This window comes from Veillonella ratti (genome assembly GCF_003992115.1).
GTDB lineage: Bacteria > Bacillota > Negativicutes > Veillonellales > Veillonellaceae > Veillonella_A > Veillonella_A ratti.
Genome location: NZ_RQUX01000007.1, coordinates 57,672 through 115,342, shown reverse-complemented (window position 1 = coordinate 115,342; position 57,671 = coordinate 57,672). Strand labels below are relative to the sequence as shown.

General features: G+C 40.1%; 48 protein-coding genes and 1 riboswitch (2 of these 49 cut by a window edge). Of the genes, 44 read left to right on the top strand and 4 right to left on the bottom strand.

Annotation, left to right across the window (positions count from 1 at the left end):
* The 5 genes from EO124_RS04765 to EO124_RS04745 form a co-directional block, all read left to right on the top strand.
* On the top strand, window positions 1-543 hold the end of the coding sequence (locus EO124_RS04765) for a cation:proton antiporter (RefSeq protein WP_127058565.1). 714 nt of this gene lie to the left of the window's left edge; 543 of the gene's 1,257 nt are visible here — the last part of the coding sequence; the start codon falls outside the window, past its left edge; it ends in the stop codon at window positions 541-543.
* Between the two features lie 3 nt (window positions 544-546).
* On the top strand, window positions 547-1,998 hold the full coding sequence (locus EO124_RS04760; RefSeq protein WP_127058564.1) for a HAMP domain-containing sensor histidine kinase: 1,452 nt from the start codon (window positions 547-549) through the stop codon (window positions 1,996-1,998).
* A 4-nt stretch (window positions 1,999-2,002) separates the two neighbouring features.
* The gene (locus tag EO124_RS04755; protein ID WP_127058563.1) at window positions 2,003-2,701 is read left to right on the top strand and encodes a response regulator transcription factor; all 699 of its coding nucleotides are present in this window, start codon (window positions 2,003-2,005) and stop codon (window positions 2,699-2,701) included.
* 355 nt (window positions 2,702-3,056) lie between these two features.
* Window positions 3,057-3,596, top strand: coding sequence for a phosphatase PAP2 family protein (locus tag EO124_RS04750; protein ID WP_127058562.1), 540 nt, complete (start codon window positions 3,057-3,059; stop codon window positions 3,594-3,596).
* Window positions 3,589-5,235 carry an ArnT family glycosyltransferase gene (locus tag EO124_RS04745; RefSeq protein ID WP_127058561.1) on the top strand — a complete coding sequence of 549 codons (1,647 nt, stop codon included), beginning with the start codon at window positions 3,589-3,591 and terminating at the stop codon, window positions 5,233-5,235. The genes EO124_RS04750 and EO124_RS04745 overlap by 8 nt, the downstream gene beginning before the upstream one ends.
* A 205-nt stretch (window positions 5,236-5,440) precedes the next feature.
* Here the strand turns inward: EO124_RS04745 and EO124_RS04740 are convergent, their stop codons facing one another.
* Genes EO124_RS04740 through EO124_RS10430 form a run of 3 tightly spaced genes read right to left on the bottom strand, consistent with a single transcriptional unit; the run spans window position 5,441 to window position 7,543 of the window.
* Entirely contained in the window at window positions 5,441-5,734 is a 294-nt protein-coding gene (locus EO124_RS04740; protein WP_127058560.1) for a DUF5960 family protein, read from the bottom strand.
* A complete protein-coding gene (locus EO124_RS04735) occupies window positions 5,724-6,107 on the bottom strand; it encodes a hypothetical protein (protein ID WP_127058559.1) in 384 nt (127 codons plus the stop codon). Before EO124_RS04735 ends, EO124_RS04740 begins: the two co-directional genes overlap by 11 nt.
* Window positions 6,104-7,543, bottom strand: coding sequence for a Y-family DNA polymerase (locus EO124_RS10430; protein WP_127058558.1), 1,440 nt, complete (start codon window positions 7,541-7,543; stop codon window positions 6,104-6,106). Before EO124_RS10430 ends, EO124_RS04735 begins: the two co-directional genes overlap by 4 nt.
* A gap of 232 nt (window positions 7,544-7,775) precedes the next feature.
* Between EO124_RS10430 and EO124_RS04725 the strand changes: the two genes are divergently transcribed.
* The 30 genes from EO124_RS04725 to EO124_RS04580 all read left to right on the top strand — a co-directional run bounded on the left by EO124_RS04725 (window position 7,776) and on the right by EO124_RS04580 (window position 47,674).
* A complete protein-coding gene (locus EO124_RS04725; protein WP_127058557.1) occupies window positions 7,776-10,346 on the top strand; it encodes a type I restriction-modification system subunit M in 2,571 nt (856 codons plus the stop codon).
* 4 nt (window positions 10,347-10,350) lie between these two features.
* Window positions 10,351-10,947 (top strand): restriction endonuclease subunit S, encoded by a 597-nt coding sequence (locus tag EO124_RS04720; protein WP_127058556.1) that lies wholly within the window; start codon window positions 10,351-10,353, stop codon window positions 10,945-10,947.
* A 6-nt stretch (window positions 10,948-10,953) separates the two neighbouring features.
* A complete protein-coding gene (locus EO124_RS04715; RefSeq protein ID WP_206512534.1) occupies window positions 10,954-11,565 on the top strand; it encodes a restriction endonuclease subunit S in 612 nt (203 codons plus the stop codon).
* Window positions 11,523-14,738, top strand: a complete 3,216-nt coding sequence (locus EO124_RS04710; RefSeq protein ID WP_127058554.1) for a type I restriction endonuclease subunit R — start codon at window positions 11,523-11,525, stop codon at window positions 14,736-14,738. Before EO124_RS04715 ends, EO124_RS04710 begins: the two co-directional genes overlap by 43 nt.
* A 113-nt stretch (window positions 14,739-14,851) precedes the next feature.
* On the top strand, window positions 14,852-15,781 hold the full coding sequence (locus EO124_RS04705) for a site-specific integrase (protein WP_127058553.1): 930 nt from the start codon (window positions 14,852-14,854) through the stop codon (window positions 15,779-15,781).
* Between the two features lie 223 nt (window positions 15,782-16,004).
* The gene (locus EO124_RS04700; protein ID WP_127058552.1) at window positions 16,005-17,090 is read left to right on the top strand and encodes an LLM class flavin-dependent oxidoreductase; all 1,086 of its coding nucleotides are present in this window, start codon (window positions 16,005-16,007) and stop codon (window positions 17,088-17,090) included.
* 624 nt (window positions 17,091-17,714) lie between these two features.
* A complete protein-coding gene (locus tag EO124_RS04695; RefSeq protein ID WP_127058551.1) occupies window positions 17,715-20,378 on the top strand; it encodes an autotransporter outer membrane beta-barrel domain-containing protein in 2,664 nt (887 codons plus the stop codon).
* A gap of 451 nt (window positions 20,379-20,829) precedes the next feature.
* A riboswitch (cobalamin riboswitch) is annotated at window positions 20,830-21,000 on the top strand.
* A 212-nt stretch (window positions 21,001-21,212) separates the two neighbouring features.
* Window positions 21,213-23,453, top strand: coding sequence for a TonB-dependent receptor (locus EO124_RS04690; protein WP_127058550.1), 2,241 nt, complete (start codon window positions 21,213-21,215; stop codon window positions 23,451-23,453).
* A 56-nt stretch (window positions 23,454-23,509) separates the two neighbouring features.
* Window positions 23,510-24,766: a PepSY-associated TM helix domain-containing protein gene (locus tag EO124_RS04685; protein WP_164726550.1), complete on the top strand. Its 1,257-nt coding sequence runs from the start codon at window positions 23,510-23,512 to the stop codon at window positions 24,764-24,766.
* Window positions 24,767-24,864: 98 nt separating this feature from the next.
* On the top strand, window positions 24,865-27,300 hold the full coding sequence (locus EO124_RS04680; protein WP_127058548.1) for a TonB-dependent receptor: 2,436 nt from the start codon (window positions 24,865-24,867) through the stop codon (window positions 27,298-27,300).
* A 262-nt stretch (window positions 27,301-27,562) separates the two neighbouring features.
* On the top strand, window positions 27,563-27,817 hold the full coding sequence (locus EO124_RS10160) for a TroA family protein (protein WP_164726549.1): 255 nt from the start codon (window positions 27,563-27,565) through the stop codon (window positions 27,815-27,817).
* A 57-nt stretch (window positions 27,818-27,874) separates the two neighbouring features.
* Window positions 27,875-28,468 carry an ABC transporter substrate-binding protein gene (locus EO124_RS04670; RefSeq protein WP_127058546.1) on the top strand — a complete coding sequence of 198 codons (594 nt, stop codon included), beginning with the start codon at window positions 27,875-27,877 and terminating at the stop codon, window positions 28,466-28,468.
* Window positions 28,443-29,495, top strand: a complete 1,053-nt coding sequence (locus EO124_RS04665; protein WP_127058545.1) for a FecCD family ABC transporter permease — start codon at window positions 28,443-28,445, stop codon at window positions 29,493-29,495. The genes EO124_RS04670 and EO124_RS04665 overlap by 26 nt, the downstream gene beginning before the upstream one ends.
* 9 nt (window positions 29,496-29,504) lie before the next feature.
* Window positions 29,505-30,272, top strand: a complete 768-nt coding sequence (locus EO124_RS04660; RefSeq protein WP_127058544.1) for an ABC transporter ATP-binding protein — start codon at window positions 29,505-29,507, stop codon at window positions 30,270-30,272.
* A gap of 73 nt (window positions 30,273-30,345) precedes the next feature.
* Window positions 30,346-30,963: a MotA/TolQ/ExbB proton channel family protein gene (locus EO124_RS04655; RefSeq protein WP_127058543.1), complete on the top strand. Its 618-nt coding sequence runs from the start codon at window positions 30,346-30,348 to the stop codon at window positions 30,961-30,963.
* A 4-nt stretch (window positions 30,964-30,967) separates the two neighbouring features.
* Window positions 30,968-31,357 (top strand): ExbD/TolR family protein, encoded by a 390-nt coding sequence (locus EO124_RS04650; protein WP_241230668.1) that lies wholly within the window; start codon window positions 30,968-30,970, stop codon window positions 31,355-31,357.
* An 11-nt stretch (window positions 31,358-31,368) separates the two neighbouring features.
* On the top strand, window positions 31,369-32,106 hold the full coding sequence (locus tag EO124_RS04645) for an energy transducer TonB (RefSeq protein ID WP_127058541.1): 738 nt from the start codon (window positions 31,369-31,371) through the stop codon (window positions 32,104-32,106).
* Between the two features lie 63 nt (window positions 32,107-32,169).
* A complete protein-coding gene (locus EO124_RS04640) occupies window positions 32,170-33,207 on the top strand; it encodes a FecCD family ABC transporter permease (protein WP_127058540.1) in 1,038 nt (345 codons plus the stop codon).
* A complete protein-coding gene (locus EO124_RS04635) occupies window positions 33,208-34,053 on the top strand; it encodes an ABC transporter ATP-binding protein (protein ID WP_127058539.1) in 846 nt (281 codons plus the stop codon). It begins immediately after the preceding gene.
* A 72-nt stretch (window positions 34,054-34,125) separates the two neighbouring features.
* Window positions 34,126-35,058, top strand: coding sequence for an ABC transporter substrate-binding protein (locus tag EO124_RS04630; protein ID WP_127058538.1), 933 nt, complete (start codon window positions 34,126-34,128; stop codon window positions 35,056-35,058).
* A gap of 74 nt (window positions 35,059-35,132) precedes the next feature.
* The gene (locus tag EO124_RS04625; protein WP_127058537.1) at window positions 35,133-37,031 is read left to right on the top strand and encodes a TonB-dependent receptor plug domain-containing protein; all 1,899 of its coding nucleotides are present in this window, start codon (window positions 35,133-35,135) and stop codon (window positions 37,029-37,031) included.
* A 119-nt stretch (window positions 37,032-37,150) separates the two neighbouring features.
* Window positions 37,151-38,353, top strand: coding sequence for an adenosylcobinamide amidohydrolase (locus EO124_RS04620; protein ID WP_127058536.1), 1,203 nt, complete (start codon window positions 37,151-37,153; stop codon window positions 38,351-38,353).
* A 31-nt stretch (window positions 38,354-38,384) separates the two neighbouring features.
* Window positions 38,385-39,197, top strand: coding sequence for a nitrogenase iron protein (nifH, locus tag EO124_RS04615; protein ID WP_127058535.1), 813 nt, complete (start codon window positions 38,385-38,387; stop codon window positions 39,195-39,197).
* 40 nt (window positions 39,198-39,237) lie between these two features.
* Window positions 39,238-40,548, top strand: coding sequence for a nitrogenase component 1 (locus EO124_RS04610; RefSeq protein ID WP_164726548.1), 1,311 nt, complete (start codon window positions 39,238-39,240; stop codon window positions 40,546-40,548).
* The gene (locus EO124_RS04605; RefSeq protein ID WP_127058533.1) at window positions 40,538-41,863 is read left to right on the top strand and encodes a nitrogenase component 1; all 1,326 of its coding nucleotides are present in this window, start codon (window positions 40,538-40,540) and stop codon (window positions 41,861-41,863) included. The genes EO124_RS04610 and EO124_RS04605 overlap by 11 nt, the downstream gene beginning before the upstream one ends.
* Window positions 41,864-41,961: 98 nt before the next feature.
* The gene (locus tag EO124_RS04600) at window positions 41,962-43,044 is read left to right on the top strand and encodes a MerR family transcriptional regulator (protein ID WP_127058532.1); all 1,083 of its coding nucleotides are present in this window, start codon (window positions 41,962-41,964) and stop codon (window positions 43,042-43,044) included.
* Window positions 43,045-43,597: 553 nt separating this feature from the next.
* Window positions 43,598-43,873, top strand: coding sequence for a metal-sensing transcriptional repressor (locus EO124_RS04595; protein WP_127058531.1), 276 nt, complete (start codon window positions 43,598-43,600; stop codon window positions 43,871-43,873).
* Window positions 43,874-44,206: 333 nt separating this feature from the next.
* Window positions 44,207-46,114 (top strand): heavy metal translocating P-type ATPase, encoded by a 1,908-nt coding sequence (locus tag EO124_RS04590; RefSeq protein WP_127058530.1) that lies wholly within the window; start codon window positions 44,207-44,209, stop codon window positions 46,112-46,114.
* Window positions 46,115-46,363: 249 nt separating this feature from the next.
* Window positions 46,364-46,972 (top strand): hypothetical protein, encoded by a 609-nt coding sequence (locus tag EO124_RS04585; RefSeq protein WP_127058529.1) that lies wholly within the window; start codon window positions 46,364-46,366, stop codon window positions 46,970-46,972.
* Between the two features lie 48 nt (window positions 46,973-47,020).
* Window positions 47,021-47,674 carry a DsbA family oxidoreductase gene (locus EO124_RS04580; RefSeq protein ID WP_127058528.1) on the top strand — a complete coding sequence of 218 codons (654 nt, stop codon included), beginning with the start codon at window positions 47,021-47,023 and terminating at the stop codon, window positions 47,672-47,674.
* A gap of 138 nt (window positions 47,675-47,812) precedes the next feature.
* Here the strand turns inward: EO124_RS04580 and EO124_RS04575 are convergent, their stop codons facing one another.
* Window positions 47,813-48,397 (bottom strand): hypothetical protein, encoded by a 585-nt coding sequence (locus EO124_RS04575; protein WP_127058527.1) that lies wholly within the window; start codon window positions 48,395-48,397, stop codon window positions 47,813-47,815.
* A 331-nt stretch (window positions 48,398-48,728) separates the two neighbouring features.
* Between EO124_RS04575 and EO124_RS04570 the strand changes: the two genes are divergently transcribed.
* From EO124_RS04570 to radA, 9 genes are all read left to right on the top strand, one after another.
* Entirely contained in the window at window positions 48,729-49,259 is a 531-nt protein-coding gene (locus tag EO124_RS04570) for a cysteine hydrolase family protein (protein WP_127058526.1), read from the top strand.
* 235 nt (window positions 49,260-49,494) lie between these two features.
* The gene (locus EO124_RS04565) at window positions 49,495-49,941 is read left to right on the top strand and encodes a MarR family winged helix-turn-helix transcriptional regulator (RefSeq protein ID WP_127058525.1); all 447 of its coding nucleotides are present in this window, start codon (window positions 49,495-49,497) and stop codon (window positions 49,939-49,941) included.
* A complete protein-coding gene (locus EO124_RS04560; protein WP_127058524.1) occupies window positions 49,938-50,261 on the top strand; it encodes a DMT family transporter in 324 nt (107 codons plus the stop codon). The genes EO124_RS04565 and EO124_RS04560 overlap by 4 nt, the downstream gene beginning before the upstream one ends.
* Window positions 50,262-50,741: 480 nt before the next feature.
* Complete coding sequence (locus EO124_RS04555; RefSeq protein ID WP_127058523.1) at window positions 50,742-51,227, top strand: ferritin; 486 nt, start codon at window positions 50,742-50,744, stop codon at window positions 51,225-51,227.
* 484 nt (window positions 51,228-51,711) lie between these two features.
* Window positions 51,712-52,191, top strand: a complete 480-nt coding sequence (locus EO124_RS04550; protein WP_127058522.1) for a CtsR family transcriptional regulator — start codon at window positions 51,712-51,714, stop codon at window positions 52,189-52,191.
* A 6-nt stretch (window positions 52,192-52,197) separates the two neighbouring features.
* Complete coding sequence (locus EO124_RS04545; protein ID WP_127058521.1) at window positions 52,198-52,737, top strand: UvrB/UvrC motif-containing protein; 540 nt, start codon at window positions 52,198-52,200, stop codon at window positions 52,735-52,737.
* Between the two features lie 11 nt (window positions 52,738-52,748).
* Window positions 52,749-53,819 carry a protein arginine kinase gene (locus EO124_RS04540; RefSeq protein ID WP_021842454.1) on the top strand — a complete coding sequence of 357 codons (1,071 nt, stop codon included), beginning with the start codon at window positions 52,749-52,751 and terminating at the stop codon, window positions 53,817-53,819.
* Window positions 53,820-53,835: 16 nt separating this feature from the next.
* The gene (locus EO124_RS04535; RefSeq protein WP_127058520.1) at window positions 53,836-56,292 is read left to right on the top strand and encodes an ATP-dependent Clp protease ATP-binding subunit; all 2,457 of its coding nucleotides are present in this window, start codon (window positions 53,836-53,838) and stop codon (window positions 56,290-56,292) included.
* Between the two features lie 212 nt (window positions 56,293-56,504).
* Window positions 56,505-57,671 carry the 5' portion of a DNA repair protein RadA gene (gene radA / locus EO124_RS04530; protein ID WP_127058519.1) on the top strand. The gene runs 207 nt beyond the window's last position, so only the first 1,167 of its 1,374 coding nucleotides appear in the window; the start codon lies at window positions 56,505-56,507; its stop codon lies beyond the right edge, outside the window.

The following is a 57,671-nucleotide window of genomic DNA, read 5'->3' as shown; positions in this document are numbered from 1 at the left end:
TCGTTTGTGATGGTGGCTATCGGCAATTGGTTTAAACCGTATGCGGCTGTTTCGGGACTTTTGGCAGTTATGATTATGTCCAGTGTGGTCAAAGGACAGGTTTCTTATGAGTTGGGGCAGGCCCTTAATCGACAAATTAATCAACTATGGATTCCTATTGAAATCATACTATTCGTGCTCGTAGGAGCGGCTATCGATACGACGTATATGCTCAGCATGAGCGGCATTTTGATTGGCGTTATAGCCTTAGGTTCTATGGGGCGTGCTTTGGGGGTAGGAGCGTCTTTGTTAAAAACGAAGCTCAATATGAAGGAACGTATTTACTGTGCCATTTCCTTTGCCCCTAAAGCCACCGTGCAGGCAGCCATCGGCGGCATTCCGTTGGCTTTGGGGCTTGATAGCGGTCCTTTAGTATTGGCTGCATCGGCCATGGCAATTTTAATAACATCGCCAATCGGCGCATTTGCCATGGATTATTTTTATAAACGATTATTGGAACCGGAAATAGATCCTATTATAGAAGGACAGGGGGAGGCAAAGTAAGGCATGTTGATAAAAAAGAGGCTGGTAATCTCGAATATTTTGATGATTGCCATTCCATCGATAGTGGCGTTACTTATTGTATTTGTTAGTTTGGCCGCCATTTGGATTCCAAGCGTACAGCGGAATAACATCGGCGTTCGTGATTTGGAAGATTTTGAGCGGACCGGAACCTTTATGTTAACACAGGTAGAAGGGAAACTTCAGGAAACGGCAGCGGCCGGTCGCGATCCGAAGATTTCGGATGTATCGGCGGCATTGCGACAAGTAACAGGCTATACGGTGCGTGTGGCAAGCCCCTCCGGTGAATTATGGACTTGGGGCGATGCACCGGATGCGGAAGCCCTTAAACTGGAAGACGCAGCGGATCAACTAAATGGTGACGGCATCATTTCGAACGGTAGTCACGCCATAGCCACACGAAATGTTGTGACTAAGGCGGGCGATTATCGTGTCTATATTTACGGTTCGGAAATCAAGACGCGTACTTGGCCGGCCAAGAACACGGTTAAATGGTCCCTCATATTTATCTTCATTATGTTTATCATAGGCATTATCGTAGCCAATAAATTCTTAACACGCTTTGTATTCCAGCGTATTCGCAGTGCTTTAGATTTATTGGTATCGGGGGTGCGTCAAATTCGTGACGGTAATTTAAAAATTAAACTCACCTATGATGGGAAAGACGAATTTGCACCGATTTGCGAAGATTTTAATGATATGGCTCGTCGTTTGGAAGAGTCTGTAACGTTGATTCAAAAGCAGGAACAAAATCGTAAGGAGTTGTTGGCCGGTATTTCTCATGATTTACGGTCCCCGTTAACGTCGATTAAGGCGTATGCGGAAGGCTTGGAGGACGGTATTGCAACGACGCCGGAATTACAGGCAAAATATGTGCGCATGATTCAGACAAAGGCGGATGAAATGGAGCACATGATTAGCAATCTCTTTACGTTTTCTAAAATGGATTTGGAAGAATATCCTAGCTATCCTGAAAAAATGGACCTGGGTACGCATTTGGAAATGTTCATCCGTGATGAAGGGGAAGCGTATAAGAATAAGGGCTTAATTCTTCATCGTGAAGCGATTGAGCAGGGCTCTTTGATTTGGGCCGACCCGTTTCAAATCCGTAATATTGTAGCCAATATTGCCGATAACAGTGTAAAATATAAAGTGAATGAAACCGGTAATTTGTATATGTCCTGTCAGAATCAGGAAGATATGGTTGCGCTTATTTTAGCGGATGACGGCCCCGGAGTGAATGAAAGCAGTTTGGAACGGCTTTTTGATGTATTTTATCGTAGTGATGCGGCGCGCAGTAATCCTCATAAGGGGAGTGGGCTCGGTCTTGCGATTGTTAAAAAGATGGTGCAGCAAATGGGCGGTACTATTGAAGCTGAAAACGCTGATAACGGTGGTTTGCGTATAATCATGAAGTTCCCGAAATACGGAGGTTAATGTAGTGGCGAAACGAATTTTAATTATTGAAGATGATCAGGCAATTGCTGAGATTGAGCGAGATTATTTAGAACTGAGCCAATTTGAAGTAACCATCGCCAATGACGGCGGCAAAGGGTTGGAACTCGCCTTAAATGAACCTTTTGATTTAATACTGCTTGATGTTATGTTGCCGACCGTTGACGGTTTCAGTATATTAAAGAAATTAAGAGAAACGCTGGATATTCCCATTCTTATGGTAACGGCTAAACAGGAAGATATAGATAAGATTCACGGGCTAGGCTTAGGTGCCGATGATTATATTGAAAAGCCATTTTCCCCAAGTATTTTGGTGGCTCGCGTGAAAGCTAATATTGCTCAATATGAACGGTTACGTAAAGGGCAAAGCACCAATAAGGGGGAAGCGGACATTCAGGTGGGCCATTTACTCATTCAGCCCGGTTCACATCGCGTCTTTGTGCATAATAAAGAAGTAAATTTGAAAAATAAAGAATATGAATTGCTTTTGTTCTTAGTCCGCAACGGTGATTTGGTATTCGATAAAGAAACCTTGTACGAGCGCATATGGGGCCTCGAAGCCATTGGTGATGTGGCGACTGTAGCTGTTCATATCAATCGTTTGCGTGAAAAAATCGAAGATGATCCGAGCAATCCACGCTATATTGAAACCGTGTGGGGCGCCGGGTATCGGTTTAAAATGTAGTAATTTAAAATGTAGTATTCGATAAAGTATTGCCGGAGACAATAGCATGTCAAAGAGTAATACAAAACAAATAGAATATAAGGTGAGTTTTATAGCTGTCAGATGGGAAAATTCCATCCGGCAGCTATTTTTTATTGGAAAAATTTTGGTTTATTAATTTGAAATAAATGTTTAACTTTTGTTTATATTTGGTGTAAATCTTGTTTAAAACCCTTTTGTATACTAAGAATGAAAGTTAATACAAAAGGGGGCTACTACATTGCTGGAACAATTTTTTAGTCTCATACAACAATATGATTTTTCGATTTTAAATTATATATGGTTATATGGGCATGCACATTGGCTGGATATCCTCATGGAAGAAGCCACGGATTTAGGTAATGGCGGGGCAATCTGGATTGCTCTTGGCATAGTCTTCATGTTCCAAAAAAAATACCGAAAGGTCGGCTACATGATGATGACGGCTATGCTCATTGGTTTTGTTCTCTTGAACTTGGGTGTTAAGCCGATGGTAGCACGGCTTAGACCGTTCGAACTGCAACCGGCGGTGCAACTGTTAATTCATGAACCATGGGATTATTCATTCCCGTCAGGTCATGCTTGGTCAGCTTTAGCTGCAGTTACAATTTTATTTATGAATAAGATTCCGGGCCGTTATGTGGCCTTAGGCGTAGCCTTACTTATCAGTTTTTCAAGAATATATTTATATGTGCACTATCCGTCAGATGTACTGATGGGTGGCATATTTGGAGTGATTATCGGTATGGCCAGTGTATACGGTTGGCGTTTTCTTGACAAAAAATACGCACAGCGCCGTCCCATAATAGTTAAAAATTCAGTTTCAGATTATGAATTATCTTATAAGCAGATTGAGGAGAGTGCCCATCATGAGTGAGTCAAAAAAATATCTCGGCTGGATTCTGTTGTTAGGTGTGTATCTGTTTTTCCTGGGCAATTGGGGCATTGCCATCACGGATCCGGTAGAGTCAAACTATGCCTTAACGGCGAAAGAAATGCTGCAGGCCGGCAATTATTTATCGCCTCAGATTTACGGTAATTATTGGTATGACAAACCTATTTTCTTTTATTGGGAAGTGATTGCCGCTTTTAAACTGTTTGGCGTCAATGAATGGGCGGCGCGCTTTTTCCCGGCTGTCTTCGGCATTAGCGGGCTACTCATGACCTATTGGTTCACACAAAAACTCTTTAACCGTCTGACAGCGCTTGTGGCTACGGTTATTTTGGGAACATCGTTAGAATATTGGCTCATTTCCAAAACTGTAATTACCGATATGACCTTATTTGTATTCTTTAATGCGGCTCTTATTTTCTTCTATTTGGGTTATTATTTTAAAAAGCGTAATTACTATTACGGAGCCTATTTCTTTGCCGGCTTGGCTGTTTTGACAAAAGGGCCTATCGGCTTATTGTTACCGGGCTTAATCGTTGTGTTATTCTTAGTTTCGCAGCGCGATTACAAAGAGCTGCTTCATATGAAATGGCTCGGTGGGATTGCTATATTTGTTCTAACCGCCGGCCCTTGGTATTACTACATGTACAGCGTGCACGGCATGGACTTCATTGATACGTTCTTGGGCGTTCACAATGTATTGCGTGCTACTGTTTCGGAACATCCGCGCGATAATGTGTGGTATTACTATTTGGGTATGTTTATTATTGGGTTCTTCCCATGGGTATTTACCTTGCCGTACCTCTTTAAACGTCGTTTTCAGGCACAGCGTCAAATGTTAAAAACTGCAGGTGCAGTAGACGCTGTTGTTAATGAAAAGAGTCATAAACATTTTGGCATAGTCGTTATGGCCGATGGTACTACTGCCAGAGTGCCGGTGCATATGACTGTTATGGATACGGCTGATTCGTCCGGTATGCCTATGAATGCACAGGGGGCCGATTCTAAAACAGCGGGAATGCCATCTTGGCAGGCAACGCTGCGCAGTATGGTGCAGTTTGATCAAACCACTATCTTCTTACTGATTTGGGCGTTTACGATTGCCGTGTTCTACCAACTGATGGCCACTAAATACACGACATATACATTCCCATATTTGTTGCCGATTGCGATTTTGGCGGCTCGTGTCATGGTAAATCATTTGAAATTGGTAAAATACACCGTGATTGCCAATATCGTATTGTATTCCGTGCTTACCTTCGCCGTAGCAATGCCGTATTGCAACGCTTACTCTTCTAAAGATGTAGGCAACGTGGTGGCACAAACGGTTAAACCGGGGGATATGGTTGTAAGCTATGGCCGTTATCAGACGTCGGCGGGGTTCTACAGCAATCAGTTGATTTATCGTGTTGAAAAAGCTGCGGATATTCCGGGTCTTGAACCGTCGGCTATGAATTGGAATACGAAAAACGTAATGCCGTTCATTGCGGAAGAAACCGTGGCAACTCGTGATAATGTTGTTGCCATCGTAGATAATCGCCGTTTAAAAGAATTTAAAGCTGATATGCCGGGACAATGGCAAGAAGTAAAAGCTTTAGATAAATTTACGGTGTTTAGAAAATAAGTTGCCTAAGTGGGCAATACAATTTTAATTAAGTAACAATATAGAATGTAGTTAAGTAACAGTTTACAGTTTCGGTTAAGTAACCATCTGATTTTAAGTTAAGTAACATAACAAAAAAAGTAAAAAAGCAACTAAAGGTAAAAATTCCTTTGGTTGCTTTTTTGCATTGATTTTCATATAGCTAACCTGTTTATAACAGTACAGCTTATCTTTTAGTAAACGAATGACCATCATAAATATATTGCCTAATAAGGCGCTTGCCTTCGACGGCATGGATCTTAAAGTAGAAATAATGGTTGCGATTATCTTTGGCGTTTTCTTTGTTGAGCTTAAAGTAATTTTGCTGTGAATGGGCCATACTTTGTAGAATATCATCGGTTAAAAAGGTTAGCGGTGTATCCAGGGCCGAATATTCATAAAAGTCTTCTTCAAACTTTAAATAATTCGGTGAAAAGTATGAAAATTGCAATTGGTTACGTTGAAATTCTCTAGATTCCATCGTTTGCCATCTCCTCGGTTGTAATGCGATTAATAGTATCTATAGTTAAGGTTGTAAAGGTATCGTCTTGATGTTTAATCGTTACTTCAGCCAAACTGAGATCATAGACTTTCCCTGTGATACGGCTTGTGGTGAGCGGTTGGCCTTTACTTTGCACGCGTACCTCAAAAGTGGCCGTGTATTGGCCGGCATAGAGTCGACCCAGCCAGGTTAAACGCTCTTCAAGACTCATGGATTCATCGATTTCAAGCTTCATGTGCGACTGCAGTAAGGCCGTTTGGTGGTCGGATAAAAAGAAGCCCATCCATTTAGCCATTTTGCGGTCTTTGTAGGTGCGAGCGGATTTAAATGGCAAATAGGTACGGTCAATCATACTAAACCATCCAAACCGCCGGCACCACCGGCTGCATGACCGCCAATGAGCTTGCTACGGGCAATGGCACGTGATGAATCCAAGAGAACCGAGGCCTTTTGAATGGCTAAGAAACCGTGCAGACGACGAATATCATCAATTGTGTGCTGCAGATTATGCGTTTTGCGCACCGTATCCGGATTGTCAAAGAGAGAAATAGATTGCAAGGCTTCCGGAATAAATTGGCTGTACTGAACGCCGATTTGGCGAACCGCTTCGCCCTTATAGTGTTTTCGAAATAATTTAATTACATGGCGCGTCAATTCATCAGTCAGTTGCGTCGGTTCAATCTTCATCTGTGCTTGAAATGAGCCTCGAGATTGTTGTTCAAAATAGCTTTCTTTGGCAAAACCGATATAAACGGACACACAGCGTGTTTGCTGATGGCTATGGCGCAGACGGATAGCCACCTGTTCGGCCATCTCGCTGAGCAAGAGCTCAATTTCATCCTGTTTTGTGTAGTTACGCGGTAATATTTGTGAATTGCCTAACCCCTTGGATTGTGGTGTATACGGTTCACGTACATTACTTTCGTCAACGCCGTTAGCGTGAAACCACAGCTGTACACCGATGATGCCTAAATCTTTCTGAAGCACATCCGGATTACAGTTTGCCAGCTCTTTGATGGAGTGAATACCAAGATTATTTAAACGGCGTGCCATGCGACTGCCGATGCCCCAAAAGTTAGTTAGTTTGGGAATTTGCCATACTTTAGTGGATACATCTTCGTACGACCAGTTGGCACGCATAGTAGAGGTGGTTTTAGCTTCATTATCGAGAGCCAGTTTGGCAAGTAACGGGTTCGCATTAGACATGCCGACGGTAGAAAAAATACCGGTTCGCTGGCGAATATCATGCTGGATTTTGGCAGACAGAATATCCAGTTTTTCACGGCGACTTAATTGGGGATTAGGTACAAAATACTTCAAAGATCGAGTCAGGTCTACAAAACCTTCGTCGATAGAATAGGGGCAAATATCTTCGGTGGCAGCGTATTCGCGCAGAATGCGTTGAATCTCGAGGTTTTTTATAATATAAAGGCCCATGCGCGGCGGCACAATCAGAGTGCGTTTGGCCCAGCTCTCGATGTAGTTAATATATTTGGGCGTAATGGGTAAGCCTTCTTTGAGGGCACGACGTAAATTAAACTTCCTGGTTTCGATATCGAAGGGCAAATCATAGGAGCGACTCACATTTTGTTTACCGAAGACATGTTTAAACGTTGGGGAGGACGCCAAAATCAGGCCTTTGGAATTGTCGGCCCGGCTCATGACACATAATGAAGTTGTGAGGGGATTTAAACCGCGTTCGATACATTCGACACTGGCGTAAAACGACTTCATGTCGATAAACGCAATATCTGAGCGGGGCTCTAAGTCGTAGTTAATATAGCCCATGAGTGCACCTCCTTTTTACGTAATACCTTCTTTACTAAAACAATACATCGAATAGATGTTTGAGTCAATGGCAGAAATAAAGAATAATTGTTTGGCTAAAAGGTAAATTTTCTATTGGCTTATTATCTGATATTTCATATAATATATTCATATAGACTTACGCTTGACAACAGCGTAAAATGAAATTTTTTTGCCTTTTTTGCTCAAAAGGTATTAGTTGGAGGATAGGTTTATGAATAAACAGCAGTTAGCTGCCAAGATTTGGGAATCTGCAAACCGCATGCGGTCTAAGATAGAAGCGAATGAGTATAAGGATTATATCCTTGGTTTCATTTTTTATAAATACTTGTCGGACAAAGAAGAACAATGGCTTTTGTCGCAAGAATACACACCGGAAGACATCAAAGAATACGTAAATGAGGATGACGATGAAACGGTGCGTACGGTTCAGAAGAATCTTGGTTATTTTATTGCCTATAAAGACCTTTTTTCCACATGGATTAAAATGGGCGCGGATTTCTCGGTCGATAATGTGCGCATTGCGTTATCATCCTTTACGCGCTTGATTTCGCCATCCCATAAAAAAGTATTTGACGGCATTTTTAATACCCTCGAAACAGGCCTTTCTAAATTAGGTGAAAACACGAAATCGCAGACGAAGGCCGTTAGTGATTTGGCGCAGCTTATTAACGAAATACCGATGGATAAGAAGCAAGACTATGATGTGCTTGGTTTTATTTATGAATATTTAATTTCCAACTTTGCGGCCAATGCGGGTAAAAAAGCAGGGGAATTCTATACACCGCATGAAGTGTCACTTCTTATGTCGGAAGTGGTGGCTAATCATTTAAGAGGTCGTGAAAACATCAAAATTTATGACCCAACCAGTGGTTCGGGGAGCTTGCTTATAAATATCGGCCAGACTACCGCTAAATACATGGAAAACGAAAATAGTATTCGTTACTATGCGCAGGAATTGAAGTCTAATACCTATAATTTGACTCGCATGAATTTGGTTATGCGAGGGATTTTGCCGGACAATATTCTGACGCGCAACGGGGATACCTTGGAAGAAGATTGGCCGTACTTTGACGAAGCAGATCCGGTTGGTACATATGAGCCGCTCTATGTGGATGCGGTGGTTTCTAATCCGCCATACTCACAGCGTTGGGAACCGGCCGGGAAAGAGAGCGATTCACGTTACTCTCGCTATGGCTTGGCACCTAAATCCAAAGCGGACTATGCGTTCCTCTTACATGATTTGTTCCACTTGAAACCGGACGGTATTATGACCATCGTTTTGCCCTATGGTGTATTGTTCCGTGGCGGTGAAGAAGGTCAGATTCGTAAAAACCTAATTGAGCAGAATAATATTGATGCGATTATTGGCTTGCCGGCTAATATTTTCTTCGGCACGGGCATTCCGACTATCATTATGGTATTGCGTCAAAAACGAGAAAATACAGATGTTCTTGTGATTGATGCGTCTAAGGGTTTTGCCAAAGAAGGTAAAAATAACAAACTTCGAGCCTCCGATATTCGTCGCATTGTAGACACGGTGAAGGGGCGATTGACGCAGGATAAATATTCCCGCGTAGTTACTCGTGAAGAAATTCGCAATAATGATTACAACTTGAATATTCCGCGTTATGTGGATTCTTCTGAAAACGCTGAAACCTACGATATTTATGCGACTATGTTCGGTGGCATCCCGGTAGCTGAGTTAGCTGACTTTGATTCTTACTGGAACGTTTTCCCTTCATTAAAAGAAGAGCTCTTTACTAAAGGCGAGGAATATGTGTCCGTAAGTACGGAGGATATTAAAAAGACGATTTTAGGCAATAAAGATGTGCAGAATTTCTTGGCACAATTCCGCGACCGTTTTGCTGATTTGGGCGAAAGTTTGGATAAGGAATTGATTGATGGTGCCTTAGAACTTTCTATTCCTAGAAAAGAAGAAGCCTTGGCGACCGATCTTTTCAAACGCTTTACCGGTATTCCGCTGTTAGATCCGTATCAGGCGTATGAAATTTTTGAAGAACAGTATGGTGCTATTTCCGGCGACTTGGAACTTATTCAGGCGGAAGGCATGGCGGCTGTACGAACTGTTGACCCAAATATGGTTATCAAGAAAAAGAACGGCAAAGATGCGGAAGTGCAGGATGGCTGGAAAGGTCATATCCTCGACTTTGATTTGGTGCAGCGCGTTTGTCTTGCTGAACAATTAGAATCTTTGACGCAGAAGAATAATGAACTTTCTGAGATTCCGGGTTCCTATGAGGAATTACTCGAGTCTTTGAGCGAAGATGATAAGGAAATGATTTCGGAGGCGCTTAACGATGCTAATGATGCCTTTGTGGTGAAAAATATTAAGGGCGTAATCGCTGAGCTTAAGAAGGATGAAGCTGAAAACAAAGAGCTGATTAAAACCCTTAAGAGTGCGCAAAGTCTTAACGATAAAGAGAAGAAATTGAAGAATCAGATTAAGACGGAAGAAACTGATTTGCATCTTTTGACAAAAACAACGATTGAGTCTCTTTCTGATGAAGCTGTACGTGAACTTCTCCATGAAAAATGGGCAAAACCAATCGTAGACGGCACGTTGGCGCTTGCTGATGCCATGCTCAATGACTTTACGAAACGTATTGAAACATTGTCTAAAAAATATGCTGAAACAATGAGCGATATTGAAGAAGAAATCAGAAAGACTGAAAAAGAATTGTCCGCTATGCTTTCTGAACTTACCGGTTCTGAAGCTGATATGGCCGGAATCCGTGAATTGCAGAAGTTGATAGGGGGTTAATGTGATGGAAAAAAGAAAAACCCCGAGGATTAGGTTCAAAGGCTTCAGTGATGATTGGGAACAGCGTAAGATTACGGATGTGGCTGAAATCTTTATTGGTTTAGTTACTACCATGACTAAAAATTATCGAAATAAAGGAACTTTATTAATAAGAAACTCTGATATTAAAGAGAATAGGTTTCTTTTCTCTGATGTTCCTATATTTTTAGAAGAAACTTTTTCTGCACAAAATTCGGATCGAAAATTGTGTGTAGGGGATGTTGTAACTGTACATACTGGAGATATTGGTACATCGGCAGTTGTTACAGAAAAAGAAACAGGAGCCATAGGTTTTGCAACAATTAATACGAGGCCTAATCAGGTGCTTTTAGACTCGAATTATTTATCTACTTATTTTAATACAGCGCAGCATAAGAATTTTGCAATATCAATGGCTACAGGAGATGGCCGTTCAAATTATAACTTAAAAGATTTTAAAAAAGTGCTTATACCTTTATCTTCAGTAGATGAGCAGCAAAGGATAGGGAATTTTTTTAAGAATGTTAATCGCCTCATCACCCTTCATCAACGTAAGGCAAAAAGTTTAAAAATGGTAAACTAAATTTTATTGTCGATAGTTTGGGAACAGCGTAAGTTAGGAAATATGGGATCAATATTTTCAGGATTAGCCGGTAAATCAAAAGAAGATTTTGGACATGGTAGTGCACAATTTGTAACTTACATGAATGTATTTTCTCAACCTGTTGCTGATTTTCAGATGACTGAACCTATAGAAATTGATAATAAACAAAATAAAGTTCAATATGGTGATATACTTTTTACGACTTCATCAGAAACTCCAGATGAGGTTGGAATGTCATCGGTATGGCTTGGAGATAGTGATAATGTCTATCTTAATAGTTTTTGCTTTGGTTACAGACCCGAGATAAAACTTGAACCATATTATATGGCATATATGTTGCGATCATATTCTGTGAGAAAAAGACTGATAATCCTTGCACAAGGAATTTCAAGATATAATATTTCAAAAAATAGAGTAATGGAAATTGAAGTTCCTATTGCTAGTTTAGAAGAGCAGAAAAAGATTGGAGCCTATTTTAAACAACTAGATCAACTCATCACCCTTCATCAACGACAGCAAAATTCATGGAAATTAATAGAAAAAGGAGTAAAGTTATGGATGATTTTAACAAAGAATCAGATTTTGAAGCGGCCTTAATAACTGCATTGCAGCGTTATGGCTGGGAAAAGGACGTTATCAAGAATCCGACGGAAAAAGACTTGCTTCAAAATTGGGCAAATATTCTTTTTGAAAATAACAGAGATATTGATCGTCTGGGAGATTATCCGCTGATTCCGGAAGAAATGGAAGACTTGTTAGAACAAATCCGTCGACTTCGCACTCCTTTGAAGTTAAATGGTTTTATTAATGGTAAAACTGTGTCCATAATTCGTAAGAATCCTGACGATACATTGCATTACGGCAAAGAAGTAAGTTTAAAGATTTATGACCGCATGGAAATTGCAGCGGGGCAAAGTCGCTATCAGATTGTGCAGCAACCTCGTTTTGCCCGTCGCGAAAAAGTGTTGCAGGATAGACGCGGTGATTTGATGCTCCTCATCAATGGTATGCCGGTATTTCATATTGAGTTAAAGAAGTCTGGTGTCCCTGTCATTGAAGCGGCAAATCAGATTCAGAAATACTCACATGAAGGGCTTTTTTCAGGAATTTTTTCACTGATTCAAATCTTTGTAGCCATGAATCCGACGGAAGCTTTGTATTTTGCCAATCCGGGGCCTGATGGAAAGTTCAATCCAGATTTTTACTTCCATTGGGCGGATTTGAACAATGATCCGATAAATGACTGGAAGATTGTGGCAGAACGTTTATTATCTATTCCAATGGCGCATCAGCTGGTTGGTTTTTACACGGTAGCAGATGATTCTGATGGTGTATTGAAAGTAATGCGCAGCTATCAGTATTATGCATCCAACAAGATTTCTGACCGTGTGTCCAAAAATGATTGGCACGAAGGAAATCAGCGTGGGGGCTATATTTGGCATACTACGGGTTCCGGTAAGACTATGACGTCTTTTAAATCGGCGCAGCTCATTGCCAATTCTAAAGATGCGGATAAGGTTATATTCCTTATGGATAGAATTGACCTTGGTACGCAGTCCCTTAAGGAATACAGGGCCTTTGCGGATAATGTAGATGATGTGCAGGAAACGGAAGATACGATTACCTTAATCAGTAAGTTAAAAAGCATAAATCCGAAAGATACCTTAATTGTGTCGTCGATTCAAAAAATGAGCAATATTAAGGAAGATGCAGCGAGTAAAATGCGGGCTAAGGATTTGGAGTTAATGCAGTCTAAGCGCCTTGTGTTTATTATTGACGAATGTCATCGTTCGACGTTTGGCGAGATGTTGGCTACGATTAAGGCCACCTTCCCGAATGCTTTATTTTTTGGCTTTACGGGAACGCCGGTTTTTAATGAAAACGAACAAGTCATGACTACAACAGCGGATATTTTCGGCGATGAACTTCATCGGTACAGCATTGCTGACGGTATTCGCGATAAGAACGTGCTTGGCTTTGACCCGACCATGGTAATGGTGTATAAGGATAAAGATTTACGTGAAAAAGTGGCACTTAAGGAATCGGGGGCGACATCGATTGAAGAGGCCTTAGAAGATCCGACGATGAGCAAAAAATATTATCGTTTTATGTCGTCCAACGAAGTGCCTATGGCAGGTAAACGCCAAGATGACGGCTCTTACGTACGAGGCATTGAAGATTATGTAGAGCAAGAAGCTTGGCAAACGGATGATTATCAATGGGCTGTAGTTGATGATATTGCTAAAAACTGGCGTGTTCTTTCGCGTAATCACCAATTCCATGGGATTTTTGCCACCGGCAGCATTCCGGAAGCGGTTCGTTATTACTTTAAATTTAGAGAACGCTACCCACAGTTGAAGGTAACCGGGCTTTTTGACCCGACTATTGATAATAAAGGTGGCGACCGCTCACTGTTCAAAGAAGATGGACTTAAGGTTATGCTTGAGGATTATAATGCTATTTTCGAGCAAAGCTTTGATATCGGCGGTTATGCCAAGTTTAAAAAAGATGTGTCGGCTCGATTGGCTCATAAAACTCCATATAAATGGGTAAAACCTGAAAAGCAGTTGGACCTCTTAATCGTTGTAAATCAGATGCTCACCGGCTTTGATTCTAAGTGGATTAACGTGCTCTATTTGGACAAAATGCTGGTGTATCAGAACTTAATTCAGGCTTTTTCGAGAACGAACCGTCTTTTTAACATTAATGAAAAACCATTCGGCTCGATTCGTTATTATCGCATGCCGCATACGATGAAGCGTAATATTGAGGAGGCTGTACAGCTTTACTCCGGTGACCGGCCGCAAGGCTTATTCGCCGACCATTTGCCGGATAACATACGCCATATGAATGCTACGTTTGCTGAAATGAAGAATATTTTTAAAAGCGCCGGCGTGCCGGATATGGATACATTGCCGGAAGATACACCGTCCAAGGCAAAGTTTGCTAAATTGTTCCGTGAGTTTTCAACGTATCTTCAAGCAGCCAGGATTCAAGGCTTTACGTGGGATAAAACGGAATATTCTTCGTTGATTGATGTGGAAGATACGAGCGAAGAAGAAATGATTCAGTTGTTGCCAACGGAAGATGATTATCTGATTCTTGATCAGCGGTATAAAGAATTGCGCCCGAAGAATGGCGGAATCAATGATAATCTTCCAAACGGCCCAGAGGATCCGACGTTCCCGATTGACCCATATCTTACAGAGCAGAATACCGGTGTTATCGATAATGACTACATGAATTCTCGTTTTGAAAAATGGCGCAAACAGCTGGAAGATCCGGACGCCGATCCGGCTACGGTTGAGGAAACATTGACCGACCTTCATAAATCCTTCGCATTTTTAACACAAGAAGAGCAAAAATATGCTAATATTTTTCTCCATGATGTACAGACCGGTGATGTGAAGATTGTCGAGGGAAAGACATTTAGAGATTATATTGTTGAATATATTGCCAACGCAAAGAGCCAGCAAAATAAAAAAGTGTCAACCTATCTTGGTGTTGATGAAGGGCTTTTGACTAATTTGATGGATGCCCATGTAACAAAGGATAATTTGAATGAATATGGCCGTTTTGACGCCCTGAAAGCAACGGTAGTCAGAGAAAAAGCGCAAGACTACTTTACAAAAGTAGATAAGAAAAAGTTACCACCATTCCGCGTGAATAATCGTGTAGATGAGCTCCTTACAAAATTTGTTCTGGAAGGCGGCTTTGATATTCAAGATCCGGATGACGAGGAGCAGAAGAACGAAGCAAGTAAGAATTAAAACGACACGAACAAGCAAAACCGCAGTAGCAACAGGTACTGAAAGTAAAAGACAATTAAAATCGTACAAAATGAGTGCCTCCAATCCTTCATCGGCGTAGGAAGGAGGCACTTATGTCGATTATAAATAAAGCAACGGATTATTTGACAGATTATTATCGTAACTGGGTTTCGGTGTATAAGGAAGGCGCTATTCGCAATGTGACACTTTCGAAGTATCATATGAGCCTTGCTTGGCTGGAACGACTGGCTCCGGGATTGAGACTTTGTGATGTAACGCGGGTTTCGTATCAGCAAATCATTAATGAGTATGCTAAGGAGCATGAGCGGCAGACGACGATGGACTTTCATCATCAGCTGAAAGGAGCCATTCTTGATGCGGTTGATGAAGGCCTGATTCCACGCGATCCGACCCGTAAGGTTATTATTAAAGGGAAGGCACAAGCCCCGAAGAAAACAAAATATTTGAATCAGTTTGAGCTTCACACATTGCTGAAAAGCCTGAATTTAGGAGATGAAGTGAATTGGGATTGGTTCATTCTGTTGGTAGCTAAGACGGGTATGCGTTTTTCAGAAGCATTGGCCATTACGCCGGCAGATTTTGATTTCGCTCATCAGACGCTTTCTGTGAGTAAAACATGGGATTACAAAAATGGCGGTGGGTTTTCACCGACAAAGAATAAGTCGTCAGTCCGCAAAATTCAAATAGACTGGCAGGTTATTATGCAATTTGCTTTTCTTGTTAAAGATTTGCCGCAGGATAAACCGATTTTCATTAAAAAGGAAAAGATATATAACTCGACTGTGAATGATATGCTGGAGCGGTGCTGCAGGAAACTTGATATCCCTGTAATTTCGGTTCATGGCCTGCGTCATACGCATGCATCGATTTTACTATTTGCCGGAGTTTCTATTGCCAGTGTGGCCAGGCGACTTGGTCATGCCAGTATGACTACGACACAGAAGACATATCTTCATATTATCCAAGAGCTGGAAAACCAGGATGTAGATCTTATTATGAGGTCGTTGTCTAATCTTATGTAACGGATAAATAAATCCGCGCCGATGGAGGATTATTGAGTTATAATAATTAAATTCATAGAAATATTTAAATATATCGTTGACATCGAATAGGATAAATCATATAATAACTCTAGGATATATACTCATATCACGAAATGTAGATTTAATAAATATTGCAGAGTAATTAGCTTCATACGATAAAGCAGTCACTCTTGAAAATAATCGAGTATAAGGAGAGATATATATGAAGGAAGATAATAAGCAAGATATAAAGAATGCACCGGCAAGTCTAAAGGTGTCCATGTTAAATTTGGTTCCATTGCGAGCCGGTCAGACATATTTTGATGCCTATAAAGATATGATTGCTTTGGCCCAAGCGGTGGAGAGTTATGGTTATGAGCGGTATTGGATCGCCGAGCATCACAATATGAAATCTTTGGGGAGTAGTGCTACGCAACTTTTGATTCAACATACTTTGGCGAATACTAAAACAATTCGTGTCGGTTCAGGCGGTGTCATGTTACCGAATCAGAGTCCGTACTTGGTGGCAGAACAATATGGTACTTTAGAGACTTTATATCCGAATCGTTTAGATTTGGGCTTAGGCCGAGCGCCCGGTACGGATCAGGTAACAGCACGTGCGCTTCGCCGTACAAACAATCTGTATACTGATTTTGCTGAAGAGTTGCGAGAGTTAAAAGGCTATTTTGATGATACGAATGGTGTTCATGCTTATCCGGCAGCGGGGCTTCAGGTGCCGTTCTATATATTAGGTTCCAGTACGGACAGTGCGTATTTGGCGTCTGAATTGGGCTTGCCGTATTCCTTTGCTGCTCATTTTGCACCGGCCATGATGGAAGAAGCGGTAGCGATTTATCGGGAACGTTTTAAACCGTCTAAAGTGTTGTCAAAACCATATGTTATCTTGGGCATGAATGTCGTATTGGCTGATACCGACGAAGAAGCTAAACACTTAGCGACGACGCAGACGCAGCGTTTTATTGATATTGTTACCGGCAATAATCAAGGTTTGCAGCCACCGGTGGAATCAGAAGCTGAACTTTGGGATAATTATGTGGCAGCCAAACGAGCACCGCATTTTGGCCCTATTCCTTTTAAAGCGGAGGACATCGCTTTCCGGGAACAAGCTGTAGTTAGACAGATGACGTCCGTTTCCTTGATAGGTAGTCCGGCTTCGGCAGCGAAACAGTTGCAGGACTTGCAAAAGCGGGTAACTTTTGAAGAGATTATGGCTCAGAGCTTAATTTACGATCAGAGCGCACAAGCCTATTCATATAAATTATTGGCTGATGTAGTCAAAACCGTATAGTAATATATTAGGTGATTATATAACGGATATATGTTGTTATTATATTAGAGGAAATTTTATATATCTCGCGTTTATAATTCGCTACTTATAAATTTAATTTGTTAATATTAATTTAATATTTTTCTTTATTAAAAGGATGATAGAATTTCTATCGTCTTTTTTTTTGCGTGAAAATAGGAATAATATTCAAAATAATCTATATAGCTGATTTTCTTATGGTTTTATAAGCAACTAATATGGTAGGAATAACAAATATTTAAAAAATTATTATAGAAATTAAAGATATGTATAATAGAAAATTTATTACAGGTAATTTATTAAATACTTTACATTGTAAAAATGCTGTAAAATAAGTATTTTTTAGTTTGTTATTTATTAATTAGAGAATGTATTGTTAACCATATATTACAAAAATAAATGAATATAAAATAGTTGGAAATTATTAACTAATAACGAATTAGAATATGCTAATTGATTGACATGAATAATAATTACAGAATAAAATAAATCTAAATGTTCGTTCTTAATGAATATTTTATTAAAATTAGAGAGAGCTATATTGTTTCTATTTATGGGGGGAATAGGGAGTTATTAAAAAAGTTGTGAAGGTATGAGGTGGATTTTATGTTGGGAAGTAAGAAGAAGAAGAAAATATTATGGCTCAGTAGTTGTATTTCTATGGCATTGTTATCGGCTAATATGGTAGCTTATGGGGCAGATACTACCGTGTATCAAAGTAAGATTACCGGTGATGTCACTAAAGATGCAGAATATAGCGATGCAAAGGCTTTAGATGGCATAGCGGAATATCGTCTTAATGGGACTGATATAACAATTCCGGGCGTTGAAGTAGGGGCAAATTCAGCAGAAACCGTTGTGATTGCTACCGATGGGAAATTAAATTCCGGTGTAATTAAAAATGCATCCGGCAAAACTGTTGTTATAAACGCTAAAACTTTGAATTTAGTTAATGAATCAAACAATAGCCTGGAAGGTTTTTTTGTGAAGAGTGAAGACAAAGATAAAAAATCTGAGATTGAAGTTAATGGTCATACCAATTTATATGCAAAGAGTGGGGGCCCAGCGTTTGGTGTTTTTAGTGCAGGAAATTCTAAAATCACATTTGATGGTGACTTCATTGCTAATGGTAAAAGCCGGAATGAAGAACTTGGGATAAATGGTTATGGCGGTGCTGCCTATCATGGAGCTACCGGATTATATGCTGTTGGCAGCAGCAATATTAAAAGGGGCGGCCAGATTGAGGTAAAAGGAATTACTGATATCACATCTAGCGGTAATGGTATATTGGCTAGTGGTAATGGTGCTACGGTTATTATTAATGGTGGCTCTATTGTGAGCAATGAAAGTTCACAATATTATTCTTTGATAGCGGAATCTGCTTCTATTTTTGCCAATATGAATGAAGATCATACGGCAGCCGGGAATAATACAATCGTTGTTAAGGGGAATATTGGTGCTTTAAACGGTGCTGTGACTTATGGGCCGGAAGAGTTTAAACAGAGTATTGTGCAATTAGGATTGAGTAATGCGCAATCTTCTTTTACCGGAGTGATTGATACTAATTTTACTGACAAGCAAATAGAGCAAGGGTTTACGCCTAATGTTAAGTTGTTTATCAATAATGATGCTACTTGGAATCATGAAGCTTATGGTAAAACTTCAGAAGGGTTCAAAGGTACTCAATTGGAAGTTCTGGCCGGTGGTAATACGAAAGCTCTGGCCGGTAATATTTTTCAAAAAGATTGGCATGATATTACCGTAGAATCCTACAAAGGTAATATGCGTGTATTCTATGAGCATGATAGCGATAATCCCACTAATATTAGAGGTGGAAATCTGATTGTTAAACATGCAGAAACCGGTTCTGTTATCTCGATGATTACGGATAATCAGGGATTGAATACGTCATCCAATAAAGCTGTTGATAAAAACTTAGTAAGTGAAACTTTAAATTCGTTGGCTAAAAAGTTAGTATATCGTGGCTATATAGTCGATGAACGAAATTTAACGGGTGAGGTAATTATTGCTGAAGGTTTAACATCATCTAGTGCAAGTTTAAAAACCGGCAACATTATGTTTGATAGTTTTAATGGACAAGGTAGTTATGAATATGAAAAGGCTATAGATGAACCGGAACAGCCAAATAAACCGACAGAACCGGCTAATCCGTCACAGCCGACAGAGCCGAAGCAGCCAAATAAACCGTTAAATCCGTCACAGCCGGCAGAGCCGAAGCAACCAAATAAACCGGCCGTGCCGTCTAATCCGACACAACCGGCACAACCTGAGAAACCAGTCAATCCGGCTCAGCCAAGTAATCCCGGGGGTAACGTGGAAAACGGTAGTTATGAAACTGCTATTATGAAAAATACTAGTAACGCAATTGCATCGTCCGCAGTTTTATGGCGCACGGACATTAATAATTTGTCCAAACGCTTGGGTGATTTGCAGACTGGCACAGAAAGCGGCATTTGGGCAAGAATTTATGGTGGCGAAGCTGAATATAATAAGAATTCGCTGAGTGTAACTAATAAATATAAAGCTGTTCAAGTGGGGGCTGATAAAAAGCTAGATAATGGTTGGCATGTAGGTGGGGCTGTAGGCTATAACCGCGGCGATGGTGACTATGCTAACGGCAGCTCCGGAGAGTCTAAATTATTGACGGTGGCTGCGTATGCAACAACGGTTAAACCGGATGGGCAATACTTTGATGTTATTGCTAAAGTCGGTAATTTGAGAAATTCATTTACGGCTTATAACGCTGAATCCGGGGCTTTGCGTAATTATGTAAGCGGAAAATATAGTACGAATGTATTAGGTCTTGGCGTTGAATACGGCAAAAAGATTCAGCTTGGCTCGGCTATTATTACGCCTCAGGCTGAGCTAACGTGGGCTCGTTTAGGATCTGATAGTTTTACAGCAGCAGCTCCTACCGGAGAATCCATGCAAGTTAATCAATCAGCTGTTACAAGCTTAATTGGTCGTATGGGAATTGCCGGTGAATGGCGTCAAGCTAAGAGCCGCTATTATGTGAAAGGCAGTCTTTTGCATGAATTTAAAGGCGATAGTACAACACATTTCCAGGAAAGTGGCAAAGATGGTAAGTCTACTGATTCTGACTTCAAAGACACTTGGTTCGAAGTTTCTGTGGGCGGTGCTTACGATTTTAATCCATCGAGCAGTTTATACTTTGATGTGGCAAAAAGTTTCGGCGGCGATTATGAACTCAACTGGGAAATTAACGCCGGTATGAGATTTAAATTCTAATTGAATAGATCATTTAATTATTATTGATATGAGGGGCGTTAGTGAAGAATTATTGGGGTTAATAGAGGAATAGGTGCAAGACCTTTGCTATTCGTAGTTGTAACACGTAGCAACTCTTTATAACCTCTGGAAAACAGAGTAGGAAAGATGCGTAGGGAGTTGTAACAGAAATGTGAGTTAAAAAACTCAATTTCGTTACAGCTCCTTTTTATTGATAGAAATTATTGATAAATATGTCATTAAATATAAAGTTAGTGGTCTGTGATCTTATGAATAATTATGCAAAGTTTATATTGAGGAATAATTACAAAAGTAAATGGAAAATCATAAATGTATATACTATAGGGGGTATAGCATGATTAATATTATTTTTAAATTAAGATTGACTAGTTGATGAAGTAAATATATACTGTATGTGAAGTAACTTTATACATTATGTGTAATTGGCAAATTTGATAACAATAAAATAGGTGTCATTTGACTTAATAGAGAAATCGGTATAAGCCGATGCGATCCCGTCACTGTAAGAGGAGCGACTCTCATATTGCCACTGATTAATTTTGGGAAGGCGAGAGGAGCTATGAATCTAAGCCAGGAGAACTGCCTATTTATAATCTCCGTTTTAAATCTACGAGCGATAGAGAGGCGATTTTGGCGTAAGCTATTTAGCATATCTATTTCAAAGTTGAAGTAGATATGCTTTTTTTGTTGCACATGAATGAGGGATAAAATTGACATGAACGAAATATTAAAATTTGTGTCAATAAAAAGAGCGAATGTTGGGGATTGTGTAAACAAAGGTGTGGGTATTTTATTTAAGAGGAGGTTGTTGGTATGAAAGGAAAACATGGTGTTCTTTTACGTGCAACAGTATTGGCGTGTTGTGGGAGTTTCTTTTGGTGTACAGGCGTTCAAGCTGAGGGGGCGATGTCTGATTATGACTTAGGGACAGTGGTGGTAACTGCGACTAAAACAGAACAGAGTATTGCTAATGTGCCGGCCAGTGTAAGCGTTATTACCTCACAAGATATAGCTGATAAGAATATTTCATCGGTTCAAGAAGCTTTACAATTTTTACCGGGGATTTTTATTAATCAAAATGCGCAAGGCAGTTTGACTATGCGTGGCATGAATTCCAAAGATATTTTGGTATTGGTTGATGGTGTTCAACAAAATAGTACATATAATGGTTCTGTTGATTTTAATATGATTCCAATCAGTAATATTGAGCGTATTGAAGTATTACGCGGTGGTGCATCTTCCTTGTATGGTGGCCATGCAGTAGCCGGTGTTATTAATATTACAACTAAAAGTGCTCCGGAATTCGGTACATCCGTTGTAGCTGATTTATCGTATGGAAGTAATAATACATGGAAACGTGCCGTAGTAGTTAATTCCAGAGTATCCGATAAATGGAGCGTAGGCGTTAACTATGAAAAACGCTCATCAGATGGATATAAAGGATTTTATCGCGCTATAAAACCGGTAGCTGAAACGAGTAAAAATAAAGCAGCTATCGCTGCAGATTTACCGCAATTAAAAAATGGTAGTTATGTCGTTGGTGGCCGAGGGGAAAAAGAATGGGAGCATGAAAACTATGGTTTTAATGTAGGTTATCATTTTAATGAAAACCAGACTTTATCTTATAGTTATTCACATATTAACAGCGAATCATTCTATAAAAATCCGTTTTCTTATGTTCGCGATGCTGATGGAAATCCGGTTTGGAAAGGATCTGTACGAGTAGCGGATAAAAAGGTGGTTGTATTATCCCCGGGGAGTTTTCTTGGTTATGATAACGAAAATAAGCGTGATACACACATTTTAACGTATCGTGACAGTGCTAATGATCTTGTGGCTCGAGCAAGTTATATTCATGATAAAGTTGACGGATATACACAACCGATTGTTGATAAGAACTACACCGGAATCGATTGGAACGGTTTGGGTGAATACTCTAAATATCCGGGTAAAAAGTTCACATATGAGGTAGAAAAAACATGGCGTGATATTGGCAAACATACGATTAATGCCGGGATTTCTTATCATACAGAGGAAATGACTCAGAATCGCTATAAATTATCAAATTGGCATAATAAAAACTCTGTTATAACACACTATGCTCAAGATAATGGTAAGGTTAAAAACTTAGCAATTTTCGCTCAAGACGAATATAAGGTTAACGATGATTGGTCAGTATTCTTGGGCGCTCGTTATGACCGCTTTGATAAGGGTGGCGGTAAATTCTGGTCAACAGAAGCTAATTATAATGATACCTCTGATGGAAAAATTTACAATCATATAAGCCCAAAAGTTGCCATAGAGTACAAAGCTAATGAAGATACCAATTATTACTTATCTTATGGTGCGTCATTTAATCCACCGGCCTTATATAACATCTATCGATACGTTGTCTATACCGGTGCTTCGGTCAACTCCGGTAATTATATTCCTAATCCGGATTTAGATCCTGAGGTATCTAAAACTTGGGAGTTAGGTATGAAGCGTCAGCTTACGGATAAAGACACACTTGATGTTTCTCTATATCATATTAAAACTGATGATAAGGTTGCGGCGGCTACATTTTATGAAACGAATAGTAAAAAAGTTAAGTATAAGCAGTATATAAATTACAGTGAAGAAACACGTCGCGGCATTGAGCTTAACTATGAGCATAAATTTACGGATAATTTATCTTCATATGTTAATTATTCGTGGCAAATGGGGAAAATCACCGGACCTAAAATAACAAATTCTAATCAATCAGGTTATAGTAATGCAGTTGATTACTCTGTGCCAAAACATATCTTCCATGCAGGTTTGGCTTATGATAAGGAAAAATGGACTGGTTTGTTAGATATGCAATATGTTAGCGCACGCCAAAGCTCCACGGCAGCAGCCGGCGAATATGGCGCTTATGATGGCTATTTCTTAGTGAATACCAGTGTTGGGTATCGTGTTACCCCTGATTTTACAGTTAAATTTAGTATTGATAATATATTTGACCGTGAATTCTATGATAATGAGGCAACTGCCGGTCGTACCTATACATTAGGTGTTCGTTACGAGTACTAGACGATTTAAAAAAGACCCTCAATCATCATGATCGAGGGTCTTTTATGGAGTTTTATATGAAACAATGGTATAAGATTCATAAATACACGGGTTATATAGGGGGCATTGTATTTTTCTTACTATGCTTTTCCGGGTTAGTTATTATGCTTAGAGGCTTTTCTTTCTCAAATATTGAAAAAGAAATGTACTCTGCCCATGAGATTTCCATGTGGAATAATAGCCAAAATCAGATTAATACAATATTGGCCGAACATCCTAATTACACGTTGCGATCTATGGCAATTCGACCGGAGACCTCTTTAATTTCTTTTCGCTTTACCGAAAAGAATAATAAGGAAATTATTCGTTATCATTACTATATTCGAGATGGTCGGTTCATTCCGGCAAATAATCAGATGGTACCACGCCATGTTGATATGGACTATACGGCTGTAATTGTAAGAACCTTAGCCAGATTCCACAGTAATTTTTTATTGGGCGATATGGGTCGTATTTTATTATTGCTGTTTAGTTTGGTTAGCTTAGTAACGTGTTTTGCAGGCTATAAAATTTATAAAAAAATTAATCTTTCGCCGAAACGAGGCACGTATTCGCTACATACATTCCTAGGAATTATAGTCTCGCCTTATTGCATTATTTTATTTATTTCAGGCATTTTGTTGATAGGTCATTCTTATTTTTCACGGGCTTATTATGCTGATAGTGCGGCAGGGGCAGAAGCGTATTTTGCGTCACAGCAAAATACGGAATCTGTTTATACGTATTTGGACATTTTTGACTTAGTAAGGAATAAGTACCCGGATAAAGAGATTTTATCGTTAGATATTCCATCCGGAAAGGATTTGTCCAAGCCGGCTACAAGTACTTATCACCTGCGTTTGATTGATAAGTCTGAATTACAAAATGCATATCAGGGATATTTTGTGGCTGACGATTTGTGGGTGTGGGCTTATAAGAGTTCGGAGTTTATTTCTTACATAACCTCGCCACCATGGTATATGAGTATTTTGGCAGTAGGGGTGGATTTACATTTTAAGAATCATGGGCATCCGGCGTTAGAAATCATATGGCTTATTTATTTAGGCTTGAGTTGTGCTTTATTGCTGTTATTATTCATAAAACCGCTTAGACGTGTACAGATCGTTATGAACAATCGTTATTCGTTTGGTTGGGGAACTTTTATTTTAAACTGTGGTTATTTATTTTTACCTCTATTTGGGCAAATCGGTGTGTATATAGGTATTGTGTGTGGCCTTTTGAGTTTTGTTTTGATAGGGGTAAATATTAAAAATATCATTTATAAGAAAGGATGAAGTTACAAAGTATTTTTGAATTAGGTGGATTAGTTGCTCTTTTGTATTGTGATTAGGTATTTTGGGATTTAGGTGTTTAGGAATTTAGGAGGTTTTTTATGCGTAGACATCAACGCTTGGTAATTATGGTAGCAATGTATCTTATTGGGATGGCAGGAAATTATCATCCGGTTGAGGCCGCTTTCGATGAAAATTTAACTGAGTATAGTTTAGGGACTGTGGTTGTTACAGCGGATCAAACAAAAAACAAATTTGGTGATACGGTAACGGAACAGTCATATTATCGTACCGGCGGTGATGTAAAAGTAATCACTAGTGAAGAAATTGAAAAGCGCCATTATGCTGATTTAACCGAGGCTATTAAACGTGTTCCGGGCGTTACATTTCAGAATCCGGGATACCGTGGCGGTGAATATGGCTATCAATTTTATAATAACGGGGTATCCATTAATGGTGATACGCGTGTAGTTATATTAGTTGACGGTCGACGTGTTGATAATGCTGCCAGTGCGAGAATATCCAGTTCAAGCGCTTCCGGAAGTAAATCTACCGGGGTAAATATAGACCAATTAATTAATATTAATAGTGTGGATAAAATAGAAGTCATCAAAGGTCCGGGAGCCTCTGTATATGGTTCGGACGCTTTAGGCGGTGTTATTAATATTATTACCAAAAAAGGTGGTAATGAAAATCTAGGCACAATTGATGTATCTACCGGGTCTTGGAATCGTCATAATTACTCGTTCTCTTATAGTGGCAGTACCGATGCCGAAAATCCGTTGCGTTACTATGTAGCGGGCATGCGCTCCATGTCACAGGATACAAAATATCGTGATTCCGGAACTGGGGAAACGGCAACGTTAGGTGGCTCTAAATGGCGTGAAGATGGTGTAAATCTCCGCTTAGATAAAGATTTAAACGAAAAACAAAGTATTAAATTCTCTTATACCTATAAAGCAGGTAAGGATGGCTATCCAATTTCAACGCCTAGTCGTAAATACTGGAATTTAAATGATTGGAATCGCATTATTTTTAATGCAGCAGTCGGTCAACTTGGTGAAGGCAATGTACTCGTTGGCAATTCAACATTAGCCGGTGATGTTAAGAATCCCGGATACCACAATTTATATGCATTAGATGGTGCCGGTTATAATTCTTACAGTAAATTTAAACGTAATGACTATGAATTTATGTTTATGTTTGACCGTGATGAAGAAAACGGTCTAGAAAGCTTTGTTCGCCTCTATAATCAAGAATATCGTTATGAAGGTCGAGACTTGTATTATTGGCGTAAACCCGGTGTTACGGCAGCTGATTTAAGAGATGCTTATCGTTTGGCATTTCCGGGCGGTGCATCAGATGAACAGTTGCGTGATTGGATTAGTCAAAACTTAGCGCCATTTCCAGGCAATAAGGAAGCGTTGGATAAATGGGTTGAAGAAACAGGCGGTAAAGCCGGCGAACCGCGTAGTTGGAATGAAGAAAAAAATCGTGGTATTCAATTGCAGTATGCTAAAGCATTCGGTAAGCATGAGATGATTGGCAGTGTTACTTATGATAATGCCAAGAATTATTCTAAACGCATCGAAAGAGATAATTCTCTAACAACCTCACGTGTAGAGCGTAAATCTATTTATGGTTATGTTCAGGATAAAATCCATGTGAATGATAACTTTGATATTACACCGGCATTACGATTTGCTCACTATAGTGATTATAAAAGAGAGTCGGCTAACGGCAGTACCAATATGAAAGGTAACACGAATGCTATTACGCCGGCGTTGAATTTAGAGTATCTTTTTAACGATAACAGTACTTTGTATTTTGGTTGGACTAATATACTCAGACCATTGCGTAGTGGTGACTATACTGCAACCAGTGGTATCTATAAAACTGCACTTGAAAATGAAAAAGGCAACGCTTGGACTGTTGGTTATAGTAAGACCTTTAATGAAAAAACAACCGTAGGGGTTAACTATGATTACACCGATATGTCCAATGCCATCGCCAAACTTCCGATTTATGATGAAGCGAATGATAAATTCACCAGTACGGCAGTAAATGCTAAAGAAGTAAAACAATCTTTTAATATCACCGTAGATCATCAGGTTAATGATAATTTACGAATCGGTTTGGCTTATTCCTATATGAAGGATCGTTGGGATGCTAAAAGCGGTTACACGTTAGATCCATCCTGGGGCTATAATAACTCTACCGATATCAATTTGGGAATTAATAATTTACGACCAAAGAATCATTATACGATGAATGTTTCTTATGAGCGTGGAAAATTATATACCGGGTTATTGGCTAACTGGTATACCGGTGCCAGTCGTACAGCATTTAGCTCTAATAGTTTCTTAATTCTTGATTGGAACTTAAATTATAGCTTTAACGAGGATATTACTGCTTATGTAACTGTCACTAACTTAACCAATAAAGCATACGAAACATCGTATAATGCATGGAATGGTATCGGTAGTTCAGCTATGCCGGCTCGTCAAATTATGGTTGGTACAAGATATACTTTCTAAAGTTTTACGGTAATAGCAGGAATAGTGAAAGTTACTACTCCTGCTATTAGCCGGTGCAATGTGAAATGGAGTTGGTTGTTTGCTACGGTTGCGTACGAAATATACATTGTGCTTACTATTAATTTTCATATGCATTATCAGCAGTGCCTGTAGAACAAACTCACAATCTGAAACTGCATTTGAAAGAGGTATTAATCGAGACAGCATTACGTATGACTCTAAAATAATAGAAGAAGGGTATCCAAGAGAGATTAAGCAATTGATGTCCGATGGAACCGAGCAAACTATTAGATATACTCGAGCTCCGCACAGGATTATAGCGGTTTGGCAAAACTCAATTGAAACATTATTGGCCTTAGGAGTAGGTAAAGATATTATAGCGGCTATAGGTGTTCCAGATGCGGAATATATATCACCTGAATATCGTGAGGCTTATAATCAAATACCTTATAAAAGTATGCAGATGCCGGATAAAGAAAGTGTGTTATATAATGAACCGGACTTTATTTTAGGTTAGTATAGCACCTTTAGCAGAAGCGTATTTGGAAGTACGAATTTTTATCAGGACAGACAGATTAATACTTATATTGCTCGAAGTTCATATGGCAGTAAACTCAATAAAAAACATACGCTAGCGGAAGAGTATGAATATATAAATCAGATTGGCAAAATTGTTGATCGAGAGCAGCGTGCTACTCAAGTGGTTCAGTATTTGGAACAACAGGTTAACCAAGCTCGTGAGCTCGGGATAGAGCAAGGGAAAAAACCTAAAGCACTTATTATAGAATTAATGGGAAAAGATTTGCGTTTATATAATGAAAATACGCTAGCCGGTAATATTGTAGAACAAGTGGGTGGTGAGCTGTTATTGCCAAATGAGAGTAGTACCGGCTATGAAGAGCTGATAACTTTAAATCCTGATGTTTTATTTATTGTAATCATTGAATCGGATTATAAAAATGCCGATAAAGTAGTGGCTCGTTTGTATAATAATCCGGCTTTGCAAAGTTTAAAAAGCGTTAAAAATCGTTCAATTAAAATTTTGCCGTTATATGCTGTTTATTCTCCCGGAATACGCGTTAAAGACGGCATTCAAATTATTGTAGACGGATTATATCCTGAATTGGCAAAGGAGGGGCCGTATGAAAAATTGGTTACAGGCAACTAAATATACAACGGTCGCTTTAATTCTGGGGATAATACTGGCTATAGCAATGTTTTTGGCTCTCTCTATCGGAAACGTAAGACTACCGAACTTTATTATTTGGGAGACCCTCGTCAATGGATGGAATAGTCCATTACCTATAGAGGCACCGGGGCAAGGTGGTATACATGATATTATTTGGCTGTTGCGTTTGCCGAGAATTTTAATGGCTGCTTTAGTTGGAGCCGGTTTGGCCGTCAGTGGTGTAGTCATGCAGGCTATTGTACGAAATCCTTTAGCGGATCCATATATTTTAGGAATTTCATCGGGAGCCTCATTAGGAGCGACGGTGGCTATTTTATTCGGACTTTCATTTGCTTTTGGTGATAATTCTGTTGGTATTATGGCATTTATAGGTGCTTTTGCTATTTCGTTAGGTGTAATATTCATTGCTAATATGGGTGGTCGTGCAAACTCCACTAAACTATTGTTGGCCGGCTTAGCCTTGAGTGCCGTATGTTCCTCTTTTACGAGTTTAGTGGTATATTTTGCGAATAACAAAGAAGCTATGCAGTCTATCGCATTTTGGATGATGGGGAGCATGGCCGGGGCAACATGGAGTTTATTAAAAGTAGTATCTCTGGTGATGGCTTGTTCAATATTGTTTTTATGGCTACAAAGTCGAATGCTCAATTTGATGTTGGTTGGTGATGAAGCGGCAATCACATTGGGATATGACCTTAATAAATATAGACAGATTCATTTGTTGGTCAGTTCATTAATTGTCGGATTTGCCGTATATTCTGCAGGCATTATAGGTTTTGTCGGTCTTTTAGTACCTCATGTAGTTCGCTTATTTGTAGGGACAGGTCATATTAAATTGATTCCTTTTTCCGCACTGGTAGGAGCTATTTTCTTAGTGGTAGCAGATGCTTTATGCAGGGTAATATTGCCACATGCAGAATTGCCGATTGGAATTCTAATTTCTGTGATTGGGGCGCCATTCTTTGTATTTTTAATGGTTAAAAGAACCTATTCATTCGGAAATTAAGGTGACGATATGGAAATTAGTACACAGAATATTCAGTTATCCGTTGGTAAGAAGAATATTTTACGAGGAATTGATATTGAATTATATAGTAATGAAATCCTTGGAATTATCGGTCCTAACGGCAGCGGTAAAAGTACCTTTCTCAAGTGCGTGTATCGAACATTGAAGCCTGATGCAGGTAAGATTACGCTTGACGGTAAATCGATAGACGAATTATCTTATCGCGATACAGCGCTAAAGATGGCCGTAGTGGCACAACATAATATTTATAATTTTGATTTTAAGGTGATTGATATTGTTTTGATGGGGCGAGCCCCTTATAAGAAACTCTTGTCACGTGATACTAAAGATGATTTTGAATTGGCAAGAGCCGCTTTGGCAAAAGTAGGTTTACTTGAAAAGGCAGAGCAAAGTTTTAATACCTTATCCGGCGGTGAACAACAGCGAACTATTTTGGCAAGAGCTTTGGCGCAAGATACAGAATGCTTAATTTTAGATGAGCCGACAAATCATCTGGATATACGATATCAATTGGAAATAATGGAGCTTATTCAGAAATTACAACGTACTACATTGATAGCGGTTCATGATTTAAATATAGCAGCTAAATTTTGTCATCGTCTGATAGCCTTGAGGGATGGGCAAGTCGTGGGGCAAGGAACACCTAAGGAGTTATTAACTGTTGATTTTATAAAAGAACTCTATGGTGTTGAATCATCGGTTCATTATTTTGGGGACAATATATATCCTCATGTGGTATTCGAAAGTACTTTATAAGCTTAAAATATTAAAAACTAAATAATAACACGTTTATTTATTCGAAGTATGTTTTCAAGGAGGCTTTTAAATCGTGGAAATTTTAGCATTATTTCATAAGGGTGGCTTAGTTATGTATCCTATTTTACTAGCTTCAATTATAGCAGTAACAATAGGTGTAAATCGGTATTTATGTTATAAAGCGGCATCATCTAATATTGAATTATTAAAAGAACAATTACCGAATTTATTGCGTAATCGTCAATTAAATGAAGCTAAAGCGCTTTGTAATGAAGCAGGGGGCGTAGCCGGTAATATTGTCAAAACGGCTATTATTGAGCGTACTGAAGATCTAAAAGCTGCTGATGTAGTGGAAAGTATTGCGACACATGAAGTATTTCAATTGAAGAAATATCTGAATTATTTAGAAACCATTGTTACCTTATCACCGTTATTGGGATTATTGGGTACTGTTGTTGGTATGATTGGCTCTTTTAGTGTGCTCTCTATCGAATCCGGTGAGCCGTTTGCCATTACCGGTGGTGTCGGTGAAGCGTTAATTGCGACTGCTACAGGTTTATTGGTAGCTATTTTGGCTTTGGTAATTCATACATATTTGGCTCAGCGTGTTAATGTATTGATTGCCGATATTGAGTACGTTGCTTCTTTATATGTAATTAATACGAATGCGGGTGTACATCATGAAGCTTAAGTCAATGAAAATAGAACATCAACCTAAATTGATGATTATACCTATGATTGATATTATCTTCTTCTTATTGGTATTTTTCATGATGAGTATGTTGACGATGGTTGTTCAAAAGAGTGTTCCCATTCAATTGCCACAAGCTGCCACATCTAAAGTAAACTTAGATAAAGTATTGCCAATAACGGTAACAGCGGACGGAGCTATTTATTTGGAACAGGAACGAATTCCGGAAGGTCAATTAAAAGCTCGCTTAGATGCCGAAAAGAGTAAAAATCCGGAGATGGCCATTATCGTTCGCGGTGATGCGGGTGTTAATTATGGACGTGTAGTAAGCGTTATTGATACAGCGAAAAAATCTGGGATTCAAAAAGTATCTATAGCTGCTGAAGAAAGATAGGAGAGAATTCAATGAATAGTCGAAATATGTGGACTAAGCCTTGGGTCGTCTCACTCATTTTTCATGCTGTTGTATTAACAGTTATTCCTTTTTTGCCATGGCCGGCCATTCCTAAAGCGGATGATATGTCATCGATTATTGAGGTTGATTATGTAGAGATTAAACATCCCAATCCTAAAGGCAATCCGAATAGTGGTGGCGACGGTGGTGATGGTAGTGGAAATTTTGGCGCAAATTTACCGGCAGTAACGCCGATGACGGCATTGCCTGAATATTCTGAGCCATTAACCAGTAATAATGAAAACAGTATTGTTACTAAACATCAGGAAACAACCCAGCAAGGCGTAGTAAATGCAGGCTTGGATTCAGCGCTTAATAGTGGCGGCAGTGGTTCAGGTAGCGGTGGTCTTGCCGGTTTCGGTACCGGAACAGAACCGGGTATTCAGGGAGACCCTAACGGTAGCGAGGTTGATACTACTTTTTACAGACCGGTACCAACCTATACGCCCAAACCCAAATATCCAAGAGCGGCACGTAACCAAAATGTACGTGGCAGTGTTGGCGTAGGTTTGACTATAGGCGCTGACGGAAGTGTTGAATCTGTGTGGGTAAATGATTCATCAGGTAGTGATATCTTGGATCAGGCTGCCTTGGATGCAGTAAGTAGTTGGCGATTTGAACCGGCAAGAAGAGGTAATGAACCAATAAGTACGACTACAAGTGTTAATGTAGAATTTCAGTTGCGATAGTATTTAGGAATTCTATTATTATGTAGTAAATAATTATATAGAGATATTAATTTTGGTGACTTCATGCATAGAAAAAGAAAACATACTATTAGTGTACTTACACTGATACTTTTGTTGTTTGGCATCATTATAATGGCCCTTCATATGGGAACTATTAAGGTGCCGGTACTTGGTGGCTTGCAAAGCATTCTGCAAGGTATGGGAATACCGGTGAACGTAACAAATCCTTTAGAACCTGAGCAAGAGGCAGTGTTGTGGTATATTCGTATGCCCCGTGTTTTAGTAGGTCTTATGGTTGGTGCTTCATTAGCGTTAGCAGGGGCGGTTATGCAAGGGATTTTTTCAAATCCATTAGCTGATCCCGGCATTATGGGCGTTTCAGCAGGTGCTTCATTAGGTGCTGTGTGTGCCATTTCGTTGGGGCTGACTTCGCTTAGTATGTTCTATATGCCTATTTTTGCATTTATAGGGGCCTTTTTGGCGGTCGGTATTACCATTGTTCTTACTATGCGTGGCGGACGGGTTGAGACGGCTACATTACTGTTAGCGGGGGTAGCTGTGAGTATGTTGCTTGGTGCCTTTACATCAGGCATTTTGACGATGATGAATGAATATCGTTTGCGCGAGTTTTTATTCTGGATGGTAGGCGGCCTTGATTTCAGACGCTGGGAACATGTGTTGCTCGCTATAGGGCCGTTTCTCATAGGAATCACTATTTTGATTGCTTTGGGACGGCAATTAAATGTGCTCGTGTTAGGTGATACAGAAGCGAAGGCTTTAGGCGTTCCGGTTATGCTGTATCGGTTGATTTTCTTATTCATGGCATCATTTATTACGGCTACAGCAGTGTGCGTAAGCGGTGCTATCGGCTTCGTGGGGCTCATCATTCCACATATTGTTCGAATTTTGGTAGGTCCGGATCATCGTATATTGTTGCCGGTTTCTGCTTTAGCGGGGGCTTTTTTCCTCGTCTTTTGTGATACGCTGGGGCGTATATTGGTGGCACCGAATGAAATTCGTGTAGGAATTATGACGGCCTTGTTAGGGGCACCGTATTTCTTGTATCTGTTGCGTCGCGTTCGTCAAAAAGGAGGCATTTAAATGGAGTTATGTATAGAGCATCTAAGTGTATCCTTGAACAAGCAACCGATTTTACATGATATTTCCTTGACGGCAAAACGTGGTGAATTTATCGGTATTATCGGCCCCAATGGATCGGGGAAAACCACTTTTTTAAAATCATTACGTGGTTTATACGATTTTAAAGAAGGTAATGTTAAGTTGAACGGTGAATCCATTGCGAATTCTAATGATAAAGAGATTGCTAAGCTTGTTGCTTATATGCAACAAAATATTAATTTAAATTTCGGTTATACGGCTAAAGAAATAGTCATGACGGCACGCTATCCATATTTAAAGTGGTGGCAAAATGAATCGGTTCATGATGAACAGATTGTTGAGGCTGTTATGAAAAATGTCGGTATTTGGCATTTACGCGAACGTGCCGTTAATGAATTGAGCGGTGGTGAGCGGCAACGTGTGTTTTTAGCCAAAGCTTTAGCGCAAGAAACAGAATTGTTACTACTCGATGAACCTACGGCAGCCCTTGATTTAGTGTATGCCGATGAGATTTTTAGACAGGCCCGGCAATACTGTAAAGAGGGGAAAACAATATTTATCGTTGTTCATGATTTAGAATTGGCTGCTAAGTTTTGTACACGCCTTCTGTTAATTTCCGAAGGGCGATTGGTGGCGGACGGACGGCCTAAAGATGTTTTGACGGCTCAAAATTTGAAAAAGGCGTTTCATTTGGCTTCAGCCGTCTATGAGGATCCGTATTTTAAACAGCAACGCATTTTTATATTTCCCAATGATGCGTCTAACATTGAACCGTATAGGCGCGGAAATGGATTACCGGCCGATATTACGGTAGAGTTAAATAGATAATAAGGTTTTTATGATTTTAATCAAAAACAATTATATTTGACCATGGAAGGTGAAATTGAAGGACGATAGTCTATGAGTGTTTATAGAAAGTTATGGGTTTTATTAATCTTTTGCCTGACATTATTTACTGTTGTCGGCTGTAAGACATTAGATGAAACAAAGCCACTGGAAGGGTCGCATCTAGTAAGGGATGCGACGGGTGCTATGGTGCAGGTACCGAATCATCCGACGCGGATAGTCCCCATCGGTGTAAGTACGGAAGATATGGTAATTTCTCTGGTGGGGCCACAGAAGATTGCTGCTTTAGGGAATTTGCCAAATAATTTTCCGGAAGAATCCAAGCAAATAAAAGCAAGGGTAAAACTGAATACGGAAGCCGTTTTGGCATTGCATCCGGATTTATTGATAGTTCCCGACTGGGTGGATCAGGAAATGGTAATCACTTTACGTGGTTTAAATGTTCCTGTCTATGTATATAGAGCTCCCAAAACTATAGAGGACAGTGAAAAGACTATTTTAGAATTAGCTGATTTGTTGAATCAGAAGAGTAAAGGTGAAATGATTGTAAACTCAATGCAGCAACGATTGGCAAAAGTTACAGAATTTACGGAGCAGATTAAAACCAGAAAAATTGTCGGGTTTTATGGCGTTTTAGGCTTGACCGGCGGTATAGGGAGTACTTTTGACAATATGACTCAACTGATAAATGCGGCCAACGCAGCTGCTTTATTAGGATTGGATATAAGTGATAGTGGAACTCGTGAGGATTTAATACGTATTAATCCTGACGTTATCATCGTACCATCTAATGTTTATAGTTTTGATCAGTACAAAGAAATAGAAGTAACAGCTTTATATAGTGATCCTGCCCTAAAGGATGTGAAGGCAGTAAAAAATCATCAAATATATGTAATTGATGCTCGCTGGATAATGAGTTATTCGCAGTTCATTGTTAATGGCATTGAAGAGTTGGCGCGTGTCACTTATGGATATTCTGCAAAATAAAATGTGTTTATTGTGTTTGTTTTATTACTTTTTTTAAGTAAGTGTTTTATAGGTGTTGAGTTGGAGGGTTTATTATGGGTCGAGTTATTGTTAAAAACAAAAAAATGTTAGCTGCTTATGTTACATTGGCGCTAATGGGCATGTCATTAAGCGGTCAAACCGTGGCGGCAGCTGACACTACTGATGAGGTATATGCGTTACCTGATGTTGTTGTAACCGCTACGCGAACGGAACAGCAGGTTACTAAAGTACCTGCCAGTGTAACGGTCTTAAAAGGTGAAGATTTGGAAGAACGCCATGAATCTAATTTAGGTGAAGCGTTGCGTAACGTGCCCGGTGTAGAGTTTAATACCTATGGTGGCGGTGCCGGTTACACTAACTCAAATTCTTTCAGAATTAATGGTAGCAATAATGTTCTATATATGGTAGACGGAATTAATATGAATGCAGCCGGTGTGAATGTACCATTTACTATTTTAAAAAATATGGATGGCATTGATCGTGTGGAAGTGGTTAAAGGGGCGGCTTCGACTTTATATGGTTCCGGTGCTATCGGCGGGGTTGTCAATGTTATTACTCGTGTGCCGGAAGAAGGCATGAAAACGACCACTCGTATTACCGGCGGTAGTTATGATAAAGAGCAATACAAATTTATCAACGAAGGTAAAGAGGGTAATGTATATTGGCGTGCAGCGTATCAGAAAGATATAGTGGGGAGTTATAAAGATGCCCATGGTGTGAAAGTTCCACAGCATTTAAACGGCCGTACCGCATCTTTTATGGTTGGCAGTGATATTGATGCTAATAATAATGTAATGATTTCCTATGATTCCTATCGTGCCGATGTAAAATATGCCGATTCTGCTAAAAAATTAAATCATATTCGCTATGGCAATGAAGGTAATGATTCGTTCCGTGGTATTTGGAAAAATACAATTAATGATCGCTTAAGTCATCAGTTATATGTATTAAACAATCATTATGATGGTACTTATGACGGCTATACGACGGATATTAAAACGATAGCCATCGGCGATCAGGTAACATATTTGGCCGGTGAACATACTTTGATTGGTGGTTTTGATTGGCGTCAGGATAAAGTAAATACTATCGGTGACAGTTGGGAAAAAATTCAAGGTAAAAAATTAACTAATACGTCATATTATGTTCAAGACGCTTGGACCTTTGCGCCTAAATGGACGTTAACGCCGGGGATTCGTATCGACCATCATTCAGAATTTGGGTCTCATACATCACCTCATATTTCCCTAGGTTATGATGTAAATGAAAAGACTAATGTATATGTGTCATATAATGAATATTTCTTGGCTCCGACCCCATATCAGTTATTCAGTGATAATTATGGGAACAGAAACTTAAAACCAGAAACAGGTCATGAAGTTGATTTTGGTGTTCATCATCAATTCAGTAATTCCTTATTGGGCAATTTAAACTTCTTTACCCGCCATTCCACTGATAAAATTGACTACAATTATACAACCTGGAAATATGCTAACTTTGAAAGCGAAAAGGCTCGAGGCTTTAATTTTGATTTGCGTAAACAAATTACTCGTAACTTGTCGGCTCGTGCAGGCTATACATACACTCATATTGATGCTACATCTAACCGCGCTGCCAATGCGAATGGTTTTGTGCCAAAACATGCTATCAATCTAGGCCTTGACTATAATGATGCAAAATGGGATGCTCATTTGGATGTGCGTGCCGTAATTGACCGTCCGGGCCGTGCTACGACAGCCGATAAAGGTGATTTCTTCCCTAAGAGCACCTATTGGATTACGAATGTAAGTGCCAATTACCGTATTACTGATGATATTACTGTTTTTGGCCGCGTTAATAATCTATTTGATGTATATTATGCGGAAATGTCGAATGTTTACTACGGTAGTGCCGGAGACTGGTGGGCAATGCCTGGCCGCAACTATCAATTAGGTATGGAATTCACTTTCTAATATAAATATCGAATGCAATATAGTATTAGTTCTTTTACTATAGTTTAAAGATTACCCCCATTATGCAAGTAATGGGGGCTATATCTATATGTTATTTTTCACCAAAAGGAATCTATTTTATGGAACTGTGGAAATTGCCAACCGGCGACTCGGTATCACGTTATGAACGATCAATCGTAGTTAATTTTACCGGACCGCGCAAGGTATTGAGTACCTCTCTATTTAATGGTGGTTATCATGAGGATTATACCTATGTGTTCAATCATGACTCCAAGCCCGGTCCGGGCGAGGCGATGTGCACGTCACTGGAAGATTATTTGCAGCATTTGCATGATGTCACGCTTCGTCTAGGTTTTGAACCGACCAAAGGCACCGGCATCGGTACGGCGGCCTACATGGAGAATGTAGCCATTATTGAAAAATCGTATGAGAATCTCACCGTAACGGCTATTGTTACGGGCGGCATTGATGTTAATGGCGGACGTGTAGGCGATGAAGCTTCGTATCATAATCCTTTGGTAAAAACGGAGGCCACAACTGAGGCGGATATTCGTTTTAAAACGGGGCGAAAAAAGGCATCTCCGGAAAATCCGGCAGAGCCACTCGGCACGATTAACATTATCCTCTATATCGACGGAGACTTGGCAGAACCTTTATTGGCAAGAGCCTTAGTGACTTGTACGGAGGCTAAAACGGCGGCGTTACAAGAACTTCAAGCGGGGAGTCACTATTCCATGGGAATCGCTATCGGTTCCGGTACGGATCAGACTATCGTAGTAGCGAACAGTGAATCGCCATACTATTATGACAGTGCCGGCAAACATTCTAAATTGGGTGAATTAATTGGTAAAGCAGTCAAAAAAGCGGTAAAATTAGCATTATACAAGCAGACTCATTTGGGGCCGAAACAGCAACATAATCTATTTAAGCGTTTGCAGCGCTTCGGGCTTTCCCTGAACTATCTGTTTGAAAGCTATATGAGCGAGTATGAAGCTGACGGCCATGAGAAGTTTGAAGTTCTTAATGCATTTGAGAAATATGCGCGCAGTAATGAAACTGTAGTTATGAGTGCTATGTGGTCGCATTTGGTGGATGAATGGTTGTGGGGGCTGTTGACGGATGAAGAATTAAATCTCGGCTTAGTACAGCTGGGTTTGGTACCTGTTGAATCTTCCGGTACCTATCAGGCTGACCGGCTCGAGTATTTTGAGCCGGCCGGTATTTCCGAGGTGCATCAATTTGAGGTTGATGCGGTCATTCGTAATTTGGAGAATCACATTATTAACGAAGTGCGCATTAGGCTGGGGGATGCTACGAAATAGCCTTATACAATAACGGAAAGGCAGTGATGCTATGAAAAAGATTGCTATATATGGTAAAGGCGGTATCGGTAAATCGACAACGACGGCCAATATATCGGCTGCCTTGGCTCAGCAGGGGCAAAAAGTTTGTCAAATCGGCTGCGACCCTAAAAATGATTCCACCCGCTTGTTACTTCATAAGATTTGTCACCAAACCGTGCTGGATGAGGTTTGTCTAAAAGATGATGACGTTACGGCTGAAGATGTGGTTCATACCGGTTTTGCCGAAGTTACTTGTATTGAAGCAGGCGGTCCGGAGCCGGGGGTGGGCTGTGCCGGACGCGGTATTATTGTTGCTTTAGAAAAGCTTAAAGAGCTAAATGTTATGGATGATACGGATATTGTGATTTATGATGTGCTGGGCGATGTGGTTTGCGGCGGTTTTGCCGTACCGATTCGTGAAGGCTATGCGGATGAAATTTATATAGTTACATCCGGTGAGACGATGGCGCTCTACGCAGCTAATAATATTTGTAAAGGGATTGCTCGTTTTGCCAGCCGCGGCTCGGTTCGTTTGGGCGGACTCATTCTGAATAGTCGCTTGGTCCCTAATGAAGAAGCTATTGTGCGAGCTTTTGCAGAGCGTTTAGGTACGAAAGTAGTTGCTTTGATTCCGCGAGATAATATTGTGCAGAATGCGGAAATTAATCGTCAGACTGTTATCGAGTATGCACCGGACAGCAATCAGGCCGGCGTGTATCGCGAGTTGGCGACCTATATCAAAAATAATAAAGCCACCGATTTGCCGAAGCCGTTAACGTTTGAAGAATTGGAAGAGTTGGTGTATAGCTATGGCCGTGAATAAGCGATGTTTTATAAAAGACAAAGTCAGTTACAGTTGCAGCATGCCCGGCGTGTGGAAAGCGGTAGCTCATTCAGAGGGCTGTGTGGTGGTTTATCACGCACCGAAAGCGTGTGCCCATATTACGGAAGAAATGGAGCGTAATCAGTATTTTCGTATGTTGGCGCGCCGTGAATTTACGAACCCGCCTTATACGGCACCGCTTATAACATCAAATATTGCCAAGAAGGAATCTATTTTTGGTGGGACTTCACTGTTAAAAAAATGCTTGGACTATGTGGTAGCCTCGTATTCGCCACGCTACATTATGGTTACCGATTCCTGTGTAGCCGGTGTTATCGGTGATGATTCGGCGGCCATTTGCCAAGAGGCGGAAAAGGAGCATGGAATTCCTGTACTTTATGTGGATTGTCATGGCTTTTTAGACGGCGAATATTATGGCGGTTTTATCAATGCAGCTAAGCTATTAATCGATCGTTTTATGGCAAAAAAAGAAGCCCCTAAGATTAATTCATCGGCTAATGCACCTTATAAAGTGACTCTTATCGGTGAAAAAGACGGTCCGGGATCATTGGCCATTCAACAGTTTTGTACTTTAATTGAAGACTTTGGGATGGAAATTTATAAAAGTTTTCCCGGCTATTGCTCCATTGAAGATATGCAAAAAATCGGCGATTCTGATTTAACCGTTATTTTAGGCGGCACTCAAAAGGCCTATGCTTATTTACGTGAAATTGCCGATTATATGACTGAAAAGCTGGGCGTGCCTCATTTTGCTTCCGATTATCCTATCGGCTGGGAGGGGACTAAACGTTGGCTCGATGATTTTAGTGTATTTTTGCAAAACTTTAAAGGTCAATCAGATTTTAACGGGGATAACCCTCATCCAAATATAGACATTGAAGCGGTAAAGGCCAATGTATGGCGTCGTTTTGAAGAAGGTTTGGCTCCTTTTAAAAAGACGTTGCAAGAGGTTTCTATCGTGCTTGCTTTAGGCTATATAAACCCCAACTATGATTTGAGTTGGGTGTTGGAATGGCTTCATTTAGGTCAACTTGCGTTAAATCAAGTTGTTATTTTGGATAATGTTCCGGAGGCACAGCAAGCTGCGTATCGCACGATGATACAGCGCTTTTATCCGGAAACGCCGGTTGTTTTGGAAACAGCAGAAACGGTATTGCCGAAGGAAGCGTTAATCATAACAACACAGGAGTTGGCCGAGCCTTTCTTGCGACAATTAATATTGCCTTGTTTGCCGCCTATCGGCATGGCCGGCTTGGTACAGATGTATCGGAAACTGTTTATGTTAGCCAGACGACGCGGCGAAAGGGGGATTGTTCTCTATGGCTGGTAATTCATGGTTCAATCATAATGAATGCTTACAAAGTTGTGCTCTTTCCGGTGCGGCTGCCATGGCGGCGGGGATTACCGATGCGTACATTGTGGCGAATGGTCCGACATGGTGCTATTATTACGCCATGAAGGTGACGGATCGTCCGGGACTTAATTTAGGACAACGATTTTTGTGCACGTATCCTTCCAATGGGGCCATTGTCTTTGGTACAGAAAAGGAAGTGCTTCATACGTTAGCTGATTTAGCTAAAATGCCAAAAGCGCCGGGACTCGTTCTCGTGGAAAACAGCTGTGCCTTTAGTTTAATCGGTGATGATTTGCCGAGTATTGTCAGCGAATCCGATTTGACCTGTCCTATTCTTACCATGGACTCCGGTGGCACTTTGGGGGACTTTTGGGCGGGTTATCGTAAATCATTACTGGATTTGTTGAAAATTGTGGATTTGCAAAATAATCAAACTATTGTCAAGGATAAAGAAAATAATCATGGAAACGACACCGGTGAGAATACAGCGAGCTTTTCAGTAAATTTTATAGGTTGCTCCGTTACGTATTACAATGAATTAGATGATTTGGCAGAACTGGAACGTCTGTTAAAATTAGTTGGTATAGAGGTTAATCTGGTATTGGCCGTTGACCATAGTATGGAAGATTTAAAACGTTTATCTAAGGCTGATTTAAATGTAGTTATTCATCCTGAATTGGGACATGAAGCGGCTGAGTGGTTGACTAAATCGCTTGGCATGTCTTACATTGAGCCGCTTTTACCCTATGGCTTAGAAGGGACGCTTGCTTGGATTCATGAGATTTTAGCTGCTTTAATGCCTGATGAGGTGCCGGCTGATAAGTTAGCACTTATAGAATCACTTATTCAGAGTGAAAAAGCGCGTCAATTTGAACGAACTAAAGATATTCAACGTTTATGCGGTGAACCTTGGTTTGACACTGTTGTCATATCGGCTCCAAGTTCTGTGGTGCAAGGTATGGAGCGGGCATTTAATAATGAATGGCTTGATGCAGGTCAGTTTACCTATGTCATTCATGATGACAGTAAAAATAAACCGGATTATTACGCCTATGTGCAAGGCCACGATTGGCAGGATGCTTTGCAAATAGGCGAGAATCGTTTATTATTAGGAAGTGACCAGGAACGGCGCCTGTGTATACCTGATAAAAATGTAGTTTTTCAGACAATCAGTAATCCGGTGCCACCGGAGGTTGTGCTTAGCGAACGGCCGTTTATGGGGATTAATGGACATCGTAATATGCAGGCAATTATCTGGAATTTATATATTCAAAGTCTGGAAAATAGTTAAGGGTATATGTTCATAGTTTAGAGCATAGCTAAGACTATATAACCAGAGTTTAGAACATAGTTAAGGGATTAAAAAAACGGGAAAGGAGCAAGGCTATCATGGCTACAGAGATTGAGGCAAAAACAAACGAATCAAACACAAATGCTTCAAGCACAAAGACGTCAAACACAAATGCTTCAAGCAAAAAAGTGTCAAGCCCAAATGCCTTCGATACGGATATAAAGCATACTGATATAAATATTGTCGGTGAGCATGGGATGGATACGCCGTTTATTGTGAATAGTGACGCTGATTCTGAAAAAAATATAAACGAAGCAATTGTCATGGATGAATCGATACATGAAAATCTCCTCAGTATCAGTGACATGGCCAAGCTCCACGGCTTAACTAGGCCGACACTTTTGTATTATGATTCTATCGGGCTTTTTTCACCGGTTTTTACAGCATCCAATGGTTATCGCTATTATAGCCGTGTGCAGATTCCGCTCCTTCGTGAAATTTGCTTTTTAAAAGCCTTAGGTATTAGTTTGAAAGAGATTCAGGGGCATTTAAATAATCGAACGCCGGAAGCAGAATTGGAGTTATTGGCCGAACAGGAATTAAAGATTCAGAAAGAGATGCAAGAGTTAGGGCGTAAGCGTTTAGCTTTGCAGCAGCGACTCTATATGTATAAGGAAGCGGTCAATGCCGTGGCAAGACCTCAGGAAGAACCATTTTTGCGACATTATAAAGAGCGAACCATTATATTTAAAACGTTTTTAGAAAACAATTCGGGCGAGGTGGATCGTCAAAATATCCATTTAACATCCATGGAGCTTTGGCGTGATTTATATAATCATGAGTTTTTGCCGGCCTATAGCTATGGTTTTTTGATTAAAGAAGAATCTCTTAAAACCGATAATATGCTTAAAGAAGGGGGCTGTTATATTCGTGTTCCCGTGGGGAATTTCGAATTTGAGTCAACGGTCTTGAATTTGCCGGAAGGCGACTACATTTGCTGTTATAAACGAGGGCGACCTACTGATTTAACTATTTTAAAAAAGCTCTTGGCTTGGATTGAGGAAAAGGGGTATACCGTTTGCGGTGATGTGGTGGATTCCTGTTTCTTGGACACGACCTTTGACGAAGTTCTTCATGATGAAATTTTTACAATCCTTCAGATTCCCGTAGTTAAAAAGTAACGATTTTACATTGCTTGCGTAGTGTATGAGTGCTAATTTTGTCTTGTTTGCATATTGCTATTGTGTTGCTGTCAGTGCACATTTATAGTAAATATTTAAAATGATGATAAGATACTATAGAAAATATCATATAAACTTCATCTAATATTTAGGGAAAACCTATTGACTGTAAAGTTACTTTATAGTTTAGAATAGCGTCTATAGAAAAAGTAGTCCCTATGGTAGGACAGTAGTTGAGATGGAGGGATGCAGTATGATGGCAATTTTAATTTTGATTAACAAAGCAATCGAAGATTGGCTCAAAACTTTCTAATGGGAACAAACAGAATGATGACAAAGCAACTAAACAATTGTTACTTTGTAAAAGTGACAGAGAAAGCATCGTAGTTATTTTAAAAATAACTGTGGTGCTTTTTTGTTTACATATAACTGACAGTAAGTTGACTATGATTATATTTTATTTTATTTGAAATATGAATCAGAGTTATTTTATTGACAATACATGTGTTCGCGGTTATTATTAAATAAAGATAAAAAAGATGGAGGATACCTAATGAAACAGTGTATGGATGCGGACAATTTACATCGCCGCCTCAAGAAAATTATCGGGCAAGTGCAGGCGATAGACAGAATGGTAGACGAAGACGTACCATGTGAGGATCTTTTATCCCAAATTAATGCTGCAAAATCTGCTTTAAATCGTTGTGGGCAGGTTATACTGGAAGGCCATATTCGTCACTGTGTACGCGATGGGTTAGAGCACGGCGATGTGGATAAAACCCTTGATAAATTCACTAAAGCAGTAGAACGTTTTGCCAACATGCAGTAGTAGTAAAATGTAGATATAAGGCGATTGATTCGCCGGTGTATGTTTACGAATAAAATTGAATAGTAAGTCCTTAAGGCGAAGAAAAATCTTCGCCTTTTTTATTTTTTTCTTGACAACCAATACCCCTATAGGTATAATGCAAGTGTAATAACTTATACCCCTATAGGTATAAAAGTTCAGAAATACACCCATATAGGTAGACCATTAAGAAAGAGTCTGCCTATGTGGGTATTATAAGCAACAACATATGAATAATTGCTTATATATTATGATATATTCGTTTATATTTCATTATTATCATATTGGTATCATCAGTCAAACAGGAGGTTTATCATGGAAACGGCTATACGAAAGTTGGAAACCAATGTATTTAGCAAATTAGAGTATTTATTGGAATTAGGCGGTATTAAAAAAGATATTGCGTTTTTGGTATTATCCGGATTAGCTGTATTAGCCAGCTTGTTTGATTATCAGCCGCTACCGTTTGATATTGCTTGGGTGGCGATTATACTTTGTGGTTTGCCGATTATTATAGAAGCAATTATCGGACTTGTAACCGAGTTTGATATTAAAGCTGATGTGTTGGTATCTTTGGCATTAATTGCGGCTGTGGCTACGGGTGAAATTTTTGCGGCTGCCGAAGTGGCGTTTATTATGCAAATTGGTGCATTGCTTGAAGATATTACGGTAGCTAAAGCAAGAGCCGGTATTGAAAAGCTCGTTAATTTAACACCTCAAGAAGCACGTGTTTTAACAGCTAGTGGGGCTCAATTTGTTAAAGCTGATGAAGTTCAGGTGGGCGATATTTTGCGCGTGTTACCGGGTGAAACAATTCCGGTGGATGGTGAAATTATCGCCGGTGAAACTTCGATTAACCAGGCAGTTCTTACCGGTGAATCCTTACCGGTGGATAAAACTGTCGGTGACATGGTGTCCAGCGGTACGGTGAATCAGTTTGGCAGTTTTGATATGCGCGCCGTAAAGGTTGGCGAAGACAGCTCCATTCAACGTATGATTCGCTTGGTTCAGTCCGCTGATGCAGGCAAAGCGAAGATTGTAGGCCTTGCGGATCGTTGGGCTACTTGGGTTGTAGTGATTGCTTTGTTATCCGCTATCGGCACTTGGGCCGTGACCGGTGAAATCCTTCGCGCCGTTACTATTCTCGTTGTTTTTTGCCCTTGTGCTTTGGTATTGGCTACGCCAACGGCCATCATGGCAGCTATCGGAAATGCCACTAAACATGGCTTCTTGGTGCGTGAAGGGGATGCGTTGGAACGGTTAGCTAACGTGAAGACTGTTACGTTTGATAAAACCGGTACGTTAACATTCGGTATGCCTAAGGTCGTTGCGGTTGAATCGGTTGATTCCCCCGTGGGCTGTACAAGTGATGCCGTATATCGTTTGGCAGCCAGCTTGGAAGCGCTATCGGAGCATCCGTTGGGTAAGGCCATTGTTAAGTCTTTTAAAGAAAGTTCTAAAACGGATATATTGCCTGTTACTGAATTTAAAATGCTGCCGGGCCGTGGCGTTTCCGGTAAAATTGCAAGCCAGTTAATCGTTGCCGGTAATGAGCGCATGATGGCAGAAGCGGGTATTGAAATTACATCTTCTGTGAAAACAAGCGGTGCTAAATACCTTGATCAAGGCGGTACTATTGTTTATGTGGCGGTTGGTCAATACTTGGTAGGTTACTTGGTATTGGCTGATACGGTGCGCAGCGAAAGCCAGGCCGTTATTGATAAACTAAATCGTATCGGTGTTGAGACGGTTCTTTTGACCGGCGATAATGAAAGTGCGGCCTACACAATCGGCTCTCAGTTGGTCATCCGCAGTATTCGTGCGAACTGCTTGCCGGAAGATAAGTTAAATTACATTGAATCTCATGAAAATCAATCTATTTGTATGATTGGTGATGGTATTAATGATGCGCCGGCTCTTAAAAAAGCACAGGTAGGTATTGCTATGGGTGGCGTAGGCAGTGATATTGCCGTTGATGCGGCTGACATTGCCCTCGTTGATGATGAAATTAAAGAATTGCCTCATCTTATGGCCTTGTCTAAACGCATGATGAGCACCATTAAGTGGAATTTAGCGTTTGCCATGATTTTGAACTTTACGGCCATCGGTTTGTCCTTCCCGGGCATTTTGACACCGGTAACGGGTGCGTTGGTACATAACGCGGGATCCGTATTAGTTATTATTAATTCGGCGTTGTTACTTACTTGGCGTAGCAGAGCGTAAGATAATATAAAATATATTATTTATATATACTTATAATTAGTTATCATATAGTCACCTCGAGATAATTTTCGAGGTGATTTTTTATAGGGTGGCTATTTATATCTTTCTTTGTTTAAAATGAGTGGCTTTATGAAAAGGAGTTTTCACGAGGAGCATAGAAGTAAGAAAAAGGGAAATTATATTAACTAAGATAATGGGAACAAGTGTAAGCTATATTATTTTCAAAGGGGTAACAGAAAGGGGACTAGTATGAAAAAGTTGGCGACAGTTCTTCTAGGTGTAAGTGTATTCATGGGCCTTAGTGGATTGAGTTTATTTACTGATGTAGGGAATTCTAAGGTAGAGGCTGCCTTAGTAGCGCAACAAACGGCTTCAACACCTGCTAAAAGTAAAGTAAAAAGTTCTTTAATTAATATGACGGGGAAATATGATAATGTAAGACCGGGGCGTCGTTATGGGACGCCTATGCCTAAAGAAGATCAAGTTATTGCTGGTGTACCACTTGGATCTGCCCCGGACGCTATTGTACGAAGTTTAGGAACACCGGATAAAACAGAATATAGTATACGTGGTGGTGTATTACAGATATATGGCGGTATTGAATTCTTTAAATTTCCACCAAGTACCGATAAAATTTTTGTGAAAAATCGTGATGCGGTAACAAAACGTGGTGTGGCGGTAGGTGACACCTTAGAAAAGGTATATTCATTATATGGTCAACCTGATAGAGTAAATAAAGGAAATGATGGAGGTAATTGGTTTTATGGAATGTTTGCGCCACGAAGTGATGATATGGACGGCATAAATTTTATACATGATGGTAATCGTGTGACGGAAATTATTATAATAGGATATTAGATATTATATTTTATATTTTATATTTTATATATTTAGAAAGGATATATTATGGAAATTATATATTGGTCAGATTACGCCTGTCCGTTTTGCTATATCGGACGTAAGCATTTAGAAGCAGCCATTCAGAAATTAAATGAGGAAAATAAGGAAGCCATTATGGTAACAATGAAAGCATTTGAGCTTGATCCGAGTGCACCGGCAATAGTGGAGGGGACTGCCACAGAACGCCTTGCCTCTAAATATGGTTTAACTATGGAAGATGCAGCAGACAGGATTAATGGTGTTAACATGATGGGACAGGCTGTAGGGATAGATTTTAGATATGATTTGGCAAAACCGTCTAATACCTTCGACGCACATCGTATTACAAAATTAGCGCAGGCAAAAGGTAATGATGTAGCGGAAATGTTGACAGAGTTATTGTATGAAGCTTATTTTGTAAAACATGAAGTATTGGCAGACCATGGAGTTCTATTGGCTAAAGCTAAAGAAGCCGGTTTGGATGAGGCAGAAGTAAAAGCCGTTTTGGATTCAGAACAGTTTGCCCATGAGGTGCGTGAAGAAGAAGCGTTGGCTGCTCGTTATGGCATTAATTCGGTGCCATTCTTTGTAGTAAACGATAAAGTAGCCTTGCCGGGCGCGCTGCTAATTGAAGAATTTGAAAAAGTGCTTCGTGAAATGCTAGAGAAAGAGGCAGAGTAATGAACATTCATTTGCTTATTGTATCGCAATAGGTGATTTATATAATGAATGGTAAATTTTAATATTCAGATAAAATGAAGACCTGGGCTCTAAATAGAACTCAGGTCTTCAGAATTATCTTGTATTATTTATATTATATTAATAGTCCCAACCGAACATAGCAAAGAGTTTATCTTTGATTTGCTCTTCTTCTGACATAGGAACGTATTTTCCTGAATAGGTGTATGCATTATTAAAATCAGCTAAATAACCTTCAAATATTAAGTTGCCATGAGTATCATAATATTGAGCATCATGAGACGTGCTATAAAAATGATTTACTCCAAAAACTACAACATCTTTTGTAATAGATATTGTAATTACATCCGGTTTTACATCGCCTCTACTTTGATTGCCCAGCCATTGTGATCCTAATGGCGTGAATACATGCATGATATTGGCTCTAACTTCTCTATGTTGAGCTTGGCCTTTTGCCGTAAGGCTACGTCTATCCACAAATGTATTAAAATATTTATTGGATGATACTTCAATCCATCGTTCACCTTTTTGGGAAACTCGCATAGTGCCATCGGATGAACTAGTCGTAGCACTGGAAGACGAACCTAAGGAACGGTCTAAACGCTCAAGGGTTTTACTGAGCCAACTGGCATCCACCGAGGTATATGTAGTGGCGAAAAAGAAGGGAATTAATAATACGGCTAATACACGAAACAGCTTTTTCATAACTTTACTCTCCTTAATAACATAACACTCCATTACATGCCTTAATTTCTTCATATAGATTCATAGCATGTTCATTTTTAGTATACCTAAAATTGATAAGAGAAGATAATACTATTTATTAATAGTGGATTTGAAAAACTATATATAAATGCTTTTAAGGCATATTAAAAGGGTCGATTTTATAATACAAACAGGATTTTGAAATATAATGATTTGTCAGTCCCTTTTTACAGTAAATTTTGTTAAAATAGAATTGAAGTATAGATTGATAATAGAGTCACAATGACGTGATAATTTATTAGTAGTTGAGTCAAGCGAGGAGAGGATTATCATGGGAAAGAAAATTTTAATCGTTGTGGATATGCAGAATGATTTTATTACTGGTTCGTTGGGGACGGCTGAAGCGCAAGCGATTGTACCTAAAGTGGCAGCTAAAATTGCCAAGTTTGATGGAGATGTTTTCTATACCATGGATACGCATGATGAAGCGTATTTGAATGAACAGGAAGGCCAGAACTTACCGGTATTGCATTGCCAGGAAGGAACGGAAGGGTGGCAATTGGCACCTGAAATTATAAACGCCGCTCCTGTGGATCCGGAAAAGGTGTATTGCAAAAATCAGTTCGGCTCCGTTGAATTGGCGGAAGATTTACAGTATTTAAATGAGGAAGAACCAATCGACTCTATTGAACTCGTTGGCCTTTGTACGGATATTTGCGTTGTATCCAATGCCATCTTGTTGAAAGCTTTTTTGCCGAACGTACCAATTACGGTATGGGCTGATTGCTGTGCCGGGGTAACGCCTGCTAAACATGATGCGGCGCTGGAAACTATGCGCAGCTGCCAGATTGCTGTTAAGTAGAGGCTTCAGTTCTTAACATAATTTGGAACTTTGTTTTTTGAGTACTTTGGAACTTTAGTTAGTATAAAATCAGTTAAATTTCAAGAAAATAAAAAAAGTCCTAAATCGGACCTTTACAAAAGTCCTAATTCGTACTATAATACAAAACGTGAAAAGTACGAATTAGGACTTTTGTGTATGGAAAATATAAACAGCAAGCATATATAGTAAATCATAAGTGTAAGGAGGAACTAAATTGGATATATTACACAGAGAACAAATGACAGCACTAAGTCGCTTTTTCGGTCAAATTGTAGAACTATATACCCGTTGGGCAAAGAAAGAAGGTATTAGCTATAATAAGTTGGCGGTCATTATGACGATTTTTGAAAATGAACAGGCCACGCAGCGCAAGATTTGTTTGGAATGGGGATTACCGAAGCAAACGGTATCCACTATTTGTAAAAATTTTGAGCAAGACGGGTTGATTGCGTATTCCATAGGAGCGGATGACAGTCGAGAGAAGTATATGACGCTGACTGCTAAGGGAAAGGAATACTTTGAGCCCATGGTTAAAAAGTTATACGCCGTTGAGTCTTATGCCTTACAAAAAATAGGGCAGGAGCGAATGGCCATTATGTTACAAAGTATGGAGTTATTTACAAAGGCCTTTGAAGAAGGCGTAATGGAGGTAAAGAAATGATTGGTTATATATTTTTAGGCACCGCTATCGTGTTGGAGATTATTTCCACATCTATGTTGAAGTTGTCCATGGGGTTTACTAAATTAGTACCGTCGATTGTGTTTGTTGTGGGTATGAGTTCGGCCTTTTATTCATTGTCTAAGGCGTTGAATGTTATTCCACTCAGTATTGCCTATGCCATCTGGTCTGGGATTGGCACGGCGTTAACGGCGGTAATCGGCGTCTATATTTGGAAAGAAGAGTTATCCATGACAGCCGTGGTTGGCATCGGACTCATTGTAGTGGGGGTTATATTACTAAATTTGAAGGGGGCTCATTAATTGAGAGATTAAAAAATTATAACAGAATTCTTTGTATTTGGGAGCCCGGAAATGGGCTCCTTTTATTTTACTAAAAAAGAATCTCATTTAAATTTAAAAATTCATTATATTTTCATCTTGTTTTAATGTAGCAGGCATAGAGTAATTATTACAGAGTTCTAAAGAGCAACAAAGTAAATAGAACAAATAGCAAGGAAGAAGATGATACAGTAAGGAAACCTTTGTTGATAATGGTTGTAACTGTTTTAGTAATCTCACGTATGAAGATTTAGAATTACTGGAGAAGTGCTATTTGAAAAACAAGGGTAGATTTATGAAAATCGATGTGCTATAATGAAGTTGTAAGCGATAATAAATACTTATAAAGAATTAATCAAGCTTAGTGATGTGAATCACGGCTCCATTACAGCATGTAAATTTCTGCGTGGTGTAACATTAATTAAAAGTTAATTGAGAAGAAAGGCTTCAGGTGAGTTTACCATGAACAAAAAAATCGCAAAAGCATTAAATGAACAAGTAATTTTTGAATTTAATTCCGCATACTTATATTTAGCATTGTCCTTAGCAATGGCTGATGCACGTTTTAAAGGTTTCTCCGCTTGGTTGCGTTTGCAGTACCAAGAAGAAATGGATCATGCCTTTAAATTTATTGACTATTTAGAAACTCGCAACGAAAACACTACTTTGGGCGACATCAAAGCTCAGGCTGTTGAAGTTAGCGATCCGTTGAAAGTAGCTGAAATGGTTTACAACCATGAACAAGTAATTACCGGTAAAATCAACGAAATCTATGCATTAGCTATTAAAGAAGAAGATTATGCTACTGTTAACTTCTTGAACTGGTTCATTAATGAACAGGTTGAAGAAGAAGCCAGCGCTCGCGACTTGGTTGATGAATTTAAATTCGCCGGTGACAGCCGTGCCAGCCAGTTGTTTGTTGATGCTCGTTTGGGTAACCGCCAATAATTCTAAGTTAGTTGTGAGTACAATCTGACTTAGTCTAATATCAATAGTTTTAACTGATAAAAAATTACACAAGCTTAAGTAAGCTAAAAAAGACGCTCTTCGGAGCGTCTTTTTTTGTATTCGGATTTTCTTTGTCTTTTTAACAAGTAGAGTTGTTTGACCTTTGTAATTTTTGTCCTATAACCCTAATTTTTAGCTAAATGGTAAAAATACAGTTTAGTCTGATGGCTTAAAAAGCCTTATAAATACTGATTAAAATAAAAAGTCAAATTTTTTATATTTTTTTGACTTTTTAGCTTGACAAAAGTCAAAAAGTCAACTATTATATAGACAAGGTCAAAAGAACAAAAGGTAAAAAGGTTAAAAGGTGAGACGAAATAAGTTGAACTAAAAGTTAGCCGAAAGTCGACCGAATCATAAATAGAATGAAGGTATTATATGATGCAGAGTGTATTAATAGATATAAAGTTTGGAGAGATGATGTATGGGAATTTTAGCGGATCGAATTGAAAAGTTTATTTTAGCTAAATTATTGGAAGAGCAGGCAAATAGAGAAGACGGTATTGTGTTACGCCGTAACGAATTGGCCGATGAGCTCAATTGTGCGCCATCGCAAATCAGTTATGTCTTAAGCACCCGTTTTTCCAATGACCGCGGGTTTATCGTAGAATCGAGACGTGGTCTGGGCGGTTTTATCAGCATCACTCGTATTCCTGTGAAAGCACTGTTAGAAGCGCCTAAACAAGATGCCAATGAAGAAACAGCCACTGACAAACCATTGACCATGGGTATGATAGATAATTCTTTATTTGAACTGATGCAGCAGAAGTTCTTACGTAAACGAGAGGCGGCCCTTTTACATGAAGCGTTCGCCATCTTGATGGAAGAACCGGATCGCAAAACGCGAGAAGCAAAAGTTCGTCGCTTATTTGAACAAGTAGTCTCCATGGTGAAGGAGGTATGATGCGTTATGTTATGTGATAATTGTAAAAAAAATGAAGCCACTGTCCATATGACTCGGGTGGTTAACGGTAAGAAAAGTGAACGTCATTTATGTAATGCCTGTGCTAAACAGCAGGGCGAAGATTTCGGCGGTCAAGGTTTTATGAACTTCGGCCCATCCTTATGGGACAATGATTTCTTTACTAATGACTTCTTTACTAATTCATTATATCCTGACAGCTTATTGAATCCTCGCCAGGAAACGCGTTGCAGTCAATGCGGTATGACATTCAGTGATTTTAATCAAACCGGTAAATTCGGATGCGATCATTGTTATGAAGCCTTTGAAGCACAGATTGCACCTTTGGTAAGACGTCTACAAGGTTCGTTAAATTATGAAGGTCGTGTACCGAGTCGCGGTACGGGCGTTTTCAAAACAAAACACCAAATCAAACGGTTACGTCAGGAACTTGATAAAGCGGTTAAAGCGGAACAGTTTGAAGAAGCCGTTCGCTTGCGTGATGAAATTAAATCGTTGGAACAATCCTTGGGTAACACCGACAAATAGGAGGGACAGTTATGTTAGATAAAATTTTAGATGAACCGCTTAGCGGTTGGCTGAAAAGCAGTGATCCTTTAGGCAAGATGGATTCGCATATCGTATTGTCCAGCCGCATTCGTTTGGCTCGTAACTTCAAAGGATTGCAATTTACTAATCGGAATAACGAAGAGTCGCTGAAAAAGGTCGACACCATGATGCGCGGTGTGCTTGGCACTTTAAAAGCCGCCGATGGTCGCGATTATTCCAATATTAGTTTAGATAAATTATCTGATACGGAACGTGAAATTCTCGTTGAAAAGCATTTGATGAGTCCACAAATGGGACAAAAAGCAATGTATCGCAGCTTAATTGTTGCCAATGACGCGTCTGTGGCCATCATGGTCAACGAAGAAGATCATATTCGTATCCAGGCTATGGAACCGGGCCTTAAGCTTAAAGAAGCGTTGGAACATGCATTCCTTATCGATGATGCCATCGAAAGTAAATGTGACTATGCGTTTAGCGAACGGTACGGCTATTTAACCGCTTGTCCGACTAATGTGGGGACGGGGCTTCGCGCTTCCGTAATGTTACATTTGCCTGCATTAGCCATGACGGGTCGGATTAATCGTTTGGTTCGTAATATTACGCAGCTTGGTTATTCGGTTCGTGGTCTTTATGGTGAAGGTTCCCAGGCATTAGGTAATATTTATCAGATTTCTAACCAAGTGACGATGGGGATCAGTGAAGAAGACACAATTCAACAAATTCAGAAAGTAATTGAAAAATTAGTTCAAGAAGAAGTGAAGGCTCGTGAGGCTATTAAAAGTAACGATTTTGAAGCGTTTGAAGACCGTGTATGGCGTGCGTTTGGCACTTTGCAATACGCACGGCGTTTATCCGGTGAAGAAGCGCTGAGTCTTTTGAGTGATGTTCAATTAGGTATGGATATGGGCGTGTTGCCACAACATTCGGCTGATGTATTCAGTGAGCTCGTGGTAACTACAAGACCTAACTTTTTAAGTAAATATGCCGGGAAAGAATCGATGACAGCTCCGGAACGCGACAGCTATCGCGCTAAAGTTGTTCGTGACAGATTAGCCCGCTAAGATATGAGGTGATTATATGTTTGAACGTTTTACAGACGGTGCGCAACGTGCTTTAGGCATTGCACAAGAGAAAGCTAAGGAGTTCGGCCACGACTATGTGGGCACAGAACATTTACTCCTTGGCTTATTGGAAGAAGATGACAGCGTAGCATCCAAAGCGCTCCATTCTTTGGGGTTGGAAGCTAAAGCTACGGAAAAAGCTGTGTTGGATGCGGTAGGCCGCGGTAACAGCCATGGTAATGAATTGTATATTACGCCGCGTACCAAACGGGTATTGCAATTAGCCGTGGAAATTGCCAACCAAATGCAGCATAACTATGTTGGTGCCGAACACTTATTGCTCGGTATTTTGCAAGATGGCGGCGGGGTAGCTGTCAATGTCCTCTATGGTATGGGCATTCGTGCTAATGACGTTGTCAAAGCTATTAACAGTATTTATGGCTCCGAACAAAATGGTTCTGAAGGCGGATCCGGCAACGGTGCGAATGGTGCCGGCGGCAACAGTAATTTGGGTGATTTAAAAGATTTTGCCACCGATTTGAATGAATTGGCAAAACAAGGCAAGATTGACCCGGTTATCGGCCGTGATAATGAAATTAACCGTGTAATTCAGATTTTAAGCCGTCGTACAAAGAATAACCCTGTACTTATCGGTGAACCTGGTGTCGGTAAAACGGCCATTGCCGAAGGCTTGGCGCAGCGTATTGTAACGCAGAACGTACCTGAAATTTTACGTAATAAACGTATTATTTCCTTAAGCTTAACAGCTATGGTTGCCGGTGCTAAATACCGTGGTGAATTCGAAGAACGTTTGAAAAAAGCCATCGACGAAGTACAGAAACACGATGATATGATTATTTTCATCGATGAACTTCATACTTTGATTGGGGCCGGTGCTTCTGAAGGCTCCATGGATGCAGCTAATATTTTGAAACCGGCCTTGGCTCGTGGTACGTTCCAAGTAATCGGTGCTACGACCCTCGATGAATATAAGAAACACATCGAAAAAGATGCTGCTTTGGAACGTCGTTTCCAACCGGTATTGGTCGGTGAACCAAGTGAAGAAGAAGCTCTTGAAATTTTGAAAGGTTTGCGTGACCGCTATGAAGCGTTCCACAAAGCTAAGATTACCGACGAAGCTTTAAAAGCTGCTGTTGAACTGTCCAGTCGTTACATTTCCGACCGTTTCTTGCCGGATAAAGCTATCGACGTAATGGATGAAGCAGCCTCTAAAGTACGTATGAAAGTATTTACAGCGCCACCTGATGTGAAAGATTTGGAAACTCGTCTGGCCGATGTTCGTAAAGAAAAAGAAGCAGCCGTAACCGGACAAAACTACGAAGAAGCAGCCAAACTTCGTGATGAAGAAAAGAAATTGGTTGATGAAATCGAAGCTAAACAACAAGCTCGCAGCAAAGAAGACGAAGAAAAACTTGTTGTTACCGAAGATGATATCGCTGCCGTTGTTTCTCAATGGAGTGGTGTACCGGTTGCGAAAATTGCTGAAGAAGAGTCGCAGCGTCTGCTTCGTTTGGAAGACGAACTTCATGAACGAGTTGTCGGTCAGGATGAAGCTGTCGTAGCTGTTTCTAAAGCCGTACGTCGTGCTCGTGCGGGCCTTAAAGATCCGAAACGTCCTATCGGTTCGTTCTTATTCTTAGGCCCTACCGGTGTCGGCAAAACGGAATTGGCTCGTGCCTTGGCAGCTAACCTCTTTGGTGATGAAAATGCCATGATTCGACTGGATATGTCCGAATATATGGAAAAACACACCGTATCTCGTTTAGTCGGGGCGCCTCCGGGCTATGTGGGCTATGATGAAGGCGGTCAGTTGACCGATGCCGTACGTCGTAAACCTTACAGTGTCATCTTGTTTGACGAAGTTGAAAAAGCTCATCCGGACTTCTTCAACATCTTATTGCAGGTATTAGACGACGGTCGTTTGACTGATAACCAAGGTCGTACGGTCGATTTCCGTAATACGGTTATTATCATGACAAGTAACTTAGGCTCCAACTTCTTAAAAGAAGACAGCGCCGCTATGGGATTCTTAGCTGCCAAGAATAAAGAAGATGCTAAGAAGAACGCCGAAAGCTCCTTTGCGGAAGCCAAGAAAAATACGTTGGATGCCGTAAAACGTCATTTCCGCCCTGAATTCTTGAACCGTATCGATGAAATGGTTGTATTCCATCCATTGACCGGTGAAGATTTAGGCAAAATTGTTAACATCTTGCTTAAAGATGTAACGAAACGTTTGGCTGAACGTGACCTTACTTTGGAAGTATCTCCTGAAGCGCTTGACGTATTGGTTAAAGAAGGTTCCGACTTTGCGTATGGTGCGCGTCCGTTAAAACGTGCTATTCAGCGTTTGGTTGAAGACCCTATTTCTGACTTGATCTTGAAGGGCGATGCTCCTGCCGGTTCGGTTATTAAAGCAAATGTGGTGGACGGCGACATCACAATGGTAGTATAATTAACAGGATTTGATTAACAGTTACAGATTTGGTTGATTATAACGCCGATTTACCAATTTATTCATGAAAAATTACTCCTCTGTTTGAAGGATATTGCACTAAAAATCACGAATACTATTTAAATGGTGTTCGTGATTTTTTTTATAAATAATTATGAAAAAAAGGTTCTCAATTTGAAGTTGATTTACGAGTATATAAAGAAAGGGAATCTATGGCAAAGGTTAAGACAGCATATTTCTGCAATAACTGCGGTGCGGAATCAGCCCGTTGGCTCGGCAAATGTCCGCAGTGCGGTCAATGGAATACATTGGTAGAAGAAGTAGTACGTGAAACGAAGCAAAAGGGAACCGCCTCTTATGCCCCTGTAGATAAGGCGGCTACTAAGCCGGTGGCGCTTGCGGATATAAAAACGGAAGATTCACCGCGTATATCCACCGGTTACGGTGAGATTGATCGCGTCTTGGGCGGCGGTATCGTGCCGGGAGCGCTCATTTTATTAGGCGGTGACCCGGGCATCGGTAAATCGACTATTCTTTTACAAGTATCGGGTAAAATCGCCGATACTCATGGTAAGGTGCTTTATGCGTCGGGCGAAGAATCGCAGATGCAGTTAAAGCTTAGAGCTGAACGCTTAGGCATTCAAGGGCAGAACTTAGCGGTTATGGCAGATACTAATTTGGACTCTATCTTGCAAGAAGCAAGTCAGCATAAGCCGGCTCTTCTTGTTATTGACTCGATTCAGACTATGTTTACAGACGCTCTTGATTCTACGCCGGGTAGTGTGGGCCAGGTGCGTGAATGTACAGCCCGTTTACTTCGCTTTGCCAAAGAGCAGGGCGTGCCGGTTATTATCATCGGTCATGTGACTAAAGAAGGTAATATTGCGGGACCGCGTATGCTGGAGCACATGGTGGACGTGGTTCTTTATTTTGAAGGGGAACGGTCCTATCAGTTCCGTATTTTGCGCGGCATTAAAAACCGTTTTGGCTCCACTTCGGAATCGGGTCTTTTTGTCATGGAAGAGGAGGGCCTGGCGGAGCTTATTAATCCATCGGCTACCTTATTGGCGGAACGGACGGAAGAAGAAACCGGTTCCGCTGTTATGGCCTATTTGGAAGGGATTCGACCGATTCTCGTTGAAGTGCAAAGCCTTGTGGCGACGACAGCATTCGGTATGCCGCGCCGTACGTCGATTGGTTATGATTTAAATCGTCTTATTATTCTTTTGGCTGTGCTAGAAAAACGTTGTAATCTGACACTGGGAAATAAAGACGTGTACGTGAATGTTATCGGTGGCTTAAAGGTGAATGAACCGGCTTGTGATTTATCGGTGGCTGTGGCTATCGTGTCGAATTTAAAAAATCGCCCGGTACTGGCC

Coding starts and splice junctions, on each gene's coding strand:
- EO124_RS04560 (WP_127058524.1), top strand. CDS start 49,938: ATGATTGGTTATATATTTTTAGGCACCGCTATCGTGTTGGAGATTATT.
- EO124_RS04575 (WP_127058527.1), bottom strand. CDS start 48,397: ATGAAAAAGCTGTTTCGTGTATTAGCCGTATTATTAATTCCCTTCTTT.
- EO124_RS04540 (WP_021842454.1), top strand. CDS start 52,749: ATGTTAGATAAAATTTTAGATGAACCGCTTAGCGGTTGGCTGAAAAGC.
- EO124_RS04645 (WP_127058541.1), top strand. CDS start 31,369: ATGAATAGTCGAAATATGTGGACTAAGCCTTGGGTCGTCTCACTCATT.
- EO124_RS04555 (WP_127058523.1), top strand. CDS start 50,742: ATGAACAAAAAAATCGCAAAAGCATTAAATGAACAAGTAATTTTTGAA.
- EO124_RS04595 (WP_127058531.1), top strand. CDS start 43,598: ATGAAACAGTGTATGGATGCGGACAATTTACATCGCCGCCTCAAGAAA.
- EO124_RS04725 (WP_127058557.1), top strand. CDS start 7,776: ATGAATAAACAGCAGTTAGCTGCCAAGATTTGGGAATCTGCAAACCGC.
- EO124_RS04625 (WP_127058537.1), top strand. CDS start 35,133: ATGGGTCGAGTTATTGTTAAAAACAAAAAAATGTTAGCTGCTTATGTT.
- EO124_RS04710 (WP_127058554.1), top strand. CDS start 11,523: ATGGATGATTTTAACAAAGAATCAGATTTTGAAGCGGCCTTAATAACT.
- EO124_RS10430 (WP_127058558.1), bottom strand. CDS start 7,543: ATGGGCTATATTAACTACGACTTAGAGCCCCGCTCAGATATTGCGTTT.
- EO124_RS04735 (WP_127058559.1), bottom strand. CDS start 6,107: ATGATTGACCGTACCTATTTGCCATTTAAATCCGCTCGCACCTACAAA.
- EO124_RS04650 (WP_241230668.1), top strand. CDS start 30,968: ATGAAAATAGAACATCAACCTAAATTGATGATTATACCTATGATTGAT.
- EO124_RS04590 (WP_127058530.1), top strand. CDS start 44,207: ATGGAAACGGCTATACGAAAGTTGGAAACCAATGTATTTAGCAAATTA.
- EO124_RS04705 (WP_127058553.1), top strand. CDS start 14,852: ATGTCGATTATAAATAAAGCAACGGATTATTTGACAGATTATTATCGT.
- EO124_RS04760 (WP_127058564.1), top strand. CDS start 547: ATGTTGATAAAAAAGAGGCTGGTAATCTCGAATATTTTGATGATTGCC.
- EO124_RS04720 (WP_127058556.1), top strand. CDS start 10,351: ATGGAAAAAAGAAAAACCCCGAGGATTAGGTTCAAAGGCTTCAGTGAT.
- EO124_RS04630 (WP_127058538.1), top strand. CDS start 34,126: ATGAGTGTTTATAGAAAGTTATGGGTTTTATTAATCTTTTGCCTGACA.
- EO124_RS04600 (WP_127058532.1), top strand. CDS start 41,962: ATGGCTACAGAGATTGAGGCAAAAACAAACGAATCAAACACAAATGCT.
- EO124_RS04535 (WP_127058520.1), top strand. CDS start 53,836: ATGTTTGAACGTTTTACAGACGGTGCGCAACGTGCTTTAGGCATTGCA.
- EO124_RS04640 (WP_127058540.1), top strand. CDS start 32,170: ATGCATAGAAAAAGAAAACATACTATTAGTGTACTTACACTGATACTT.
- EO124_RS04680 (WP_127058548.1), top strand. CDS start 24,865: ATGCGTAGACATCAACGCTTGGTAATTATGGTAGCAATGTATCTTATT.
- EO124_RS04665 (WP_127058545.1), top strand. CDS start 28,443: ATGAAAAATTGGTTACAGGCAACTAAATATACAACGGTCGCTTTAATT.
- EO124_RS04570 (WP_127058526.1), top strand. CDS start 48,729: ATGGGAAAGAAAATTTTAATCGTTGTGGATATGCAGAATGATTTTATT.
- EO124_RS04550 (WP_127058522.1), top strand. CDS start 51,712: ATGGGAATTTTAGCGGATCGAATTGAAAAGTTTATTTTAGCTAAATTA.
- EO124_RS04585 (WP_127058529.1), top strand. CDS start 46,364: ATGAAAAAGTTGGCGACAGTTCTTCTAGGTGTAAGTGTATTCATGGGC.
- EO124_RS04750 (WP_127058562.1), top strand. CDS start 3,057: ATGGAAGAAGCCACGGATTTAGGTAATGGCGGGGCAATCTGGATTGCT.
- EO124_RS04745 (WP_127058561.1), top strand. CDS start 3,589: ATGAGTGAGTCAAAAAAATATCTCGGCTGGATTCTGTTGTTAGGTGTG.
- EO124_RS04610 (WP_164726548.1), top strand. CDS start 39,238: ATGCCCGGCGTGTGGAAAGCGGTAGCTCATTCAGAGGGCTGTGTGGTG.
- EO124_RS04700 (WP_127058552.1), top strand. CDS start 16,005: ATGAAGGAAGATAATAAGCAAGATATAAAGAATGCACCGGCAAGTCTA.
- EO124_RS04685 (WP_164726550.1), top strand. CDS start 23,510: ATGAAACAATGGTATAAGATTCATAAATACACGGGTTATATAGGGGGC.
- EO124_RS04580 (WP_127058528.1), top strand. CDS start 47,021: ATGGAAATTATATATTGGTCAGATTACGCCTGTCCGTTTTGCTATATC.
- EO124_RS04740 (WP_127058560.1), bottom strand. CDS start 5,734: ATGGAATCTAGAGAATTTCAACGTAACCAATTGCAATTTTCATACTTT.
- EO124_RS04635 (WP_127058539.1), top strand. CDS start 33,208: ATGGAGTTATGTATAGAGCATCTAAGTGTATCCTTGAACAAGCAACCG.
- EO124_RS04695 (WP_127058551.1), top strand. CDS start 17,715: ATGTTGGGAAGTAAGAAGAAGAAGAAAATATTATGGCTCAGTAGTTGT.
- EO124_RS04620 (WP_127058536.1), top strand. CDS start 37,151: ATGGAACTGTGGAAATTGCCAACCGGCGACTCGGTATCACGTTATGAA.
- EO124_RS10160 (WP_164726549.1), top strand. CDS start 27,563: ATGTCCGATGGAACCGAGCAAACTATTAGATATACTCGAGCTCCGCAC.
- EO124_RS04545 (WP_127058521.1), top strand. CDS start 52,198: ATGTTATGTGATAATTGTAAAAAAAATGAAGCCACTGTCCATATGACT.
- EO124_RS04690 (WP_127058550.1), top strand. CDS start 21,213: ATGAAAGGAAAACATGGTGTTCTTTTACGTGCAACAGTATTGGCGTGT.
- EO124_RS04660 (WP_127058544.1), top strand. CDS start 29,505: ATGGAAATTAGTACACAGAATATTCAGTTATCCGTTGGTAAGAAGAAT.
- nifH (WP_127058535.1), top strand. CDS start 38,385: ATGAAAAAGATTGCTATATATGGTAAAGGCGGTATCGGTAAATCGACA.
- EO124_RS04605 (WP_127058533.1), top strand. CDS start 40,538: ATGGCTGGTAATTCATGGTTCAATCATAATGAATGCTTACAAAGTTGT.